Consider the following 56,692-nt stretch of genomic DNA (forward strand, 5'->3'; position numbering starts at 1 on the left):
GCCCCGGCGTCCTTGCCGGTCTCCTTGTAGGCGTCGAAGGAGTACGCGCCGAGCAGCACGCCCTCACCGACGGCACCGGCGTCGGCGGCCCCGGTGAGCGGGAGGGCGAAGGCGGCCTTCTTGGCGCCGGCGAGCGCGCGGGCGGCCACGCCGGCGGCCCGGCGCAGCGCCTCGGCGTCGAAAGCGGCGTTCTTCCCGGGCTCGGCGCCCAGGCCCACCGCCACCACGACGGGTGCCTTGAAGCCGGCCGGCGCGGGCAGCTTCGTCACCTCGCCCTCGGCGCCGGAGGCACCGAGGGTCTCCAGGACACCGGCGAGGCGGCCGTCGTACGCCTTGTCCACGGCTTCGGCACCCGGTGCGACGACCAGGTCCCCGGACCTGGATGCCGCGCCCTTGGCGACACCGATCACGATCGCGTCGGCCCGCAGGCCGGGCGCCGCGGCGGTGGAGAGAGTGAGAGCAGTCACGGTGGTGGATTCTCGCTTCCGTATGAAGTCCTGTACGGCCGAATGCGGGTGGGTCGACCGGGCCCGACAACCGACCCTAGATCCCTCCTGCGTCGCGGTCTCCGCCCGGGCGGGCGAACACCCGGCACGAGCCTACGCTCGCGCCCGCCTCCGCTTCCTCCCGCGGGGCCGCGGGTTCCCGCGCGGCTCGAGGGATGGGAGATCATTCCTGGGGTACGCCACCGCGCCCCCCTACCCTGGAGCACGCCCCGTGAGACGCCGTCCGGTCCTGTCGACAGCCCTCCTCCTGCTCCTCGCGGGGTGCGCCCCGTCCCCCGACGGCCGGCCGGAGGCCGGCGACCACTGGCGGCCCCGGCCCGGCACGGCCTGGCAGTGGCAGCTCAGCGGCAGGCTCGACACGTCCGTCGACGTACCGGTCTACGACATCGACGGCTTCGACCACACCGGGGCCACCGTGGCCGCTCTGCACGAGGACGGGCGCAAGGTCGTCTGCTACCTGTCCACCGGCGCCTGGGAGGACTTCCGCCCCGACGCGGACGAGTTCCCGGAGTCGGTGCTGGGCGAGGGCAACGGCTGGGAGGGCGAGCGCTGGCTGGACATCCGTGCGACGGACGTCCTGGAGCCGCTGATGGCCGAGCGCGTCGAGATGTGCCGCGAGAAGGGCTTCGACGCGGTCGAGCCGGACAACATGGACGGCTACCGGAACCGGACCGGCTTCCCGCTCACCGCCGGTGACCAGCTCCGCTACAACCGGCTCATAGCGAAGCTCGCCCACGACCGGGGCATGGCCGTCGGCCTGAAGAACGACCTGGACCAGATCCCGGAACTGGTCGACGACTTCGACTTCGCGGTCAACGAGCAGTGCGCCCAGTACGGCGAGTGCGGTGACAACCGGCCGTTCGTCGACGCGGACAAGGCGGTCTTCCACGTCGAGTACGAACTGCCCACCGCACGCTTCTGCGCCGAGTCCCGTGAGCTGCGACTGAGTTCGATGCTGAAGAAGTACGAGCTGGGGGCGTGGCGGGAGGCCTGCTGAGGCGCTCCTCCGCGTCGGTTCTCAGCCGAGGGCCAGGACCACCAGCGACACCGTGGCCGCCGTCTCCGCGACCCCGCCGAAGACGTCACCGGTGACGCCGCCGAACCGGCGGACGCAGTGCCGCAGCAGCGCTTCGGCGACGGCGACGGCGCCCAGTACGGCGAGCGCCGTACGGACCGCCTCGTACGGCCCGCCGAACGCGCCCGCCGCCGCACCGGCCGCCGTGACGACGGCGGTGACCGCCAGCGCGCCTCCCGCCGGCACCACCCCGGCGACCGCCGCGCCGAGCCCCTCCGGGCGGGCGGCGGGCACCCCGGCCCGGGCGGCGAGCGTCAGCGCCAGCCGGGCGGCGGTCGCCGAGACCACGGCGGCGAGCGCGCCCTGGGCCCAGGAACCGTCGTAGGCCTGTGCGAGCGCGGCCACCTGGGCGAACAGGACGAACACGAGGGCCAGCACGCCGAACGGCCCGATGTCCGACTGCTTCATGATCCGCAACGCGTCCTCGGCGGGTTTCCCGCTGCCCAGGCCGTCCGCGGTGTCGGCCAGCCCGTCCAGGTGCAGCCCGCGCGTGAGCACCGCGGGTACGGCGGCCGTGGCGACCGCGGCGAGCAGGCTCCCCGCGCCCAGGAACAGCAGCAGCAGCCCGGCGGCAGCGGCGGCGGCGCCGACGGCCAGCCCGGCCAGCGGCGCGCACAGCATGCCGCCGCGTGCGGCCTCGCGGTCCCAGCGGGTCACCTCGACCGGGAACACGGTGAGCGTTCCGAACGCGAAGCGGAGGCCGTCGGGGGAGGGCGTCGTCCTGGGCACCGGCGCAGACTACCCGGCGGTCCCCGGGGCACCGGCGCCCCCCGGGGATAAAGTGCGCATATGGGAGAGTGGTGGCAGCGCGACATCATGGAACCGGGCAAGCTGCCGCTGCTCCTCGCCCTGGGCGCCTTCGTCCTGACCTTCGTGATCACCCGGGTCGTCACCCGTCTCATCCGGGCCGGCCGGGGCCCCTTCGGCAACGTCGAGACGGGTGGGGTGCACATCCACCACGTCGTCCCGGGAATCGTCCTCACCGTCGTCGGCGGCTTCGGCGCGGTCGCGGGGGGCCGGCACGGCTTCGGGTCCGCGGCGGCGGCGGTGGTCTTCGGCGTCGGGGCGGGCCTCGTCCTGGACGAGTTCGCGCTGATCCTGCACCTCGACGACGTCTACTGGACCGAGGCGGGCCGCAAGAGCGTGGAGGTGGTGGTGGTCACCGCGGCCCTGGTCGGCCTGATGCTCGCCGGCTTCGCGCCGTTCGGCGTCGACGACCTGTCCCCGGACGAGCGGCAGGACCGGGCCGGCGTCGCCGCGACCGTCGCCGGGAACTTCCTCTTCTCCCTCCTCGCCCTGGCCAAGGGCAAGGGGCGCCTCGCGATCTTCGGCCTGGTCGTCCCCGTCGTCGCCCTGGTCGGCGCGGTCCGCCTGGCCCGCCCCGGCTCCCCGTGGGCCCGCCGCTTCTACGGCCGCCGCCCGCGGGCCCGCGCGAAGTCCCGGCTGCGCGCGTACCGCCACGACCGCCGCTGGTCCGGCCCGAGCCGCGCCGTCCAGGACTGGATCGGCGGCCGCCCGGAACCGGGCCCGGACCGCCGGTGACATGGGTGCCCCCGGCGGACGGACGGGCGGCGGTGTCCGAGGGGCGCGCGGGTGCGGGGCGTTGACGCGCCGACCGCGGCGGGCAGCCGACGGCGAGGAGGGCGTGATGGCGGCGGGCGGCCGGGCAGGCTCCCCCTGCCGCCTGCCGCCTGCCGCCTGCCGCCTGCCGCCTGCCGCCTGCCGCCTGCCGCCTGCCGCCTGCCGCCTGCCGCCTGCCGCCTGCCGCCATCAGGCCTGCCGCCTGCCGCCTGCCGCCATCAGGCCTGCCGCCCGAGCGGGTGCCGCCCGAGTGGGGGCCGCGCGAGCGGGTGCCGCCCGAGTGGGGGCCGCGCGGGCGGGGACGTGCGTCAGGCCTCCTCGGCGGTCTCCTCGGCGGTCTCCTCCGCGGCCTCGTCGGCGGGGTCCGCGTCCTCCGACGCCTTCGGGTGCTCCGGCAGTTCCGCCGCCAGTGCGGCCGCGGCCTGCACCAGGGGGAGCGCCAGCAGGCCGCCCGCGCCCTCGCCGACGGTCACGCCGTGGGACAGCAGCGGCTCCAGGGCCATGCGGTCCAGTGCCTTGGCCTGGCCGGGCTCCCCGCTGACGTGCGCGGCCAGCCACCAGTCCGGTGCCCGGAAGGCGACCCGCTGCCCGACCAGCGCGCACGCGGCCGTCACGACGCCGTCCAGGATCACCGGCATCTTGCGCACCGCGCTCTGCAGCAGGAAGCCCGTCATCGCGGCGAGGTCGGCGCCGCCCACCGTCGCGAGCAGCTGCAGCTGGTCCCCGAGCACCGGCCGGGCGCGGCGCAGCGCGTCGCGGATCGCCGCGCACTTGCGCATCCAGGCCAGGTCGTCGATGGCCAGCCCGCCCCGCCCGGTGACGACCGACGCGTCGGTCCCGCACAGCGCCGCGACCAGCACCCCCGCCGCCGTCGTCCCGCCCACGCTCACATCGCCGAGCACCACGAGATCCGTGCCGGAGTCGGCCTCCTCGTCGGCCACCGCCATCCCGGCCCGGAAGGCGGCCTCCGCCTCCTGCGGGGTCAGCGCGTCCTCGACGTCGATGCGCCCGCCGCCGCGCCGTACCCGGTGCCGCACGACCTCGGCCGGCAGCGTCTGCGGGTCGCAGTCCAGCGCCATGTCGACGACCCGCACCGGCACACCGAGCCGCCGGGCGAGCACGGACACGGGCCGGCCGCCCTCCAGCACCTCGCGCACCAGCTCGCCCGCACTGCCCGCGGGCCGCGCCGAGACGCCCAGCTCGGCGACCTTGTGGTCACCGGCGAAGAGCACCACCCGAGGCCGGTCGACCGGCCGCACCGGTACGGCGGACTGCGCCGTGGCCAGCCACTCGCCCAGCTCGTCCAGGCGGCCCAGCGACCCGGGCGGGACGACCTGACGCTCCCGGCGCGCCTCGGCGTCGCGGCGCACCCCGCCGTCGGGGCGCTCGATCAGATCGGTGAAGTCGTCGAGATTCAGCGAGCTCATTCGCCGAACAGTACCGGCCCCGGTCGAACAGGACGGCGGGCCCGCCCGCACCGCGCCCGGGCGGCGTCGTTGCACCCCGCAGCCCGATCACCTACGTAACGTTTTGCGCGGATTGTCGTACGTCCCCCTCTCGCGTCGGGAGCCGCCCATGTCCGCACCCCCCGCCCCCTCGGCGCCGCCTCCCCTGCCCCCGGTGCCGCCCGTGCCGCGGTACGGGCCGCACCGCGCGGACTGCCCCTGGTGCGGCTCGCGGCGGCTGCGCACCCGCACGCGCGGCGAGGAAGCCCGGCGGGCCGCACCCGACCGGCCCGTCCTCGACCGGTGCCGGGACTGCCGGCACGCCTTCCACAACCCCTCGCTCGCGGCCGGCCGCCCCGACCATCCGCTGGTCCGGGCCGGCGTGCGGCTGAGACACGGCCTGGCCGCCCGGGCGCTGTTCCGCCGCTGCCCCGAGCCGGAGAGCTGGCTCGACGTGGGCACCGGCGACGCCGACTTCCCCCGCACCGCGCGCGCCCACTTCCCGTACACCTCCTTCGACGGCCTGGACCCCACCCACCGCGTCCTGCGCGCCCGCGCGGTGGAGCGCGTCGAGGAGGCGTTCGTCGGCCGTCTGACGGACCCGCACATCGCGGCCCGCCTCCGGGCCCGCTACGACGTGGTGAGCCTCTTCCAGCACCTGGAGCGCGTCCCCGACCCCCGCGCCGAACTGCGTGCCGCCCTCCACGTGCTCCGCCCCGGCGGCCACCTGCTCGTCGACGTGGCGGACCCGCGCCGCCTGTTCGTCCTCCCGGGCGGCGCCCCGCACCCGGCGGGCCTGCGCGCCGAACTGGCGGGCCAGGGCTGCACGGTGCTCACCGGCCCCCGGACGCACCGGCTCATCGCGCGCAAGGACGCCTCAGCCCCGTAGCACCAGCGCCTGGCCCGCCACCACCAGCAGCACCTGCTCGCACTCGGCCGCGAACGCCGCGTTCAGGCGTCCGAGTTCGTCCCGGTAACGGCGTCCCGACGCGGTGGCCGGGACGATGCCCGAGCCCACCTCGTTCGACACCGCGACCACCGTGCGCCGGGTGGCGCGGACCGCCTCCGTCAGCTCTCGCACCCGGTCCCCGAGGGCCCGTTCGCCGCCGCCGGCCCACTCCGCGTCGTCCCACGCCCCGACCGAGTCCATCGCGTCGGTCAGCCACAGGGACAGGCAGTCGACGAGCAGCGCCGGGCCGTCGTCCTTCAGCAACGGCACCAGGTCGCACGTCTCGGCGGTGCGCCACGCCCCCGGCCGCCGCTCGCGGTGCGCGTGGACCCGCGCCGCCCACTCGGTGTCGCCGCTACGGGAACCCCCGGTCGCGACGTAGAGCACGTCGGGGAAGGCCTCCAGGCGCCGCTCGGCCTCCACCGACTTCCCCGACCGGGCGCCGCCCAGGACGAGGGTGCGCCGCGGTACGTCGGGTACGTCCTCGTAGGCGCCCACCGCCAGCGTCGTCCCGTCCGGCACGGCACGCGCCCCGGCCGCCGCCAGCCGCCGGGCCAGCTCCCGGCCCGGCGGCACGCCGTGGTCCAGGTGGACGGCGACCACGTCCGTCGTCGGCCCCGCGGCGCCCACCGCCCGCAGGCGTGCCAGCGCGTCCGGCCGCCCCACGACGTCCGCGAGGACCATGTCGTACGACTCGGCGCTCTCCTCCAGGCCGGCCGGCGCGCCGCCCGGCGGCAGGTACAGCAGCCGCTGCCCGTCCGGGCCGGTCACGGCGTACCCGGTGCCCGGCGCGTCCAGTGCCACCGCCCGCACCCGGTGCCCGGTCAGCAGCGCCAGCTCCCGGCCGTCCGGCACCCGCCCCGGCTGCGGCAGCCCGGCCGGCACCTCCACCGCGGGGCCGTCGTGCGGGTGCGACAGCAGCGCCAGCCGCACGCCGGCCAGCGAGTGCCCGGCGCGCGCCGCGGCGAACGCGGCGCCGGGCGTCAGGTCGAGCAGCAGCGCTCCGTCCACCAGCAGCGCGGTCGCCGCGCGCGCGTTCTCGCCCTGCGCCGCGGTACACGCCGCGCAGGGACAGTCGGGGCGGGGGAGTCCCGCGGGGGCACCGGTGCCGAGCAGTGTCACGTCCACGCACCGATTTTCCCCGGTGCCCCGGCGACGTGCGCGCCCGAGACCCCCCGAGGAGGGCCGGCGGGCCCCGGCCCATGTCCCCGGGTCTTCCACGACGCACCCGGCGCAGCGCATAGGCTGCGGGCGGAGGCCGGACCGAGATCCGGCCTCCGCCCTGCTTGTGCTCACAGCTTGGAGGCGTACATGGCGGCATGGACGTGGCGGTTCGAGACGGCCGGCGGGACGGAGGTCCAGCCCGCGGTGCAGCCGGAGGAGTTCACCACGCAAGGGGACGCCGAGTCCTGGATCGGTGAGTACTGGAAGGACCTCAAGGAGGGCGGCGCCGACCAGGTGCGGCTGTTCGAGGACTCCACCGAGATCTACGGCCCGATGAGTCTGCACGCGCAGGACGCGCAGGACGGGCAGGACGCGGAGCAGGCGGAGGAGGCCGGGGCCTGACGGGCGGTCGGGGCCGGCCGCGGCCGGCCCCGCCGTCACTGCTCGCCCAGCGTCACCTCGGCGGTGCGCTCGTCCCCGTCGCGGGTGTACGTCACCTCCGTCCGGTCGCCCGGCCGCATCGACGCCAGCGCCTCGGCCAGTGAGGTGATCGTGGTGATCTCCGCGTCGCCCAGCCGGACGACGACGTCCCCGGGACGCAGCCCCGCCTCGTCGGCGGCTGTGCCGTCACCGACCTCGACGACGGCGACGCCCGCGGGCCGGTAGCCGTCGTCGACGACCGTACGGGCGGTGACGCCGAGCGCGGCGCGGCCGGAGTCGGTCACCCGCCCGTCCTCCACGATCTGGTCGGCGACCGTCTTCACCATCGACGCCGGGATGGCGAACCCGATGCCGGGCGCCGCGCTGTCGCCGAGGCCCGGGTCGGTCGCGGCGAGCGTGGGGATGCCGACGACCTCGCCGTCGAGGTTGACCAGGGCGCCCCCGCTGTTGCCCGGGTTGATGGCGGCGGACGTCTGCACCATGTTGCCGATGGTCGCGCCCGTACCGCCCCCGCCGCGGCCCTCGGTGACGGTCCGTCCGGTCGCCGACACGATGCCCTGCGTGACGCTGGAGGACAGGCCGAGCGGCGAGCCCATCGCCAGTACGATCTGCCCGACCTCGACCTTCGCGGAGTCCCCGATGCGGGCCGCCTTCGTGCCGTCGGGCATCCCGTCCAGCTTGATGACGGCGAGGTCCTGCTCGGGATAGGAGGACACCAGCGCGGCGTCGAGGGCTTCCCCGGTCCGGGCGGTCGTCACCCGGAAGGTCCTGCTGTCCCCGACGACGTGCGCGTTGGTGACGACGTGCCCCTGGTCGTCGTAGACGATCCCCGAGCCCAGGGAGCCGCCCGCCTGGATCTGCACGACCGACGGGAGTACGTCGTTGATGACCCGCTGGTAGTCGGCCTGCAGGTCGTTGGCGGCGCGGGGTGCCGCGGCCCGGGCCGTGGCGCCCTCCCGTTCGCCGGGGGCACCGGATCCGGCGTCGGAGCAGCCGGCGGCGAACAGCAGGGAGCAGGCCAGCGCGGTGACCGGGCCGGGCCGCCCCGCCCGGCGGGTACGGGAAGCGTCCATGCCCCGAGTCTCACCGCGCGCCACGGTCCCGGCTCCCCCGGATCCCCCGAACGGGCGCCGAGCCGCCGGACCCGCCGCGCGACACCCTGCCCGCACGCCCGCACGCCGTCCTCCCGCACGCCGCCCTCCCGGCGACGACGGGAAGCGGGGGAGGGAGCCGGGGGAGGGAGCCGGAGGGAGAGCGTCGGGCAGGTGCCCCTAGCCCCGCACCCCGCACAGGTGCAGCAGCGCCGCGACCCCGCGGTACGGGTCGGTCCGGCCCGCCCGCTCCTCGACGGCCAGCAGGGTCTCCAGGTCGTCCGGGACCGGGGCGCCGTCGGGCGCCGTGTCCGTGAAGACCCCGACGCCGTACCAGGTGTGCAGCGGGGCGCCGATGCCCGCGAGCTTCGCCGTCAGTGTGGCCAGCCGGTCCGCGCGGACCTCGGGGCCGAGGCGGGGCGGGGTCACCCCGTCCGATTCCGCCCGGGAGCGGGGGAGGTGGCGGGTGGCGTCGAAGGCGGCCAGCGCCCCCGCCCACTCGCCGTACAGGCCCGGACGCATGGCGAGCGCGTCACCGTTGCGCGCCAGGAGCGACAGCAGACCGCCCTGGGCGAGCATCCGCGCCAGTCCCGCGAGCAGCGGGTCGGGCTCCTCGACGTACATGAGCACGCCGTGGCACAGCACCACGTCGAAGCTGCCCGGCAGGAAGTGCACACCGGTGTCCCGGCCGTCGCCCTCGATGATCCGCATCCGCTCCCGGATGCCCTCGGGCTGGCCGGCCAGGGCCTCGCGCGCCGCGGCGATCATCACGGCGTCCCGCTCCAGGCCGGTCACCTGGTGCCCGGCCCGTGCCAGCCGCAGCGCCCGGGCGCCCCGGCCCATGCCGACGTCGAGCACCCGCAGCCGCCTGCCGACCGGGAACCGCCCGGCCATCTGCTCGTCCAGCTGCCGGGCCACCAGCTCCTGCCGTACGACGTCCCGCAGACCGCCCTGGCCGCCGAGCCAGGCGTCGGCGGCCGCGCCCCCGGCGAACGGCGTCGTGCTCAGGGCCGCTCCCCGCGCTTGACCTGGGGCTTGGGCAGCCGGAGCCGGCGCATCTGGAGGGAGCGCATCAGCGCGTAGGCGACGGCACCGCGCCTGCGGTCGTCGGGGAAGCGCTCGGCGAGCCGCTTCTTCAGCCGGAAGCCGCTGACGATCGAGTCCAGCACGATCAGCACGATCACGACCAGCCACAGCAGCAGCGCGACGTTCTGCAGCGAGGCCACCCGGACCATGCTGAGCACGAGGATGACCACCGCCATCGGCAGGAAGTACTCCGCGATGTTGAACCGCGAGTCGACGAAGTCGCGCGCGAACTTGCGGACCGGGCCCTTGTCGCGGGCCGGCAGGTACCGCTCGTCGCCGCTCGCCAGCGCCTCGCGCTGCTTGGCCAGTGCGGTCCGGCGCTGCTCGCGCTGGCGCTTGGCGGCCTCCTTGCGCGTCATCGGCGTACTGGCGACACTGCGGCGCTGGGACTGGGCCGCACTGCGCTTGGGCGTCGGCCTCCCCTTCGGGGCCTGCGGGTCGCGGGGCTGCTTGGAGTCGGTCACCTGCGCGCTGACGGCGCTCTGGGCCTTCTCATCCTTGGCACGGCTACGGAACACAAAACCCAAGGGTACGGGGTGCGGGCGGGTGGGCCCCAGTCCGGTGGGGAACGATCCGGCAACGCCGGTCGTCCGTAAGGGGGACGGAGGGGATGTCGCGTGCCGCCTCGGACACCCGGTCATTCCGGACAACCCGGGGAGCACCTACTCCCTACGCCGGACCGGGAGCGTTCGCAGTCGTCCTTGGGGATGAGCGCATCCGTCCCCGAACAGTGCGGTAATGGATGCAGGGCCCGTACTGTGGGTTCTGTTGCAGTCGCTGGAGCTGGAGTCGGTCAGAAGGGGGCGCGCGAAGCCCATGAGCGGTGTCATGAAGCGTATGGGGATGATCTTCCGCGCGAAGGCCAACAAGGCCCTTGACCGGGCCGAGGACCCGCGCGAGACCCTCGATTACTCGTACCAGAAACAGCTGGAGCTGCTGCAGAAGGTGCGCCGCGGCGTCGCCGACGTGGCGACCAGCCGCAAGCGCCTGGAGCTCCAGCTCAACCAGCTCCAGTCCCAGTCGTCCAAGCTGGAGGAGCAGGGCCGCAAGGCGTTGGCGCTGGGCCGCGAGGACCTGGCCCGCGAGGCGCTCTCCCGGCGCGCCGCGCTCCAGCAGCAGGTCACCGACCTGGAGACGCAGCACGCCACCCTCCAGGGCGAGGAGGAGAAGCTCACCCTGGCGGCCCAGCGCCTGCAGGCCAAGGTGGACGCCTTCCGCACGAAGAAGGAGACCATCAAGGCCACCTACACGGCCGCCCAGGCGCAGACCCGTATCGGCGAGGCGTTCTCCGGCATCTCCGAGGAGATGGGCGACGTGGGCCTGGCCATCCAGCGCGCCGAGGACAAGACCGCCCAGCTCCAGGCCCGGGCCGGCGCCATCGACGAACTGCTCGCCTCCGGCGCCCTGGACGACCAGTCCGGCATGCGCAAGGACGACATCCAGGCCGAGCTGGACCGGCTCTCCGGTGGTACGGATGTGGAGCTGGAACTGCAGCGCATGAAGGCCGAGCTGGCCGGGGGCTCCACCTCCGACCGGCAGGCCATCGAGGGCGGGCAGGATCAGGGCCGTCCGCAGTCCCAGCAGCAGCCGCAGGACACCCCGCGCTTCGACAAGCAGTAGGCCACGCCTAGGAGGGCGACATGATCGTACGGATCATGGGGGAGGGCCAGCTGACGCTGGCCGACGGCCGTCTCGCCGATCTGACCACGCTGGACGACGAGCTCCTGGCCGAGATGGACAACGGCGACGGCCCCGGCTTCCGCGGGACCCTCCAGGCCCTCCTGGCCAAGGTCCGCGAGCTGGGCGAGCCGCTGCCGGACGACGCCCTGGAGCCGTCCGACCTCATCCTCCCGTCGCCGGACGCGACCCTGGAGGAGGTCCGGGAGCTGCTGGGCGACGACGGCCTCATCCCGGACGGTGCCTGACGGACACCGGCCTGCGCCGGCCCGCCCGGCGGCCGAGGACGCCGAGGACGAGGCCGCCGGGGCCGGGGTGGGGGTCCGGGGGCGCGGCCCCGCGCCGACGCCCGGTACCCGCCGGCCCACCCGGACCACCCGCCCGCGCCAGCTACCGTGAAGCGCCGTGAGCACCCTCGCCCGCGCCCGCTGCACCCTCGGCGCCCACCCCTCCGCCCTGGACGCCGGCCTCGCGGCGGCCGTCCTGCTGTGCATGGTCGCCGGCTCCTTCGTGGACCCGCACGACCCCGAGGGCGTCACCTGGGGCCTGCGGACCCCCGACGTCCTCAGCCTGGTCCTCATGGCCGTCGGCGCCGCCGCGCTGGCCTTCCGGCGGCGTGCTCCGCTGACGGTCCTCGCGGTCACCGGCTCCGTCTCCGTCGTCGAAAGCGTCACCGGCGACCCCCGCGCCCCGGTCGTCATGGCGACGGTGGTCGCCCTCTACACCGTCGCCGCCTCCACCGACCGCCCCACCACCTGGCGGGTCGGCCTGCTCACCATGACGGTGCTGACCGGCGCCGCCATGCTGGCCGGGTCCCTGCCCTGGTACGCGCAGGAGAACCTCGCCGTCTTCGCCTGGACCGGCATCGGCGCCAGCGCCGGGGACGCGGTGCGCAGCCGACGCGCCTTCGTCCAGGCCATCCGGGACCGGGCCGAGAAGGCCGAGCGCACCCGCGAGGAGGAGGCCCGCCGCCGCGTCGCCGAGGAGCGGCTGCGCATCGCCCGGGACCTGCACGACGTGGTCGCCCACCACATCGCCCTGGTCAACGTCCAGGCCGGGGTCGCCGCCCATGTCATGGACAAGCGTCCCGACCAGGCCAAGGAGGCCCTCGCCCACGTACGGGCGGCCAGTCGCTCCGCGCTGGACGAGCTGCGGGCCACCGTCGGTCTGCTCCGCCAGTCCGGTGACCCGGAGGCGCCGACCGAGCCCGCTCCCGGCCTGGACCGCCTCGACGAACTCGTGGGCACCTTCCGCAACGCCGGCCTGCGCGTCGAGGTCGCCCGCTCCGACCAGGGCGCCCCCCTGCCCGCCGCCGTCGACCTGGCCGCGTACCGCATCATCCAGGAGGCGCTGACCAACGTGCAGAAGCACGCCGGCACCCGGGCCAAGGCCGAGGTCAGCGTCGTACGGGTGGGGCCGAACGTCGAGGTCACCGTGCTCGACGACGGTGCCGCCGGGGACGTCGCCCCGCCCGGCACCGGAACCGGCCCAGGCACCGGCACCGACGGCGGCGGCCACGGCCTGCTCGGCATGCGCGAGCGCGTCACCGCCGTGCGCGGCACCCTCACCACCGGTCCCCGCTACGGAGACGGTTTCCGGGTCCATGCGATCCTGCCGGTCAGGAACCGCACCGATGCCGCGGAGGCCCCCGTATGACGATCCGTGTCCTGCTCGCCGACGACCAGGCGCTGCTGCGCAGCGCCTTCCGGGTGCTGGTCGACTCCGAGCCCGACATGGAGGTGGTGGGGGAGGCGTCCGACGGCGCGGAGGCGGCGCGGATGGCCGCCGAGCAGCGGGCCGACGTGGTGCTGATGGACATCCGGATGCCCGGCACGGACGGGCTCGCCGCCACCCGCATGATCAGCGCCGATCCCTCCCTCGCCCACGTCCGAGTGGTCATCCTGACCACCTTCGAGGTCGACGACTACGTGGTGCAGTCGCTGCGCGCGGGCGCCTCCGGCTTCCTCGGCAAGGGCTCCGAGCCCGAGGAACTGCTCAGCGCGATCCGTGTCGCGGCCGGTGGCGAGGCGCTGCTGTCCCCGGCCGCCACCAAGGGGCTGATCGCCCGCTTCCTCGCCCAGGAGGGCACGGCCGGCGAGGAGCGCGACCCCGCCCGCGCCGAACGGCTGGAGACACTGACCGTGCGCGAGCGCGAGGTGCTGGTCCAGGTCGCGGGCGGGCTCTCCAACGACGAGATCGCCGAGCGGCTGGAGGTCAGCCCGCTCACCGTGAAGACGCACGTCAACCGGGCCATGGCCAAGCTGGGCGCCCGCGACCGGGCCCAGCTCGTCGTCATCGCGTACGAATCCGGGCTGGTACGTCCGAGGGTGGAGTGACCCAGGTCCGGGCGTACTGCGGCCGGAGTACGCGCCGGATGAGGAAATGGACCTGGGGCCTAGGGAACCGGGCGCGCGCATGGCTCAGGGTGTGGGGATGGGCGCCCGCCTGTGAGCCCGTGGCACTCACGTCCGGCGCCCACACGCGCTCCGTCCCCCGCCCGGCCACAGAAGAGAGACCCTGATCCATGTCCTGGCTGTCAAGATTCAGCCTCGCCCAACGGGCCCTGACAGGCCTGGTGTCGATCGTCGCGCTCGTCTTCGGCGCGATAGCCGTTCCCCAGCTCAAGCAGCAGCTGCTGCCCACCATCGAACTCCCCGTGGTGTCCGTGCTGGCGCCGTATCAGGGCGCCTCGCCGGACGTGGTCGAGAAGCAGGTCGTCGAACCGATCGAGGACGGCCTCGAAGCCGTCGACGGGATCTCGGGCATCACCTCGACGGCCAGTGAGGGCAACGCCGTCATCATGGCGTCCTTCGACTACGGCAACGGCACCCAGCAGCTCGTCGCCGACGTCCAGCAGGCCGTCAACCGGGCCCGCGCCCAGCTACCGGACGACGTGGACCCGCAGGTCGTCTCCGGTTCGACCGACGACATCCCGACCGTCGTCCTCGCCGTCACCTCCGACAAGGACCAGCAGGCCCTGGCCGACCAGCTGGACAAGACGGTCGTCACCGAACTGAAGGACATCGACGGCGTCGCCCAGGTCGTGGTCGACGGCGTCCGCGACCTCCAGGTCACCGTCACCCCCGACCCGGCGAAGCTCGCCAGGGCCGGCGTGGCCCCCCAGGTACTCGCCCAGTCCCTCCAGGCCGGCGGCGCGACCGTCCCCGCGGGCTCCTTCGACGAGGCCGGCGCCAACCGCACCGTCCAGGTCGGCGGCGGCTTCACCTCGTTGCGGCAGATCCAGGACCTCATGATCACCGGCGAGGGCGTCGACGAGCCGGTCCGCCTCGGCGACGTCGCCACCGTCGTGGAGGAGGAGGCCAGGGCCGACTCCCTCACCCGCACCAACGGCGAGCCGAGCCTCTCCGTCGCCGTCACGATGGACCGCGACGGCAGCGCGGTCGCCATCTCGGACGCCGTCGAGGACAAGCTCCCCGGCCTGCGCGAGCAGCTCGGCTCCGGGGCGACGCTCACCGTCGTCAGCGACCAGGGCCCGGCGGTGTCCAAGGCCATCTCGGGTCTGACCACCGAGGGCGGGCTGGGTCTGCTCTTCGCCGTCCTGGTCATCCTGGTCTTCCTGGCGTCGATCCGCTCCACCCTGGTCACCGCGGTCTCCATCCCGCTGTCGGTGGTGCTCGCCCTGATCGTCCTGTGGACGCGCGACCTGTCGCTGAACATGCTGACGCTGGGCGCGCTGACCATCGCCGTCGGCCGGGTCGTCGACGACTCGATCGTGGTCCTGGAGAACATCAAGCGGCACCTCGGCTACGGCGGGGAGCGCCAGGAGGCCATCCTCAGGGCGGTCCGCGAGGTCGCCGGAGCGGTCACCTCCTCCACGCTCACCACGGTGGCCGTGTTCCTGCCGATCGGGCTGGTCGGCGGCATGGTCGGCGAGCTGTTCGGCTCCTTCAGCCTGACCGTCACCGCCGCGCTGCTGGCCTCCCTGCTGGTGTCGCTGACGGTCGTCCCGGTGCTGTCGTACTGGTTCCTGCGCCCGCCGAAGGGCACCCCCGAGGACGCGGCCGAGGCCCGTCGGCTGGCCGAGGAGAAGGAGGCGAAGAGCCGCCTGCAGCGCTTCTACGTCCCCGTCCTGCGCTTCGCCACCCGCCGCCGCCTGACCAGCGTGGCCGTCGCGGTCGTCGTCCTGCTCGGCACGTTCGGCATGGCGCCGCTGCTGAAGACGAACTTCTTCGACCAGGGCGACCAGAAGGTCCTCAGCATCAAGCAGGAGCTGAAGCCCGGCACCAGCCTGAGCGCGACGAACGCCCAGGCCGAGAAGGTCGAGAAGCTGCTCGGCGACACCGAGGGCGTCAAGGACTTCCAGGTCACCATCGGCTCCTCCGGCTTCATGGCGGCCTTCGGCGGCGGCACGGACACCAACCAGGCCTCGTACCAGCTCATGCTGGAGGACTCGGCGTCCGCCGAGGACGTCCGGGACCACATCGAGGACGGGCTCGCGAAGCTCGACGGCATCGGCACCACCACCGTCGCCGCCGGTGACGGTTTCGGCAGCCAGGACCTGAGCGTCGTGGTCAAGGCCGCCGACGCGCAGGTGCTCCGCGAGGCCTCCGAGAAGGTCCGCGAGACGGTCGCCGGGCTCGACGACGTCACCGACGTCACCAGCGACCTGGCGCAGAGCGTCCCGCGCATCTCGGTCAAGGCCGACGCCCGTGCCGCCGAGGCCGGGTTCAACGACCAGACGCTCGGCGCGGCCGTCGCCCAGGCGGTGCGCGGCACCCCGGCCGCCAAGGCGGTCCTCGACGACACCGAGCGCGACGTCGTCATCAGGTCGGCCCGGCCGGCCGCGACGCTGGCCCAGCTGAAGGCCCTCGACCTGGGCCCGGCCAAGCTCGGCGACATCGCCGCGGTCGAGCTGGTGGACGGCCCGGTGTCGATGACCCGCATCGACGGACAGCGCGCGGCGACCGTCACGGCCAGGCCGACCGGCGACAACACCGGCGCGGTGGGCACGGAACTCCAGTCGGAGATCGACGGGCTGGACCTGCCGGCCGGCGCCACGGCCGAGATCGGCGGCGTCACCGCCGACCAGGACGAGGCGTTCGCCAACCTGGGCCTGGCCATGCTCGCGGCGATCGCGATCGTCTTCATGCTGCTGGTCGGCACCTTCCGGTCGCTGGCCCAGCCGCTGATCCTGCTGGTGTCGATCCCGTTCGCGGCGACCGGCGCGATCGGCCTGCTGCTGGTGACGGGCACCCCCATGGGCGTCCCGGCGATGATCGGCATGCTGATGCTGATCGGCATCGTGGTCACCAACGCGATCGTGCTGATCGACCTGATCAACCAGTACCGCGCGCAGGGCCACGGCGTCGTCGAGGCGGTGATCGAGGGAGGCCGGCACCGTCTGCGGCCCATCCTCATGACGGCCCTGGCGACGATCTTCGCCCTGCTCCCGATGGCGCTGGGCGTCACCGGCGAGGGCGGTTTCATCGCGCAGCCGCTGGCGGTGGTGGTGATCGGCGGCCTGATCACCTCGACCCTGCTGACCCTGCTGCTGGTCCCGACGCTCTACGCGATGCTGGAACTGCGCAAGGAGCGGCGCGCGAGGAAGCGGGCGGCGAAGCGGGGCGGTGTGCCGCCGCAGGCCGGGGCCCCCGAGGAGACGGAGCCGGCGCAGGCCTGAGCCCTCCGGAAACGGCTGCGGCCCCGCCCGGCACCGAAGGCGGCCGGGCGGGGCCGCAGCCGGGGGAGGCGGCACGCGCGCGGGGCGGGGAGCACCTCTTACGGCAGCGCCAGCATCCGCTCCAGCGCCAGCTTCGCGAACGCCTCGGTCTCCTTGTCGACCTCGATGCGGTTGACGAGGGTGCCCTCGGCCAGCGACTCCAGCGCCCAGACCAGGTGCGGCAGGTCGATGCGGTTCATGGTCGAGCAGAAGCAGACCGTCCTGTCGAGGAAGACGATCTCCTTGCCCTCGGGAGCGAAACGGTTCGCCAGCCGTCGGACCAGGTTCAGCTCCGTCCCGATGGCCCACTTGGAACCGGCCGGGGCCGCCTCCAGCGCCTTGATGATGTACTCGGTCGAGCCGACGTGATCCGCCGCCGCGACGACCTCGTGCCGGCACTCGGGGTGCACCAGGACGTTCACGCCCGGTATGCGCTCGCGCACGTCGTTCACCGAGTCGAGGCTGAAGCGGCCGTGCACCGAGCAGTGCCCCCGCCACAGGATCATCTTCGCGGCGCGCAGCTCCTCGGCGGTCAGCCCACCGTTCGGCTTGTGCGGGTTGTAGAGGACGCAGTCCTCCAGGGACATGCCCATGTCCCGCACCGCGGTGTTGCGGCCCAGGTGCTGGTCGGGCAGGAACAGCACCTTCTCGCCCTGCTCGAAGGCCCAGTCCAGGGCCCGCCGGGCGTTGGAGGAGGTGCAGATGGTGCCGCCGTGCTTGCCCGTGAACGCCTTGATGTCCGCGGACGAGTTCATGTACGAGACGGGCACGACCTGCTCGGCGATCCCGGCCTCGGTCAGCACGTCCCAGCACTCGGCGACCTGCTCGGCGGTGGCCATGTCCGCCATGGAGCAGCCGGCCGCCAGGTCGGGCAGGACCACCTTCTGGTCGTCGGCGGTCAGGATGTCGGCCGACTCCGCCATGAAGTGCACGCCGCAGAAGACGATGTACTCGGCCTCCGGGCGCGCGGCCGCGTCCCGGGCCAGCTTGAAGGAGTCACCCGTGACGTCGGCGAACTGGATGACCTCGTCCCGCTGGTAGTGGTGACCGAGCACGAAGACCTTGTCCCCGAGCTTCTCCTTGGCCGCCCGGGCGCGCGCGACCAGGTCCGGGTCGGACGGCGAGGGGAGGTCACCGGGGCACTCCACGCCGCGCTCGCTCCTCGGGTCGGCCTCGCGGCCGAGCAGCAGCAGGGCGAGAGGCGACGGCTGTACGTCGAGCTCCTGGGGTTGGGCGGTGGTCACGACACGCACCCTTTCTACTTTTCGTCGAACTGACGCTATATATCATAACCGGTTCACGTCAGTTTGACGACGGCCATAGTGTCGGTGTGACGTGAATCCCGGTCCGCAGACCGCCGTCCACAGCCGCTGTCCGCCCCCTCGGGCGTGTGCGAGCATGAAGGGAAGGCCGGGGAGACGGATCCGGGTCCGTCGCCGGAATGAATCCGCGGCCCCGTCGGTTGGAACCGTCGGCAAGCAGTCTCCGTACAACCTTGGAGAGATGTAGATGTCCGTATCGGACGAGACCACCACCGTCACCGACGGCATCATCCTGACCGACGCCGCCGCGGCCAAGGTCAAGGCCCTGCTCGACCAGGAAGGCCGTGAGGACCTGGCGCTGCGCGTCGCCGTCCAGCCCGGCGGCTGCTCCGGCCTGCGCTACCAGCTCTTCTTCGACGAGCGCTCGCTCGACGGCGACGTGGTCAAGGACTTCGACGGCGTGAAGGTCACCACCGACCGCATGAGCGCCCCGTACCTCGGCGGCGCCACCATCGACTTCGTGGACACGATCGAGAAGCAGGGCTTCACGATCGACAACCCGAACGCGACGGGCTCCTGCGCCTGCGGCGACTCCTTCAGCTAGGCCGCACGGCGTACGCGCCGCAGTTGGACACAGGGCGGCGGCCCGGGGATCTCCCCGGGCCGCCGCCCTGTCGTCCGCCGGGTGCGTCCGCCGTCACCGGCTCCCGGACGGGGCCGGCAGCCGCGCGCCCGGCTTGTGCACCGGGATGTCCTCGCCGTCCGACCCGACGACCGCCCGGTCGCCGACCGGCTCGTCGAGCCGCACCGTCCGCTCGTACTCCTTCGCGATGAGGATGCAGACCTTCTCCGGACGCGGGGTCTCGGTCACCGTGACCGTCACCTTCCCCGCACTCCCCTTCGCCGCCGCCTCGTAGTCGGCACACACCCCGCCGGTGAAGTGCACGGTCAGCTCCCCGCCCTCGGCCGTGTAGCCGTCGACCCGCACGTCCCGCGGCTTCGACGGCGGCGGGGCCGGCTCGTCGGACAGGGACGGCGAGGCGGGGGCCGCACTGGTCAGGTACTCCGGGTCCACCGCCGGATACGTGACGGTGACGGCGTCACCTCCGCCCGGCGCCCGCACCTCGAACAGCCAGGACGGCACCAGCGTCTGCCGTCCCCGCACCGGATGGGCGGCCAGCCCGAACACCGCGTCCTCGACCGTGACCGTCCGCCGCTCCGGCTTCTCCGGCGCGCCCGTCGGCAGCTCGCAGGGCGCCTCCGCGCGGTCCTGGTGGGGGACGGGGCTCGCACAGCCGCCGATGCCGGCCCCGGTGCCGCCGCCCGGCGCGTTCAGCAGCGCCAGCGTCTCCTCGGCGCCGAGGACGGGGTACGTGTCCCCCTCGGCCGGCGCCGTCATCCGGCCGCTGCCGCCGACCACCTCGCCCTGCGCGCCGACGACCACGCCGGTCGTCCAGCCGTACGTGGGCAGCCCGCCGACCTCGGGTTCGGCGTTCACGGCCCGCCGGGCGCCCATGACCTGGCCGGCGTCCAGCTTGGCGTCGTCCTGGCCCAGCGCCTTCAGCACCGGCGCCGCCGCCTTCTTCGCGGCCGCCTCGCCCACCGGGCTCCCGTCGGCGGGCGAGGCCTTGCACACGGCGCCCTTGGCGCAGTCGTCCGTGCCGGGCGCGTAGCGGTGGAACGTCCAGGTGCCCGGCGCCCGCCTGTCCACCGTGAGCAGTGGACCGGAACCGTCCCCGGCGTTGCCGACCTTCCACGCCCCGCCCCGGACGCGAGGGGTGCCCTCCACGCCGAGCGCCTCGGCCAGGCGGGCCACCTCCTCCGCGCCGACCTCGCCCTCGGCCCGGTACACGGGCGCCGAGGCGGGTCCCTCGGGGAGCGGCCCGTCGGCGCGGTAGGTGACGCCGTACGGGTCGGGTTCGCCCGGCGCGACGCCGTTCGCGCCGCTCGGGGAAGGCGCCCCGGGGCCGTCCAGGGCGAGCGGCGGGGGAGTGCCGTCGCCGGACGCCCCGGACGCCGTACCGCCGTTCGGGTCGCCGGCGGAGGCGGACGTGGCCAGGTAGGCCCCGCCCGCCCCCACCAGCAGCACGGCGGCGGCGACGGACGCGACGACGGCCGCCGTGGGGCGCCGCCCGGCGGGGCGCCCGGCGCCGGCCTCGTCGGTGGCGCCGACGTCCTCGTTGTCCGGTCGCTCGGTGTTCACCGCATCGCTCCTTCGGCTGTGACGGGGGACAGCGATGGGACGCGGTGGGAGAGGATCCGGTTCCCGGCGCCGCCGGGCGCCGTCCGGACGGCCTCAGTCCCCGTAGTCGGACATCCCGTCCAGCAGCCTGGCCGACGTCCGCGGCACCCGCACGCCGTGGATCAGCGAGACGGGGACCGGACGGGTGGCGCCGAGTGCCGGAGTCCCCCAGCGCGGGGCCATCCGGGCGCAGTCACCGCGCAGCGACGCCAGGTCGCCGTCCAGGTCGGCCGGGGCGGGGTCGGCGGTCCTCGGGTTCGTCATGACAGCACCGTAGGCACGTCCCGTACCGCGAAGAAAGTCGTACTACCGGGTAGTTTTGCCTGCTTCGGGTCGGGGGCTCTCCCGGGTAGCGTGAACTGTCAACCCGCCTCCCCCTCAGGAGAGAGTCCACGCCGTGCGCATCGCAGTCACCGGCTCCATCGCCACCGACCACCTCATGACCTTCCCCGGCCGCTTCTCCGACCAGCTCGTCGCGGACCAGCTGCACACGGTCTCGCTCTCCTTCCTGGTCGACCAGCTCGACGTACGCCGGGGCGGGGTCGGCGCGAACATCGCCTTCGGCATGGGCCAGCTCGGCACCCGGCCCGTCCTGGTCGGCGCCGCCGGGCCGGACTTCGGCGAGTACCGGGCCTGGCTGGACCGGCACGGCGTCGACACCGGCTCGGTGCGCATCTCCGAGACGCTGCACACCGCCCGCTTCGTCTGCACCACCGACGCCGACCACAACCAGATCGGCTCCTTCTACACGGGTGCGATGAGCGAGGCCCGCCTCATCGAGCTCAAGACCGTCGCCGACCGGGTCGGCGGCCTCGACCTGGTCTCCATCGGCGCCGACGACCCGGAGGCGATGCTCCGGCACACCGAGGAGTGCCGCACGCGGTCCATCCCCTTCGCCGCCGACTTCTCCCAGCAGATCGCCCGGATGAACGGCGACGAGATCCGGATACTGCTGGACGGGGCGACCTACCTCTTCTCCAACGAGTACGAGAAGGGGCTCATCCAGACCAAGACCGGCTGGAGCGACGAGGAGATCCTCGGCCGGGTCGGCCACCGCGTCACCACCCTCGGCGCGCGGGGCGTCCGCATCGAGCGGGCCGGCGAGGAGACCATCGAGGTCGGTGTCCCGGACGAGGAGCGCAAGGCCGACCCGACCGGCGTCGGCGACGCCTTCCGCGCGGGGTTCCTGTCCGGACTGGCGTGGGGGGTGTCGCTGGAGCGGGCCGCGCAGGTCGGGTGCATGCTGGCGACCCTCGTCATCGAGACGGTGGGGACGCAGGAGTACCAGCTGCGGCGCGGGCACTTCATGGAGCGGTTCACCAAGGCGTACGGGGACGAGGCCGCCGCGGAGGTCCGGACGCACCTGGGCTGACGCCCGGCCCGCGGCCACGCGTCCGCCGGGCGGGGAGCGTGGCCGCGCACGGGACCCGCACGGACACGGCCCGCTCCTTCCGCACGCGCACGGGCACGGACCCGTCCCTTCCGTACACGGCCCCGCTCCTTCCGCGCACGGGCACGGCCCCGCTCCTTCCGCGCACGGGCACGGACCCGTTCCTTCGGCCCGGTCACCTGATCCGGCGGACCAGGTAGCCCGTCCCCTCGTCCGCCGGTTCCTCGCCCACGTACTCCTGCCCCCGCATCTCGCACCACGCCGGGATGTCCAGGCGGGCGGCCTCGTCGTCGGAGAGGACCCGGACCGTGCCGCCGACGGGGACGTCGCCGATGACCTTGGCGAGTTCGATCACCGGGACGGGGCAGCGCCGGCCGATCGCGTCCACGACGAGGCCGTCCCCCGTCTCCGGGGCGGCCGTCGCGGCCACCGGCGCGCCCAGCTTCTCCCGCACGGCGGCCACCGTGCCGGGCAGCACCCGCAGGAAGCGCTCGACGTCCTCGGCGGGCGTCCCCGGCGGCAGCGACACCCGGACGTTCCCCTCGGTGAGCACCCCCATCGCCTTCAGGACGTGGCTGGGCGTCAGGGTGCTGCTCGTGCAGGACGATCCGGAGGAGACCGAGAAGCCCGCACGGTCCAGCTCGTGCAGCAGGGTCTCCCCGTCGGCATAGAGACACGAGAAGGTGACGACACCGGGCAGCCGGCGCGCCGGGTCGCCGACCACCTCCACGTCCGGCACCAGGGCCGGCACCCGCGTCCGGATCCGCTCCGTCAGCTCCCGGAGCCGGTCCGCCTCCTCGGCCGCCTCGGCCCGCACCGCCCGCAGCGACGCCGCCGCGGCCACGATCGCCGGAAGGTTCTCGAACCCGGGCGCCCGGCCCGCCTCGCGCTCGTCCCCCGGTCCCTGCGGCGCGAACCGCACGCCCTTGCGCACGACGAGCAGCCCGACCCCCGACGGCCCGCCCCACTTGTGGGCGCTCGCCGCGAGCAGCGACCAGCCGCCCTCGACCCGCCCCCACGCCAGCGACTGGGCGGCGTCCACCAGCAGCGGCACGCCGGCCGCCCGGCAGGCCTCGGCCACCTCCGCCACCGGCTGCTCGGTGCCCACCTCGTGGTTGGCCGACTGGAGGCAGGCCAGCGCGGTGTCGTCGCGCAGGGCCGCCGCGTACGCCTCCGCATCCACCGCCCCCGCCCGGTCCACGGCGACCTGCGCGACCGTCCCGCCGCCGGCCTCGTGCGCTTCGGCCGCGTGCAGGACGGAGGAGTGTTCGACCGCGGACACGATCAGGTGACGTCCGACGCGACGTCGGCCCGCCAGCGCCCCGGCGACCCCCGCGTGCACCGCCCGCGTTCCCGAAGGGGTGAACACCAGCTCGTCGGTCCGGCACCCCACGGCCTCCGCAGCCGCCTCCCGGGCGGCGTCGAGCAGCAGCCGGGCCCGCCGCCCCTCCCGGTACAGCCGAGCGGGGTCCGCCCACCCCTCGTCGAGGGAGGCCGACAGCGCCTGCCGGGCGACGGGATGGAGGGGGGATGCGGAAGCAGCGTCGAAGTAGGCCACACGGCAACGCTATGACGTCCGGCGGGGACGCGCCGCCGAGGGGTGCGCGACCGTGCCGACGTGCGGCTCCGCCGCGCGGGCGGGGCGGAGCGCGACGTGCCGTCAGCCGCGGAACGCCCCGCCGGAGCGCCCCCGCACGGCGCCCGGTCCCACCCTTCGGAGTGACCGGCGGCGCGTATGCCACCCTCCCCGCGAACCCCCGGAGGGCGTCGGCTAGGGTTTGGTCCGCATAAACATCAAACCCCTGCCCGACGCAGGGCGGCGACCGACCAGCGAGAAGGCCGCAGCCGAACAGCGCGGGCGAGACTCTCGGGAAGGCGCTACGTGAGTCCCAACGGCTCCGACCGCTCGCCGCGGCGCCCGATGCGGCGGAAGCTGCTGCAGGCACTGACCGCGGGCCTGGTCCTGGCGACCGCCACCGGTTGCACATACGAGGACTTCCCCCGCCTCGGCATGCCCACCCCAACCACGGAAGAGGCTCCGCGGATCCTCTCCCTGTGGCAGGGCTCCTGGGCTGCCGCGCTGGCCACCGGCGTGCTGGTGTGGGGCCTGATCCTGTGGAGTTGCTTCTTCCACCGGCGCACCCGCACCAAGGTCGAGGTTCCTCCGCAGAACAGGTACAACCTGCCCATCGAGGCGCTCTACACCATCGTTCCGCTCGTCATCGTCTCGGTGCTGTTCTACTTCACCGCCCGTGACGAGTCCGAGCTTCTGACCCTGAAGAAGAAGCCCGACGTCACGGTCAACGTGGTCGGCTTCCAGTGGAGCTGGTGCTTCAACTACGTCGAGAACGTCGAGGGTTCCTCCGGCGACGCGAAGACCTCCAAGGAACTGGCCGGCATCCCCGACCGGTACAAGGCGGACTTCCCGGCGAACGCCGGCGGCACCTACGACTGCGGTGTCCCGAGCACGCGGAACCCGCAGACCAACAACCCGGGTCCGACCCTCTGGCTCCCCAAGGGCAAGACGGTCCGCTTCGTCCTGACCTCGCGTGACGTCATCCACTCCTTCTGGGTGGTGCCGTTCCTCATGAAGCAGGACGTCATCCCGGGCCACACCAACGCCTTCGAGGTGACTCCCAACAAGGAGGGCACCTTCCTGGGCAAGTGCGCCGAGCTGTGCGGCGTGGACCACTCCCGGATGCTGTTCAACGTGAAGGTCGTCTCTCCGGAGCGCTACGAGCAGCACCTCCAGGACCTCGTGAAGAAGGGGCAGACCGGTTACGTCCCCGCCGGCATCGAGCAGGCGGGCCACGAGAAGAACCGGGAGTCGAACATCCTGTGAGCATCCTCAACGAACCCCAGGGTGCCGCGGCAGGGTCCCACTATGAGGACGAGCTGCCGGTCCGGCGCCAGAGGCGTGGCGAAATCGTGGTCAAGTGGCTGACGACCACGGACCACAAGACGATCGGCACGCTGTACCTGGTGACGTCGTTCGCGTTCTTCCTGATCGGCGGCGTGATGGCGCTCTTCATGCGCGCCGAGCTGGCCCGGCCGGGTCTGCAGATCATGTCGAACGAGCAGTTCAACCAGGCGTTCACGATGCACGGCACGATCATGCTGCTGATGTTCGCGACGCCGCTGTTCGCCGGCTTCGCGAACTGGATCATGCCGCTGCAGATCGGCGCGCCGGACGTGGCCTTCCCGCGGCTGAACATGTTCGCCTACTGGCTGTACCTGTTCGGCTCGACGATCGCGGTGGGCGGCTTCCTGACCCCGCAGGGCGCGGCCGACTTCGGCTGGTTCGCGTACTCGCCGCTGTCCGACGCGGTGCACTCGCCGGGTATCGGCGGTGACCTGTGGATCATGGGTCTGGCCTTCTCCGGCTTCGGCACCATCCTCGGCTCGGTCAACTTCATCACCACGATCATCTGCATGCGCGCGCCGGGCATGACCATGTTCCGCATGCCGATCTTCACCTGGAACGTGCTGCTGACCGGTGTGCTGGTCCTGCTCGCCTTCCCGGTGCTGGCCGCGGCCCTGTTCGCGCTGGAGGCGGACCGCAAGTTCGGCGCCCACATCTTCGACTCGGCCAACGGCGGAGCCCTGCTGTGGCAGCACCTCTTCTGGTTCTTCGGGCATCCCGAGGTGTACATCATCGCGCTGCCGTTCTTCGGCATCGTCAGTGAGATCATTCCGGTCTTCTCCCGGAAGCCGATCTTCGGCTACATGGGCCTGATCGCCGCGACGATCGCGATCGCCGGTCTGTCGGTGACGGTGTGGGCGCACCACATGTACGTCACGGGCGGTGTGCTCCTGCCGTTCTTCTCGTTCATGACCTTCCTGATCGCGGTCCCGACCGGTGTGAAGTTCTTCAACTGGATCGGCACCATGTGGAAGGGGTCGATCAGCTTCGAGACCCCGATGCTCTGGTCCACCGGCTTCCTGATCACCTTCCTCTTCGGTGGTCTGACCGGTGTCATCCTGGCCTCGCCGCCGCTGGACTTCCACGTCTCGGACTCGTACTTCGTGGTGGCGCACTTCCACTACGTGGTGTTCGGCACGGTGGTGTTCGCGATGTTCGCCGGCTTCCACTTCTGGTGGCCGAAGTTCACCGGCAAGCTGCTGGACGAGCGCCTGGGCAAGATCACCTTCTGGACGCTGTTCATCGGCTTCCACGGCACGTTCCTCGTCCAGCACTGGCTGGGCGCCGAGGGCATGCCGCGCCGGTACGCCGACTACCTGGCGGCCGACGGCTTCACGGCCCTGAACACGATCTCGACGATCAGCTCGTTCCTGCTCGGCATGTCGATGCTGCCGTTCCTCTACAACATCTGGAAGACGGCCAAGTACGGCAAGCCGGTCAACGTGGACGACCCGTGGGGCTACGGACGTTCGCTGGAGTGGGCGACCTCCTGCCCGCCCCCGCGGCACAACTTCCTCACGCTGCCGCGTATCCGCAGTGAATCTCCGGCCTTCGACCTGCACCACCCGGAGATCTCCGCGCTCGACCAGCTGGAGAACGTCGGTGACGGCGAGAAGGCCCTCGCCGGCGGCAAGGAGGCCGGCAAGTGAAGATCCAGGGCAAGCTCTTCATCTGGCTGAGCGTCTTCATCCTGGCCGTCGCGATCGTCTACGGCTACTGGTCGAAGGAGCCGGCCGGCACCACGGCCCTCTTCCTGGCCTTCGGTCTGGCCCTCATGATCGGCTTCTACCTGGCCTTCACGGCCAAGCGGGTCGACGCCGGTGCCCAGGACGACAAGGAAGCGGACGTCGCGGACGAAGCCGGCGAGGTCGGGTTCTTCAGCCCGCACAGCTGGCAGCCGCTGGCGCTCGGCATCGGCGGCGCGTTCGCCTTCCTGAGCGTGGCGATCGGCTGGTGGCTCATGTTCTTCTCCGCGCCGATCATCCTGGTCGGCCTGTTCGGCTGGGTCTTCGAGTACTACCGCGGTGAGAACCGCACCCAGTAGCACGCGCCGAGCGCCGAGGGGCCCGGACACTCCGTCAGGAGCGTCCGGGCCCTTCGTCTGCCGTACTCGCCTCACTCGTCCGGGTTACCCGCCGTGCCGCCGTTGGCGTCGCTCCCTAGCGTGAGGTCATGAGCAACACGGTTCACTTCCGGGCGCGGGGGCGTACGGTCCTCGGCTGCACCCTGCTGGTGATCGCCCTCGGCGCGAGCGTCACCGCCTGCAGCGGTGACGACGACCACCCGCTGTCCGCCGCGCCGTACGACGCGGCGGGCCAGATCTCCTTCAACGGCCCCACGGAGGCCGGGAAGAAGGCCGACCCGGACAAGCCCCTGGAGGTCGTCGCCGAGGGCGCCGACGGCCGCATCACGGACGTCACGGCCGTGGACGCGGCGGGCCGACACGTGGCGGGTGAGCTCTCCGCCGACGGAGCCCGCTGGCACAGCACCTCCCCGCTGGCCGCCGACGCCCGGTACACGGTGCGGGTCAGCACCGAGGACGGCGACGGCGCGCCCGGCCGCAAGGTCCTCACCTTCGAGACCGGCCGGCCCGGCGCGAAGAAGACCCTGGACGTCGCCTTCGGACCCGAGGCGGGCGCGTACGGCGTCGGGCAGCCGATCACGGCGGAACTGAGCCTGCCGGTCCCGGACAGGGCCCAGCGGGCCATAGTGGAGCGCGCCCTGAAGGTGCGGTCCACCCCGGCGGTGGAGGGCGCCTGGCACTGGGTGGACGACAGGAAGCTCCACTACCGCCCGAAGGTGTACTGGCCCGCCCACGCCACGATCGAGGTCCGCAGCACGCTCGACGGCATCAAGATCGGCGACCGGATGTGGGGCGGCGCCGCCGAGCCCCTGAAGATCACCACGGACGACCACGTCGTGGCCGTCACCGACGCCGCCGCCCACACGCTGACGCTCTTCCAGGACGGGCGGGAGGTCAGGCGGATCCCCGTCACCACCGGCAAGCCCGGTTTCGAGACCCGCAACGGCGTCAAGGTCGTCCTCGGCAAGGAACCCTTCGTACGCATGCGCAGCAGCACCGTCGGCATCGCCGAGGGCTCCTCGGAGTCGTACGACCTGCCGGTGTACTTCGCCACCCGGGTCACCTGGAGCGGCGAGTACGTGCACGCCGCCCCCTGGTCCGTCGGCTCCCAGGGCTCCGCCAACGTCAGCCACGGGTGCGTCGGCATGAGCACCGACAACGCGGAGTGGTTCTTCGGTGCCGTCCAGGAGGGGGACCTCGTCGAGGTCCTCAACTCCGGCGGCGAGACGATGGAGTCCTTCGGCAACGGCTTCGGCGACTGGAACCTGGACTGGAACAAGTGGCGCACGGGGAGCGCCCTGACGGGCGGCACCGACGCCCCGGACGCCCAGGAGGCGGCACGGCTGCGCCCGGCGGTGGTGTGAGCGCCCCCGGAGGGGCGCGGGCCGGCTCCGCCGCACGGGCACGAGGGGCCACCACCGCGCCGCACCCGCCGTCCGGGCCCGCGGTCCGGCCCCGGGCGCCCCTAGACGCCCTGCAGCCTCTTCTGGCGCAGCAGCGCGGCCAGCGCGCCCGCGAACTCGACGGGCTCCACCGGCAGCGTCACGGCGGCCTCCGCCCGGCTCCACGTCGCCAGCCACGCGTCCTGCGGCCGCGCGATGAGCAGCAGCACCGGAGGGCAGTGGAAGACCTCGTCCTTGATCTGCCGGCACAGCCCCATGCCGCCCATGGGAACGGCCTCGCCGTCCAGGACGCAGACGTCGATCCCGCCCTTGTCCAGTTCCTTGATCGCGGCGGCCGGAGTGGCACACTCCACGAACTCGACCACGGGCACGTCCGGGGCCGGCCGGCGACCGGTCGCCAGCCGCACCTGCTCGCGGGTGTTGGAGTCGTCGCTGTAGACCAGCACCGTGGCGGTCGCCTGCATGCTTCCTCCGATACGCGGTGAAGACCGATGAAGCCCGATGAGGACCGTCGTGGTCCGTGCGCCGGATGCTACTCCCTCGAACAGCCCGTCAGCACGGGTTCGGACGCGGCTTCGCCCGGCCGTTCGACGGGCCGCCCGATGGGCCATACGGGCAGTACAGAGGGGGCGGACACTCCGAACGGCACCCCCCGGGGTGAGGGCGGGATAAGCGACCGACATAATGTCGGTCGTGGCGACAGCAACGACAGTAGAAACCGGGCACGCGCACCCGTCGGTCAACCGGCCGAACCTCACCAGCGTCGGGACCATCATCTGGTTGAGTTCCGAGCTGATGTTCTTCGCGGCCCTCTTCGCGATGTACTTCACCCTGCGATCGGTGACCGGCCCGGACTTCTGGTCCGAGAAGGCCGACGCGTTGAACTTCCCGTTCTCCGCGACGAACACCACGATCCTGGTGCTCTCCTCCCTCACCTGTCAGCTCGGCGTGTTCGCGGCCGAACGCGGTGACGTGAAGAAGCTCCGGATGTGGTTCATCGTCACCTTCGTGATGGGTGCGATCTTCATCGGCGGTCAGGTGTTCGAGTACACCGAACTGGTCAAGCACGAGGGCCTCTCGCTCTCGTCGGACCCGTACGGCTCGGTGTTCTACCTGACCACCGGCTTCCACGGACTGCACGTGACGGGCGGCCTCATCGCCTTCCTGCTGGTCCTCGGCCGCACCTACGCGGCCCGGAGGTTCACCCACGAGCAGGCGACCGCGGCCATTGTCGTGTCCTATTACTGGCACTTCGTCGATGTCGTCTGGATCGGCCTGTTCGCCACGATCTACATGATCAAGTAGTCGCGGCACGCACCCGCCCAATACCAGAAGCATCGACGCAGAAGATCCTGACACCGGGGTAATCCGTGAAAAAGCTCTCCGCACGACGACGCCATCCGCTGGCGGCACTCGTCGTCCTACTCCTCGCGCTGGCATGCACAGGGGGGCTGTACGCCGCGTTCGCACCCGCGGGCAAGGCGCAGGCCGATGAAACCGCCCAGTCCCTCGCCATCGAAGAGGGCAAGAAGCTCTACGCCGTCGGCTGCGCCAGCTGCCACGGCACCGGAGGTCAGGGCACCACCGACGGTCCGAGCCTGGTCGGCGTCGGCGCCGCGGCCGTCGACTTCCAGGTGGGCACCGGCCGTATGCCGGCCCAGCAGCCGGGCGCGCAGATCCCGCGCAAGAAGGTGATCTACACCCAGGCCGAGATCGACCAGCTGGCCGCCTACATCGCGTCCCTCGGCGCCGGTCCGGCCATCCCGTCGGAGGAGAAGTACGGCCCGGAGGGCGCGGACATCGCCAAGGGCGGTGAGCTGTTCCGCAACAACTGCGCGCAGTGCCACAACTTCACCGGCAAGGGTGGCGCGCTGACGCACGGCAAGTACGCGCCGAACCTCGAGGATGTCGACCCCAAGCACATCTACGAGGCCATGCAGACCGGCCCGCAGAACATGCCCTCCTTCCCCGACGGCAGCATGTCGGAGCAGAACAAGAAGGACATCATCGCCTACCTGCACGCGGTCAACAGCGACGACACCGAGAACCCCGGCGGCCTCAGCCTCGGCGGGCTGGGCCCGGTCAGTGAGGGTCTGTTCGCGTGGATCTTCGGACTGGGCGCGCTGATCGCGGTCGCCGTCTGGGTCGCCGCTCGGACCGCAAAGGCCAAGAAGTCATGAGTAGCCAAGACATTCCAGAAGAGAACCTGCCTGCTGAGCAGGGCACCACGCACGGCGCGGTGAAGGTGGCGGACGAGAAGAACCCGTTCGCCGACCCGGGGCTGCCGCCCCACGAGCATCGGGTCCAGGACATCGACGAGCGGGCCGCCAAGCGGTCCGAGCGCGCGGTCGCCCTGCTGTTCACGCTGTCGATGCTGGCCACCATCGGCTTCATCGCCGCGTTCGTGACGATCCCGGTCGACCAGTCGGTCTACATCTTCCCGATCGGTCACATCAGTGCGCTGAACTTCGCGCTCGGCATGACGCTCGGCGTCGCGCTGTTCGCGATCGGCGCGGGCGCCGTCCACTGGGCCCGCACGCTGATGTCCGACGAGGAGATCGCCGACGAGCGCCACCCGATCGCGGCCGACCCCGAGACCCGTGCCAAGGTCCACGCGGACTTCAGGCAGGGCGCCAAGGAGTCCGTCATCGGGCGCCGCAAGCTGATCCGCAACACGATGCTGGGCGCGCTCACGCTGGTGCCGCTCTCCGGTGTCGTCCTGCTGCGCGACCTCGGCCCGCTGCCCGAGACCAAGCTCCGCCACACCCTGTGGTCCAAGGGCAAGCTGCTGGTCAACATGAACACCCACGAGCCGCTGCGTCCCTCCGACGTCGCGGTGGGCTCCCTCACCTTCGCCATGCCCGAGGGCCTGGAGGAGCACGACGAGGAGTTCATGACCGAGATCGCCAAGGCCGCCCTGATGATCGTCCGGCTGGAGCCGAAGGCCATCAAGGACAAGCGCGAGCTCGAGTGGTCGCACGAGGGCATCGTGGCGTACTCGAAGATCTGCACCCACGTCGGTTGCCCGATCTCCCTGTACGAGCAGCAGACGCACCACGCGCTCTGCCCCTGCCACCAGTCCACCTTCGACCTCGCCGACGGCGCCCGGGTGATCTTCGGTCCCGCCGGTCACGCCCTGCCGCAGTTGCGTATCGGCGTGAACGACGAGGGTTACCTCGAAGCGCTCGGCGACTTCGAAGAGCCCGTCGGTCCTGCCTTCTGGGAGCGCGGATGAGCACTACAGCCAACGAAGCCCCCCGCTCTCGCGGGAAGGCACCGGCCGGCGAGCGCGTCGCCGACTGGGCCGACGGCCGCCTGGGGATCTACGCCCTGGCCAAGTCCAACATGCGCAAGATCTTCCCCGACCACTGGTCGTTCATGCTGGGTGAGATCTGCCTCTACAGCTTCATCATCATCATCCTCACGGGTGTGTACCTGACGCTGTTCTTCCACCCGTCGATGAACGAGGTCACGTACCACGGTTCGTACGTGCCGCTGCAGGGCCAGCTGATGAGCGAGGCGTACGCCTCGACGCTGGACATCAGCTTCGACGTCCGCGGCGGTCTGCTCATCCGGCAGATCCACCACTGGGCGGCGCTGATCTTCCTCGCCGGCATGTTCGTGCACATGATGCGCGTCTTCTTCACCGGCGCGTTCCGCAAGCCGCGTGAGATCAACTGGCTGTTCGGCTTCCTGCTGTTCGTCCTCGGCATGTTCACCGGCTTCACCGGTTACTCGCTCCCGGACGACCTGCTCTCGGGCACCGGCATCCGCTTCATGGAGGGCGCGATCCTGTCCGTGCCGATCGTCGGCACGTACCTCTCGTTCTTCCTCTTCGGCGGGGAGTTCCCCGGCCACGACTTCGTGGCCCGGTTCTACTCGGTCCACATCCTGCTGCTGCCGGGCATCATGCTCGGCCTGGTGGTCGCCCACCTGATCCTGGTCGTCTACCACAAGCACACGCAGTTCGCGGGTCCCGGCAAGACCAACAAGAACGTCGTCGGCATGCCGCTGCTGCCGGTGTACATGGCGAAGGCCGGAGGCTTCTTCTTCCTGGTCTTCGGCGTGATCGCCGCCATCTCGGCGATCGCGACGATCAACCCGATCTGGGCCATCGGCCCCTACCGGCCGGACATGGTGTCCACCGGCGCCCAGCCGGACTGGTACATGGGCTTCTCCGAGGGCCTCATCCGAGTGATGCCCGGATGGGAGATCAACTTCTGGGGTCACACGCTCGTCATGGGTGTGTTCGTGCCGCTGTTGATCTTCCCGCTGGTCCTGGTGGCGATCGCGGTCTACCCGTTCATCGAGTCCTGGGTCACCGGCGACAAGCGCGAGCACCACATCCTGGACCGCCCGCGCAACGCCCCGACGCGGACCGCGTTCGGTGTCGCCTGGATCACCGAGTACTTCATCCTGCTCGTCGGCGGCGGCAACGACATCTGGGCCACGCACTTCCACCTGTCGATCAACGCGATCACCTGGTTCGTCCGCATCGCGTTCTTCGTCGGCCCGGTCATCGCGTTCATCGTCACCAAGCGGATCTGCCTCGGCCTCCAGCGCCGGGACAAGGAGAAGGTGCTGCACGGCCGGGAGTCGGGCATCATCAAGCGCCTGCCGCACGGTGAGTTCATCGAGGTGCACGAGCCCCTCAGCCAGGAGCAGCTGCACACCCTCACGGCGCACGAGCAGTACAAGCCGGCCGAGATCGGCCCGACGGTCGACGAGAACGGCGTCGAGCGCAAGGCCAAGGGCTCCGAGAAGCTGCGCGCCAAGCTCAGCAAGTCGTACTACGGCGAGGAGTCGCAGATCCCGAAGCCCACCGTCGAGGAGTACAAGGAGATCACGAGCGGCCACGGCCACCACTGACCCTCCAGCGTCGCCACACCACGGTCGAAGGGCCCCGTCCGTTCCGCGGACGGGGCCCTTCGCCGTGCCCGGGGCTGGATAGGGTGGGACCGCACCTTCTTCCCGCGACACACACGACACACACGACACAGGAGCGGCTCATGAGCGCTGTGACCCCCGCTGGAGGCGACGACGCGGCGGGCCGCTCCTGGCCCGCCCTGCTGAACGGACTGCTGGACGGCCGGGACCTGTCCGCGGACGACACCGCATGGGCCCTCGACGTGATCATGCGCGGCGAGGCCACCGACGCGCAGATCGCCGGCTTCGCGGTGGCGCTCCGGTCCAAGGGGGAGACCGTCGAGGAGATCTCCGGTCTCGTCCGCACCATGTACGCCCACGCCAACGTGATCGAGGTGCCGGGCGAGACGGTCGACATCGTCGGCACCGGCGGCGACGGCGCCAAGACGGTCAACATCTCCACCATGTCGGCGATCGTCGTGGCCGGCACGGGAGCGAAGGTCGTCAAGCACGGCAACCGGGCCGCGTCCTCGGCCTCCGGGGCCTCCGACGTCCTGGAGAAGCTCGGGGTCAACCTGGAGCTGACGCCCAAGCGGGTGGCGGAGGTCGCCGAGGAGGCCGGCATCACCTTCTGCTTCGCCGTGAAGTTCCACCCGGCGCTGCGCCACGTGGCGGCGGCGCGCGGTCAGCTGGGCATCCGCACGGTGTTCAACTTCCTCGGCCCGCTGACCAATCCCGCGCAGGTGAAGTCCCAGGCGATCGGGGTCGCCCACGCGCGCATGGCGCCGATCATCGCCGGGGTCTTCGCCGAGCGCGGCCACTCCTCCCTGGTCTTCCGGGGCGACGACGGCCTCGACGAGCTGACCACGACCGCCACCTCCCGGGTGTGGGTCGTGCGGGACGGCCGGGTGACCGAGGAGACCTTCGACCCGCGCGACGTCGGCCTCGAACGGGTGCCGGTCGAGGCCCTGCGCGGCGCCGACGCCTCCTACAACGCCGACGTCGCCCGCCGCCTGCTGGCCGGCGAGACGGGTCCCGTGCGGGACGCGGTCCTGCTGAACTCGGCGGCGGCCCTGGTGGCCCTGGAGCCCGGCGACGGGCCGCTGGCCGAGCGGATCAGGGCCGGCATGGACCGGGCGGCCGAGGCGATCGACTCGGGCGCCGCCAGGCGGGCGCTGGACCGCTGGGTGGCCGCGAGCAACGCGTAGGGGCCGCGCGCCCGGGACGACGACGCCCGTCCCGCGATCCGGACCCGGGTTGCGGGGCGGCGATCACTTCACGTACTTTCCTCTCCAGGTCATGAGTGACAGTCATGAGGCCCCGGCCGACTGTCCGGCAACCCTCCGTCCGTGGCGGGGTGCCCCGGGTGAAGACCAGGCGGTGGACAGCAAGGTCCACGGCAAGCGCGGACCCCTCGCGAAACCAGGGGTCCTGGGTCGTCCGAGGGAGTCTCCCGTGAACCAGCGAATGCGATAGGGCCGCAGAGCCCCGCCTCCGCACGTCCTTCTCCGCCTTCTCCCACGCTCGAGCCGTCGCGGTTCGCGTGGTGATCCACCTGCCTTCACGGGAGTGCACCCATGTCCGTCTCCACCGTTGCCGCCGACCGGTCCGTCCGTGCCCCGCTGCCCGTTCTGGGCCGGGACGTCACCGTCCCGCTCGTCACCGGCGGCGAGGTCGCCTACGCCGCGCTCGACTACGCCGCCAGCGCGCCCGCGCTCCAGCGGGTCTGGGACGACGTGGCGGCCTACGCCCCGTACTACGGCAGCGTGCACCGCGGGGCGGGGTACCTGTCGCAGCTGTCGACCGACCTGTTCGAGAACGCCCGGAGGACCGTCGCCGGGTTCCTCGACTGCCGGGACGGCGACCAGGTCGTGTTCACCCGGTCCACCACCGACTCCCTCAACCTGCTCGCCGGCGCGCTGCCGGCCGGCTGCCGGGTCTTCGTCTTCGAGACCGAGCACCACGCCTCGCTGCTGCCCTGGGGGTCCCCCCGCGCGGGCCGTGGGGGGAGGGACGTGGACGTGACCTGCCTCGACGCCCCGCGCACCCCCGCGCAGGCCGTCGAGACCCTGGAGCGCGCCCTCGCCGCCCGCGAGCCGTACGGGCCCGCCCTGGTGTGCGTCACCGGTGCCTCCAACGTCACCGGCGAGCTGTGGCCGGTGCGTGAACTGGCCGCCGCCGCGCACGCCCACGGTGCCCGGATCGTGCTGGACGCCGCCCAGCTCGCCCCGCACCACCCCGTCTCGGTGGCGGACCTGGACGTCGACTGGGTCGCCTTCTCCGGGCACAAGCTCTACGCCCCCTTCGGCGCCGGCGTGCTGGCGGGCCGGGCCGACTGGCTGCGCGAGGCGGAGCCGTACCTGGCCGGTGGCGGCGCCAGCCGCAGCGTCTCCCGGCGCGCCGACGGCGGCGTGGACGTCCAGTGGCACGACGGCGCCGCCCGGCACGAGGCCGGGTCGCCCAACGTCATCGGCGCCCATGCCGTCGCCTCCGCCTGCAAGGCCCTCGCGGAGGCCGGGTTCGACACGCTGGTCGCCCGCGAGGAGTACCTGATCGGGAAGGTGCGCGAGGGCCTCGCCGAGGTGCCCGAGGTGCGCGTGCTGTCCCTCTTCGGCGACGACGCGCCCCGTGTCGGCGTCCTCTCCTTCGTCGTCGAGGGCTGGAACAGCTCCCACCTGGCCGCCGCGCTCTCCGCCGAGTACGGCATCGGCGTGCGTGACGGCCTGTTCTGCGCCCACCCGCTGGTGCGCACCCTGCTGGGCGGCGACCCGCGGACGCAGGGCGAGTGCGGGGCCCCCGAGGCGGCGCCCGGCGAGAAGTCCCTCAACGCCGTCCGCGTGAGCTTCGGCGCGGGCACCCCGGACGAGCACGTCGAGCGGTTCGTGGACGCCGTCAAGGAGCTGGTGAGCGACGGCGCCCGGTGGAACTACCGGACCGAGGACGGGCGCTGCGTGCCCGACACCACCTCCGCCGCCGGCACCCCGGCGGCCTGAGCCGCCCGTCCCGCCGGCAGCCGCGACCCCAGCAGGATCATCCGCAGTGCCCGCTCCGTGGCGTCCGTGAGGAGTTCGGCGGCACGCAGCAGCGCGTCCGCCAGGGCCATCGGCGCCGGCATGATGCCGTGGAAGGCGTCGACTCCCGGCACCTCGTGCGCGCCCTCGCCGAGCGTGCCGGCCAGGGCGAGGACGGGACGGCCGTGGAGCTTGGCGCGGCGGGCCACCTCGGCCGGCACCTTGCCGCGCGGCGTCTGGCGGTCCAGGGTCCCCTCGGCGGTGAGCACCAGGTCGGCACGGGCCAGGCGGGCGTCCAGGTCGAGGTGGTCCAGCAGCACGTCGAAGCGGGGCAGCAGCCGGGCGCCGACGGCGGCCAGCCCCGCGCCCAGCCCGCCGGAGGCGCCGGTGCCGGGGCCGCCGCGCAGGTCGGTGCCGAGGACGCCGAGGTCGCGGGTGAGGACGCGCGCCCAGTTCTCCAGACCGGCCGACAACTCCTCGACCTGCGCGGGCGTCGCCCCCTTCTGCGGTCCGAACACGCGGGCCACGCCCCGCTCGCCGCACAGCACGTTGAACGGATTGCAGGCCACCAGCAGTCCGGTCGCCTTCAGCCGCGGGTCCAGGCCGGACGGGTCGATCCGGGCGAGGCGGGTCAGCTCCCGTCCGCCGGGCGGAAGTTCGAAGCCGTCCGCGTCCAGCAGCCGGGCCCCGAGTGCCTGGAGCGCGCCCGCGCCCCCGTCCGACGTCCCCGAGTCGCCGCAGCCGACCAGGACCCGCCGCACCCCGGTGTCGAGCGCGGCGCGGATCAGCTCGCCGACGCCGTACGTCGTCGTGGCGCCCGGGTCGCGCAGGGCCCGGGGGACCAGGGACAGGCCCGCGACGGCCGCCATCTCCACCACCGCCGTGTCCCGGGCGCCGAGCAGCGCGAAGTGGGTGCCGACGGGCTCACCGACCGGCCCGGTGGCGGCCAGCGCGACCAGCCGCCCTCCAGTCGCGGCGGCCAGCGCGACGGCCGTGCCCTCACCGCCGTCGACGAGCGGGATCCGGTCGATCTCGGCGTTCGGCAGGACCCGGCGGACGCCCGCCGCGATGGCGTCTGCGGCGGCCTGGGCGGACAGGGACTCCTTGAAGCCGCTGGGGGCCACGACGACACGGTGCAGCAGGCAGGGCGCGGCGGGCGCGGCGGGCGCGGCGGATACGGCGGATACGGCGGGCACGGCGGACATGGAGGGCTCCTTCAACGGGTCAGGGGCACGCCGAGCAGCGGCCAGACCGCGGCGGCGAAGAACAGCACGAGCGCGGCGGTCAGCGGCGCCAGGACGGCGGACAGCCGCAGCAGGTCGCGCGGGGTGTAGGTGGGGGTGCCGGGGAGGTCGGAGAAGAGCGTGACCGGCTTGGCGGAGGCGGGCAGCGTGTGGCAGAAGCCGGCGGCGGCGGTGGACGCGAGTGCGGCGGCGACCGGGTTGACCCCGGCGCCCACGGCCGCGGCGATCACCAGCGGGATCAGCACGGAGGAGCGGGCCGAGCGGGACTGCAGCACCAGGTGGGCCGCCGTGCTCACCGCGACCACGACCCCGAGGAAGACGGCCGGCGCGACGCGCGCGGGCAGTCCCGACACCAGCCACCTCGCCGCACCGGAGTCGGTGAGCGCGACGCCCATCGCCATGGTCGCCGCCATGAACAGCAGCAGCGACCAGGGCACGGTCCCCAGCGCGTCTTTGAGCCGGACGGTGCCGAGCGCGGGGGAGGAGGCGACGACCGCGCCGATCAGCGCCACCACCGCCGGGGAGACGTGGTGCAAGGGCTCGCCGCACCACAGCGCCACCACCGTGGCCAGCAGCAGGGCGCAGCGCTTCTCCTCCTGCGTCCAGGCGCCGGTGACCGGGCTGTCGCTGTGCCGCTGCATCTCCTCGGCGGTGATGTGCACCGGGCCCGCGCGGTCCGCGCGCCGAGTGGCCGTCAGCAGGACCGCCTCGGCAGCCAGATGGGAGGAGGCCACCGCCGGCGGCAGTCCGAGCAGCAGCCACTGGGTGAAGCCGACCCGGTCCCCGGTCGCCTCCCGCAGCACCGACACCGTGATCAGATGTGCGCCCGCTCCGATCAGGGTCGCCACCGCAGACAGCAGGATCACGGTCGGAAACAGCAACGCCAGCATCACGACCAGTCGTTTCCGGTCGGCGAGCGCCTTGGCGAGAGCGAGGAACACCGGCAGCGCGAGCGCCGCCCGGCCCGACGTGGCCGGCACCGCGAACGCCGTCACCACCAGCGCGGCGGTGGTCAGGTGCACCAGCTGCCGCACACTGCGCGCCCCGCCGACCAGGAACACCGCCGCCCGCCCGGCGAGCCCGGTCCGGGCCACCGCCGCCGCCAGCACGAACGCGCAGATCAGCAACCACACCGTGTCCTCACCGAGGGTGCCGAAGAGCGTGTCGCTGCTGATCACGCCGGTGGCGGTCAGCGCCAGGCCGGCCCCCAGCGCGATGTACGTGTCGTCGACCGGGGTGCCGATCCAGGCGCAGGTGGCCAGCGCGAACACGGCGAGGGTGAGGCGCGCGTCGCCGCCGAGGGCGGGGAAGTTGGCGGGGACCGCCAGCAGCGCGCACAGGGACAGCGCCACGCACAGGGCCGCCGCGAGGCGGAGGTTCGACGTCACGCCATCGAGGGTTCTCCCGGGCGGTGAGCCCTCGATGAGCCGGACATGAAGGAAACGTCACACGACATCCGGTCACGCGGCCCGCCGGGCGGCGCCCGGGTCAGCCCGGTAGCCGGTATCCCATGCCCCGCACCGTCTCCACCCGCTGCGCCCCCAGCTTCTTGCGCAGCGCCCGCACGTACACGTCCACGATGTTGGAGCCGGGGTCGAAGTCGTAGCCCCACACGTGGGAGAGGATCTGCTCCCGCGACAGGACCTGCCCCGGGTGCCGCAGGAACAGCTCCAGCAGTACGAACTCACGGGCCGTCAGGTCCACCGTCCGCTCCGCGGCACGGGCCCGCCGGGTGCGCAGGTCCAGGGAGAGGTCGCCGGACCTCAGCACCGTCACCTCCGGCGCCCTGGCCGCCGTACGCAGCCGGAGCCGGACCCGGGCGAGGAGTTCCTCGAAGCGGAACGGCTTGGTCATCCAGTCGTCGGCACCGCCCTCCAGGCCGGCCACCGTGTCCCGTACCGAGTCGCGTGCGGTCAGCACGATCACCGGGGTCGTCACCCGGGACTCGCGCAGCTCGCGCAGGACCGTGAAGCCGTCCCGGCCGGGCAGCCCGATGTCCAGGAGGACCAGGTCGAAGCCGCCGGTGAGGGCGCAGGCGTGGGCGGTGTCGCCGTCGGCGACGGCGGTGGTGGTGAAGCCGTTGGCGCGCAGACCCTTCTCGACGAAGGAGGCGATGCGCTCCTCGTCCTCGACGATGAGGATGCGGTTCATTCACGTGCCTCTTCCGGAATCAGTCCAGTGTCAGGACGAAGGTGGCGCCGCCACCCTCGGTGGTGCGCAGGCCGACCCGCCCGCCGTGGCCCTCCGCGATCGCCTTGACGATCGACAGCCCCAGCCCGGCGCCCGACCCGCGCACCCCGCGCCGCGCCGTGCCGCGCCGGAACCGCTCGAAGATCACCTCGGCGTCCTGCGGCTGGACCCCGGGGCCGGAGTCGGCGACGTACAGCTCGACGCGCGTGCCGTCGGCGCGGGAGCCGATGCGGATGGTCTGGCCGGTGGTGGTGTGCTGCACGGCGTTCTGCGCGAGCTGCACCATGGCCTGCGTGATCCGCTGGGGGTCCAGCGGGGCCTCGCGGTCGGCGACCTCGGCCAGCACCCAGTCGCGGTCGCCGAGGGTGCGGGCCTTGACGTAGACGTCGGCGGTGAGTTCGGCGAGCTGCACCGGCTCGGGGGTGACGAAGTCGGGGCGTTCGGTCCGGGCGAGCAGCAGCAGGTCCTCGACGATGCGGCTCATCCGGTCCAGTTCGTCGGTGACCAGGCGGACGGTCTCCTCGCGCTCCGCCGGGTCGTCGCCCATCAGCTCCAGGTGCCCGCGCACGATGGTGATGGGGGTGCGCAGTTCGTGGCCCGCGTCGTCGACGAAGCGGCGCTGGGCGGCGAAGGCGCGTTCCAGCCGGTCGAGCATGGCGTTGAACGTCTCGGCGAGCGCGGCCACGTCGTCGTGGCCGTGCACCGGGATGCGCCGGGTCAGGTCCTGCTCGGTGAGCTGGGCGGCCGTCGTGCGCACCAGCCGCACCGGTTTGAGGATGCGGCCCGCCACCACCCAGGCGATGCCGGTCGTCATCAGCAGGGCGACGCCGGAGATGGCGAGCAGCACGCGGAACACCTCGTCCGCGCGCGCCTGTTCCCGTCCCGGGTGGAAGGCGACCACGAACGCGGCGGCGGGCTCACCGCCGTAACGGGCGACGGTGACCTTGGCCCAGCGGATCTCGCCCTCCGGCCGCTCCAGGGTGCCGGTGGGGTCGGGGGAGGCGAACAGGGTGCGCCGGGCGTCGGCGTCCCGGTGCAGGGGCAGGGCGACCGGGATCTCGCGCTGCTGGATGATCTGCACGGGCCGGCTGCCCGCCTCGCCGACCAGGCCGATCAGCTCCTCGTCCAGGTCGGCGTACTGCCGCTCCAGGAAGACCTTGAGCAGCCGTTCCGGGTCGGCGAACGGGCGGCCGGTCTCCGGGTCGAAGCCCTGCTCCTCGAAGTTGGCGAACTCCCCGGCCTCCTGCGCGAGCAGGCCGTTGATCCGGTGGTCGGTGTCGCGCAGCAGGATCGAGCGGGTGGTCGCGGCCACCGAGGCGAGGGCGACGGCCATCACGAGCAGCAGCCAGAGCAGGATGCGGACGCGGGCCGAGATCCGCCGGCGCTCGCGGTCAGCCGTCGTCGCCGGGCCCGTCGTCGGCGGCCGGGCCGGTGGCTCCGTCGTCGGTGTCCTGGCCTCGGTCGTCGTCATCGTCGTCATCCGGAGGGCTGTCGGTCACCGGTGGCCGGGTCACCACCTGGTCGCTGGGCGTCGGCTCGGGCGAGGAGGCGGTGGGCGACGGGGTGGGGGAGCCGCTCTCCAGCTCCACCCTGGACGGCGCCTTGGGCTGCTGCGGGTTGTCGGTGAGGGCGAAGCTGGTCGCGGCGATGCCGAGAGGGATCAGGACGACGGCCGCCAGGGCCGCCATCCGGCGTGAGAAGACCATGTCCCCGATCCTGCGCCCGTCACCCGGTGCTCAGGATGAGCCGGGGATGAGGAACTCTTCATCGGGCGCGGGCCCGCGGGCGCCGGGGACGGGTGCCGGAACCGGGCGCGCGCTCAGTTGTCGAGCCCGATGGCGAACGCCGCCTCCAGGTCGTGCTGCGAGTACGTCCGGAACGCCACGTGCGTGTCCGTGCCCTCCACACCGGGGATCTTGCTGATCCGGCCGGGGATGACCTCCGCCAGGTCCTCGTGCCGGCTCACCCGCACCATCGCGATCAGGTCGTAGGTGCCGGTGACGGAGAAGACCTCGCTGACGTTCTCCAGCGCGGCGATCCGCTCCGCGATCTCGGGGATGCGGTCCACGCTGGTCTTGATGAGGACGATCGCGCTGATCACGGCTGGTTCTCTCCCTCGGGCGCCGCCACTGGAACGCTCTTCACTCTAGTCGTACGCCCGAACCGCACCCAGGCGAAGACGAAGCCCAGCCCGAAGCCCACCAGGTGGGCCAGGTACGCCACCCCCGGACCGTCACCGGCCCGCCCCGCGGCCATCCACTGGAGCCCGGCCCAGAAGGGCAGGACGATCCAGGCCGGGAAGCGCAGCGGCAGGAAGAAGAGGAAGGGCAGCAGGCTCGTCACCCGGGCCCGCGGGAAGAGGAAGAGGAACGCGCCGAGGATCGCGGAGATCGCCCCCGAGGCGCCGACCAGGGACTGCTGGGAGTGGGCGTTGGCGCCCGCGTAGCCGAGCAGGGCCAGGTAGCCGCAGCCGAGGTAGAACAGGGCGAACTGGAGCCGTCCCATTCGTTCCTCGGTCATCGCGCCGAAGACGTGGAGGAAGAGCATGTTGCCCAGCAGGTGCACCCAGCTGCCGTGGACGAAGAGCGCCGTCGCGGGGGTGAGCGCCGATCCGGGGGAGTCCTCGAACAGTTCTGCGGGGATCACGCCCCAGCGCCGGAAGTGGGCGTGCTGGGCGGCGAGCAGCTCGTCGCCGGTGCCGTACGCCGGATTGAGCCCCGCCGCCGGGCTGAGCAGGAACAGCAGGCAGCACATCGTGATCAGCGCGTACGTCACCGGTGCCGCCCGGCCCCGGGAGGTGCGGGGCGCGCGGGCCGTGCCGAGTGTCCTGACCGTCCTGAGGGCCGCCGTGCTCCAGTTGCGGATCATGGACACAGAGCATGACGTAACGGGACGCGACCGCTCATAGCGCCTCGCCGCCGTGGGCACGCGGGCGTCGGGTACCCGCCAGGCCGTAGGGTTACGAGCCATACGCACCGGGGGAGCCCGGCGCGTCACCGACACTGGAAGAGAGTGAACAGCCACGATGACGGTTCCCCTGCCGACCGACACGACGCGGTGGCGCTGCACCCTCTGCGGCAACCTCACCCGCTTCGACGTGACCCGGGCCTCGAAGGTCGTCGAGTACGTGCACCTCGACCTGGCCGGCGAGCCGAACGTCGAGGAGCGCGAGGTGCTCAGCGAGACCGTCGAGTCGGTGCGGTGCCGCTGGTGCAACGCCGTGGACCAGGTGGAACTCGTGGACAGGCCGGGTGCCGCCTCCTGACGGGAGCGGCCCCGCACGAGGCGATCCCGGACCGGGGTCGCCCTGAGACATTGGGGTGACGGATGGTGGAGACACACGGCGGGGGGCCGGGCGACGGCGCCGCTGAGGTGCTCGACCGCCCGCTGCCCGACGGTGTGCGCCGCAGGGTCGTGCAGATCGTGTCCGACGGCTTCGGCGGACTCAAGCTCGGCGAACTGCCGGCACAGCTGAGACAGTACGCCCGGTTCGCCCCCAACCGCAGGACCAAGTTCGCCGGCAACGCCATGGCCGCCGCCGTGGAGACCGACACCCTCTTCCGCCAGCGCATCGGCGAGAAGTTCAGGGAGTCCCATCCGGAACTGGCGGGCGCCCTGGACTCCGGTGCGCCGCCGCCGGCCGCGGACCCGCTCGACGTGGCGGCCGCGGCCTACGTACTGCGCCCGCACGGCTGGGTGAAGCTGGTGACCGCCGCCGGCGAGGAGGCGCAGCGCGCGGACGCCGAGCGCGCCGACGAGGAGAGCCGCGCGGAGCTGGAGCGGCTGCACGAGGAGCTGGCCCGGGCCCGGGAGCACACCAGGACCGAGACCGAGCGGCTGCGGGCCGAGCTGGACGCGGCGAAGAAGGAGGCCGAGTCGCTGCACCGCAAGCTGCGCTCCGCCCTCAGTGACGTCAAGCGCGGCGAGGCGGCCCTGCGCAAGGTGCGGGACGAGACCGACGCCGTCCGCGCCGAGGGGGCCGCCCAGGTGTCCGCCGCCGAGAGCGAGACCCGGCGGCTCAAGACCCGGCTCGGGGAGGCGGAGGCCGCCCTGGAGGCCACCCGCAAGGCGGCCCGCGAGGGACGCAGCGTCGAGGACATGCGGGTACGGCTGCTGCTGGACACGCTGCTGGACGCCACCCAGGGGCTCCGTCGGGAACTCGCGCTGCCCCCGGTGTCCGTGCGGCCCGCCGAGACCGTGGACGCCGTGGAGCCCGGCCGGATGACGCCGAAGGACATCGCCGCGCGCGCCCTGTCCGAGAACGACCCCGCCATCCTCGACCAGTTGCTGGCGCTGCCCCAGGCGCACCTGGTCGTCGACGGCTACAACGTCACCAAGACCGGCTATCCGCAGATGCCGCTGGAGAAGCAGCGGCTGCGCCTGCTCGGCCAGCTCTCCCAGCTGGCCGCGCAGACCGGCGCCGAGACGACCTGCGTCTTCGACGGCGCCGAGCTGGCGGCACCGGTGCTGCTCGCGCCGCCGCGCGGGGTGCGGGTGCTGTTCTCCAAGCCCGGCGTCACCGCCGACGAGCTGATCCGCCAGCTGGTGCGGGCCGAGCCGCCGGGCCGGCCGGTCATCGTGGTCTCCACCGACCGCGAGGTGGCCGACGGCGTGGCCCGCGCGGGCGCACGCCCGGTGGCGTCCGTGGTGCTCCTCAAGAGGCTGTCCTGACCCCTGGTTCACTTTCGTGGCAACCGCAACGTAGGCACTCTATGCCTGAATTGACGGAACCGTCACGCAACGTAGTGTCAAGTAGGGATTACTGCATGTGAGTTACGGCAAAGAATGCGGTGCGTAACCGGGATAATTCGACGGAGGATTTGAACTGATCACGAGTGGGTCACTAGGGTCAGCGCTCGAACCCTCGAACGGGTGATCCCTCTCAAGAAGGAGCTCGTCTCCGTGGCGTCCCACCGTCGTCCCAAGCAGCCGAGCCGCACGCGCGTGACCGTGCTCACCACCGCTGCCGCCGCCGCTGTCGCTCTCAGCTCGCAGGCCGCCAACGCCGCACCGAGTGAGAAGCCGAGCAAGGACGAGGTCAAGGCCAAGGTCGACAAGCTCTACACCGAGGCGGAGCAGGCCACCGAGAAGTACAACGGGGCCAAGGAGAAGCAGGAGAAGCTCCAGAAGGAGATCTCCACGATCCAGGACAACGTCGCCCGCGGCCAGGAGGAGCTCAACGAGCTGCGGGACGGCCTCGGTTCGATGGCCAGCGCCCAGTACCGCTCCGGTGGGATCGACCCCTCCCTCCAGCTGTTCCTCTCCGCCGACCCGGACGACTACCTGGACAAGGCCTCCACGCTCGACCAGCTGAGCGGTCAGCAGGTCGAGGCGCTGAAGAAGATCCAGGTGAAGCAGCGCGACCTCGCCCAGCAGCGCTCCGAGGCCACCGAGAAGCTCAAGGACCTCGCCTCCACCCGCACCGAACTGGGCAAGAAGAAGGAGGAGGTCCAGGGCAAGCTGGCCTCCGCGCAGAAGCTGCTCAACAGCCTCACCGCGCAGGAGAAGGCCGCCCTCGCCGCCGAGGAGCAGCGCGCCACCCGCACCAGCGAGCGCGAGGTCCTCTCCGGCGGCACCACCGCGAAGCCCGCCTCCGGCCGGGCCGCCGCCGCCTTCGCCGCCGCCCAGAGCAAGATCGGCACGCCCTACGTCTACGGCGCCACCGGCCCCTCCTCCTTCGACTGCTCGGGCCTGACCTCCTGGGCCTACGCGCAGGCCGGAGTCGGCATCCCCCGCACCTCCGAGGCGCAGACCGGCGCGGGCACGCGGATCTCCTCGATGAGCGACCTCCAGGTCGGCGACCTGGTCTTCTTCTTCAACGACCTGCACCACGTCGGCCTCTACGCCGGCAACGGCCAGGTCCTGCACGCGCCGCGCACCGGCACGGTCGTCCGCTACGAGTCGATGAACACCATCGGCGGCCCCTTCATGTTCGGCGTGCGGGTCTGACCCGCCCGCGCACCCCGCCCGGGAATCAGCCCCGTCGTACCGCCCGTTCGGGCGAAATACGGTGAGGCGTCGCGACCCCCTGCCCCGCCGGTGACCTGCGTCAGCGGCGGGGCGTCGTGCTGCGGGCCACCCGCAGGTCGTTGGCCGGTGCCCCGCCACGGGGTTACTGTCTGCCGCGTTTCCCTGTCCGCCAGCGGAAGGAGTGCGGCTTCCCGTGGGGTCCCATCGCCGCCTTGCACCGTCCGGGTCCGACCGCGGCGCCACCGCCGCCGTCGGACTGCTCTCCGTCGCCGCCGCGGTCCTGGCCGCCGTACCGGCCACGGCCGCCCCGCACGACGACCGGCGGGCGGAGGTGGACCGGCTCCAGACGGAGGCGGAGCAGGCGACCGAGGCCTACAACGAGGCCGACGCGCGCACCGACGCCCTGCGCGAGGAGGTCGGTGCCGCGCAGGACGCGATCGCCCGGCAGCAGGAGCGGATCAACGGCATGCGGGAGACGCTCGGTTCGCTGGCCGGCGCCCAGTACCGCTCCGGCGGCATCGACCCGTCGCTGGCGCTGCTGCTCTCCGCCGACCCGGACGACTACCTGGACAAGGCCTCCGTGCTCGACCGGATCACCACCCGTCGGGCCGGTGATCTCAGGGAACTCCAGGAGGCCCTGCGCGACCTCGCCCAGGACCGCGCGGAGGCCGGCCGCAAACTCACCGAGCTGGAGGAGGGCCGCAAGGCCGTCGCCGCCCACAAGAAGACCGTGGAGCGGAAGCTGGCCAAAGCCCGCGAGCTGCTCAACTCCCTGCCGGACGAGGAACGCGCCGCCTACGACCGCGGCTCCCGCTCCGGCCGCGCCGGTCTGCCCGCCCCCGGGGAGGCCGCCCCCGCCTCCGGCCGGGCCGCGGCCGCCGTCGCCGCCGCCCGCTCCGCCCTCGGCAAGCCCTACGTCTGGGGCGCCAACGGCCCCGGCGGGTTCGACTGCTCGGGCCTGACCCAGTGGTCCTACGCGCAGGCCGGGGTCGGCCTGCCGCGCACCTCCCAGGCGCAGTCGGGAGCGGGCCGGCAGGTCTCCCTGGCCGACGCCCGCCCCGGCGACCTGGTCGCCTACCGGGACGACGCCAGCCACATCGGCATGTACGTCGGCAACGGCCAGGTGATCCACGCGCCCTACCCCGGCGCGCCCGTGCGCTACGACCCGGTCGGCATGATGCCGGTGTCCTCGGTCACCCGCGTGTGACCCGCCCGGCCGCGGGCGGACGCGGGCGGGGACCCCGGTGGCCGGCCGAGGGGTGGCCCAGGCCCCGCGGCCCGGCGCCCCCGGATGGCGCGGTCCGGTCCCGACGGTGTCCTCCGGGGCGATGCGGTCCGGTCCGGACGGTGCCCTGCGGGGTGGCGAGGTCCGGTCCGGACGGTGCCCTCCGGAGTGATGCGGTCCGGTCCGGACGGTGATGCGGTCCGGTCCGGACGGTGACGCGGCCCGGTCCGGACGGTGACGCGGCCCGGTCCGGACGGTGTCCCCCGGGGTGGCGCGGCCCGGTTCAAACGGTGCCGGTCCGTCCGGCCGGATGTGACCGTCGCGGTGCCCCCGCCCGCTGCCCTCCCCGGTCCGGCGCCCGTACGATCGGGAGGATGGCTGGGCGAAGGCGGGTGTCGGGTTCCTCGGTGGTGGCGCTGTGCCTGCTGCTCGCCTCCCTCGTGGCCTGCGGCGGCCGGACCACCGCCGACCCGGTCCGGGCCGAGGTGCAGCGGGTGCTGGACCAACGGGCGGCCGCCGTCCTGGGCCACGACCGGGCCGCCTACGCGGGCACGGGCAGCGAGGCCGGCTTCGGCAACCTGAGCGCGGTGCCGCTGGCGGCGTTCGCGTACCGCGTGACGGACGTGGACCGCACCGGCGACACCGCCACCGCCGAGGTGCGGCTGAGCTACCGCGTCGAGGGCTACGACCGGGGCCCGGTCACTGCCGGCCGCACCGTGCGGCTGGGCCGCGACGGCGCGGACGGGCCGTGGTCGGTCGAGTCCGACCGGCCCGCCCGGGACGCCGGCCAGCAGCCGTGGGACCAGGGCGTGGTCCGGGCCGTCCGCGGGACGCACAGCCTGGTGCTCGGCGTCGGGCAGTCCACCGAGGCGCTGCGCGGCTTCGCCGACCTCGCGGACCGGGCGGTGCCCGCCGTGTCGGCCGCCTGGGACGGCGACTGGGCCCGGCGGGTGGTCGTACTCGTGCCGAAGTCGCTGGAGGGCATGGCGGGCCTGCTCGGCTCGCCCGCCTCCTCCTACCGGGGCATCGCGGCGGTCACCACCGGCGAGACGGGCGGCCGGGAGCGGGCGCCCGCGGACCGGATCATCGTCAACCCCGACGCGTACGGGCTGCTCGGCTCCCTCGGCAAACAGGTCGTGCTCACCCACGAGACCACCCACGTCGCCACCCGTACCGACACCACCGCCGCCACCCCGCTGTGGCTGTCCGAGGGCTACGCCGACTGGGTCGGCTACCGCGGCACCGGCCGCACGCCCGCCCAGGCCGCTCCCGAACTGGCCGGCGCGGTGTCCGAGGGCCGGGTGCCCGACCGGCTGCCGACGGACGACGACTTCGGCTTCACCGCCGACGCGGACGAGCTGGCCCGGGCCTACGAGGGCGGCTGGCTGGCCTGCCGGATGATCGCCGACCAGTGGGGCGAGGACCGGCTGGACGCCTTCTACCGGGCCGTGGGCGCCCACGACGAGCGTGCGGGAGCGGTCGAGGACGCGACGGGCGAGGTGCTCGGCACCACGCCGGAGGAGTTCACGGCGCGATGGCGGGAGTATCTGCGGACGGAGTTCGGCTGAGCCGGCCGGCCGCTCCGCTCCGCCCGGACGCGGTGCGCACGACCGTGTCGCGCCACAGGGCGCGGGCCGCGACGAGCGCCGCGGCGGCCAGCAGGCCGTTGCGCACGGCCAGCAGCGCGATGCCGAGCGGATCACTGGCGACGACGGACCCGAAGAGGACCGGGAACTCCAGCACCGTCACCGGGCTCGCCGCCAGCACCAGGACGGCCGGCACCCGCATCCGGCTCGCCCTGAAGCAGCGGCAGACCGCCGCCAGACCGATCAGCCACACCAGGTACTGCGGGCTGATCACCCGGCTGGTGACCGTGAACACCAGCACGGCCGCGAAGGCCGCGTCCGCCGCCGTGTGCGCCGTGAAACGCGAGGCCGCCAGCCGCCACAGCAGCAGCCAGCCGAACGAGAGAGCGGTCAGCGCGAGGGCGGCCGTGCTCACCGCGCCCACGTACGGGCCGAGGAACTCGACCGAGCCGTAGTGGAGCAGCACCTCGCCGTCCCAGCCGAAGTGCCGGGCGACGTGGAAGACCAGGGCGCCCAGCGACTCCACCTCGGTGCCCCGTTCGCGCTGGAACGTCAGGAACGCGAACGCCCCCGGCACCACGGCGAACAGCGCCGCCAGCGCCGCACCGGTCAGCGCGGCCGCGGCCCGGGGAGCCCGCCCGCGCATCCCGAGCAGCACCAGGACCGGCCACACCTTCAGCAGCGCCCCGAGCGCCGCCAGGGCACCCGCGACGCGCGGATGCCGGCCCGCGGCGAGCAGCGCGGCCACCGCGACGGCGGTGACCATCACGTCGTAGCGGGCGTACACCGTCGGGCCGAGCAGCGGTACGCCCGCCACCCACACCCACGCACCGCGCGGCGAGCGCCCGGGGCCCCGGCCCGCGCGCCACAGCAGGGCGAGGACGGCCAGGTCGGTGACGCAGGCGAGGACGAAGAACGCCGTCGCGTACTCCAGAAAAGGCAGCAGCGCCGGGGAGAGCATCGCGAGGGCCGCCGCGGGCGGGTACTGCCACGTGACGTCGTTCAGCGGGAACGTCCCGGTGCGCAGGATCTCGGACCAGTCCCGGTAGATGACGGACACGTCGCCGGTGACGTCCGGGCCGGGCAGGACGAGCACCTTCAGGACGAACAGCAGCAGCACCAGCCGGCTGGCGCCCCAGGCCGTCAGCAGCCGCACCGCGGGCCGCCTCGCGTCGGTCGTCTCCACGTGCTCCCTGCCCGTCCGCGTCCCGTGCCCTGCCGTGCGGCCATGATGACCCGGGTACCTGTACGTCTGCCACAGGAGGCGGCCGGGCCCCGCCCCGCGCGGAGGGTTCGGTAGGGTCGGCGGCGTGCGCAAGACCTTGATCGTGACCAACGACTTCCCGCCCCGCCCGGGCGGTATCCAGGCCTTCCTGCACAACATGGCGCTGCGGCTGGACCCCGAGCGGCTGGTCGTCTACGCCTCCACCTGGAAGCGGGGCCGCGAGGGCGCCGAGGCCACCGCCGCCTTCGACGCCGAGCAGCCCTTCACCGTCGTACGGGACCGTACGACGATGCTGCTGCCGACGCCGGGCGCGACCCGGCGGGCGGCCGGGCTGCTGCGTGAGCACGGGTGCACGTCGGTGTGGTTCGGGGCGGCGGCGCCCCTCGGGCTGATGGCGCCGGCGCTGCGCAGGGCGGGGGCCGAGCGGCTCGTCGCCACCACCCATGGCCACGAGGCCGGATGGGCCCAGCTGCCCGCCGCCCGGCAACTGCTGCGCCGGATCGGGGAGACGACCGACACGATCACCTACCTCGGGGAGTACACGCGCTCGCGGATCGCGGGCGCGCTCACCCCCGAAGCCGCCGCCCGGATGGTGCAGCTGCCGCCCGGCGTCGACGAGAAGACCTTCCACCCGGGCAGCGGCGGTGACGAGGTGCGGGCCCGGCTCGGGCTGACCGAGCGGCCCGTCGTGGTGTGCGTCTCCCGGCTGGTGCCGCGCAAGGGCCAGGACACGCTGATCCGGGCGATGCCGCGCGTCCTGGCCGCCCAGCCGGACGCCGTCCTGCTGATCGTCGGCGGCGGACCCCACGAGAAGGAGCTGCGCCGGCTCGCCCGGGAGACCGGCGTGGCCGCCTCCGTCCGCTTCACTGGCGCCGTGCCCTGGTCCGAGCTGCCCGCGCACTACGGCGCCGGGGACGTCTTCGCCATGCCGTGCCGGACCCGGCGGGGCGGGCTCGACGTGGAGGGGCTCGGCATCGTCTACCTGGAGGCCTCCGCGACCGGCCTGCCCGTCGTCGCCGGCGACTCCGGCGGCGCGCCCGACGCCGTACTGGACGCGGAGACCGGCTGGGTGGTGCGCGGCGGAGCCGAGGACGAGGCAGCCGACCGCGTCGTCACGCTCCTGGGCGACCCGGAGCTGCGCCGCAGGATGGGCGAGCGCGGCCGGGCGTGGGTCGAGGAGAAATGGCGCTGGGACCTGCTGGCGGAGCGCCTGAAGGCGCTGCTGTAACGCGGGAAGCCGCTGGAAGGCCGGGGACGGCACGCCGTCCGGGGGCGCGGGGCGGGCACCTGTGCGGCTCCGCCGCGCGGGCGCGCCGCCACGACGGGCCCGCACCCGCCCACGGCGATACCGGGGGGCCCGCACCCGCCCACGGCGATACCGGGGGCGCTCCACGGGGCGCCCCCCGCCCCCTACTTGGCGTAGATCGCCTCGATCTCCTGCGCGTAGTCCCTCGCCACCACGTTCCGCTTCAGCTTCAGCGAAGGCGTCAGGTGCCCCGACTCCTCGGAGAACTGCGCGCCGAGGACCCGGAACCTCCGCACCGACTCCGCCTTGGACACCGCCGAGTTGCCGTCGTCGACGGCCGACTGGACGGCGGCGAGCAGGTCCGCGTCCTCCAGCAGCGACGCGGCCGTCGAACCGGCGGGCTTGCCGTGGTCCGCGCACCAACGGCCGAGGAACTCCTCGTCGATGGTGACCAGCGCGCCCACGAACGGCCGCCCGTCGCCGACCACCATGCACTCCGCGACCAGCGCGTGCGCGCGGATGCGGTCCTCGATCACGGCCGGGGCGACGTTCTTGCCGCCGGCGGTGACGATGATCTCCTTCTTGCGGCCGGTGATGCGCAGGTACCCGTCCTCGTCGAGGGTGCCGATGTCGCCGGTGTGGAACCAGCCGTCGGCCAGCGCCTCGGCGGTCGCGCCCGGGTTGTTCCAGTACTCCTTGAACAGGTGCTCGCCGTGCAGCAGCACCTCGCCGTCGTCCGCGATGCGCACCACGGAACCGGGCAGCGGCTGACCGACCGTGCCGATCTTCTGCCGGTCCCACGGGTTGAAGGCGGTGGCCGCGCAGGACTCGGTCAGGCCGTAGCCCTCCAGCACCGTGAAGCCGATGCCGCGGAAGAAGTGACCGAGGCGCTCGCCGAGGGGGGCGCCGCCCGAGATGGCGTACTCGCCGCGCCCGCCGAGGACCGTGCGGAGCTTGCCGTAGACGAGCTTGTCGAACACCCTGTGCCTGATCCTGAGGCCGAGGGACGGCCCCGCCGGGGAGTCCAGCGCCTTGCTGTACGCGATCGCCGTGTCGGCGGCCCTGTCGAAGATCCCGCCCTTGCCGTCGGCCTGCGCCTTGGCACGCGCCGAGTTGTAGACCTTCTCGAAGACGCGCGGCACGCCGAGGATCAGCGTCGGCCGGAAGGCGGCCAGCTCGTCGGTGAGGTTCTTGACGTCCGGGACGCAGCCCAGCTTGATCGGCGCGATCATCGGCGCGACCTGGACCAGGCGGCCGAAGACGTGCGCGAGCGGGAGGAAGAGGAGGACGGAGCACTCGCCCGTGCGGAACAGCGGGCGCAGCCGCTCGACGACGTTGCCGCACTCGGCGAAGAAGCTGCGGTGGGTGAGCACACAGCCCTTGGGGCGGCCGGTGGTGCCGGAGGTGTAGACGATGGTCGCGGGGTCGTCGGCCTTGGCGATCGAGCCGCGCTCCTCGACGGCCCGGTCGGTGACGTCCTGTCCGAGGCGCCCCAGTTCCTCCACGGCCCCGGCGTCGATCTGCCAGACGTGCTTGAGGGCGGGCAGCTGCTCGCGCACCTCCTCGACGGAGGCGGCGTTCGCGGCGGACTCCACGACGCACGCGGTCGCGCCCGAGTCGCCGAGGATCCACTGCACCTGCTCGGGCGAGCTGGTCTCGTACACCGGCACGGTGATCGCGCCCGCGCTCCAGATCGCGAAGTCCAGCAAAGTCCACTCGTAGCGGGTCCGGGACATCAGGCCGACCCGGTCGCCAGGCTGGACCCCGGAGGCGATGAGACCCTTGGCGGCGGCCTGGACCTCGGCGAGGAAGGCGCGGGCGGTCACGTCCTGCCACGCGCCGGCCACCTTGCGCGAGATGACGGCGACGTCCGGGTGCTGCGCGGCGTTTCTGCGGACGATGTCGGTCAGGTTTCCGTCCGCAGGGACCTCGTACAAAGCCGGAAGGCTGAACTCGCGCAAGACTGCTGCTCCTCATAGGGCGCCGGCGCCACGACACTGTGTGATGCGACGGTGCGGTCCAAGGCTCGGGCAAGTGCTCGTGGAGTCCACCCGCGGTCCCACAGGCCGAAGCGCGTGTCGACGCACAGGGTGAAATCCAGAGCACGACTGGACTGCCCGGACGTTACCCGCCGGTATGGCTTCTCCGACAGGGGGCCCCGCGAGATGTTCGCTGCGTCACACGGACGGGGTTTCCTTCGCGCAGAGTAGTCGACGGATCAACCGACCAGCCAGTAACCGCAGGTCCGGCCGCCACTGTTCACAAGAGGCCCGCGCTGCTTACGCTTGATCGTCATGGCACCCACACCGCCCGGCAGTACGAGGACCCGCGTCCACGTGATCAGTGACGTCCACGGCAACGCCCGCGACCTGGCCAGGGCCGGTGAGGGCGCGGACGCCCTGATCTGCCTCGGCGACCTGGTCCTCTTCCTCGACTACGCCGACCACTCGCGCGGCATCTTCCCCGACCTGTTCGGCGTCGAGAACGCCGACCGCATCGTCGAACTGCGCACCGCCCGCCGCTTCACCGAGGCGCGGGAGTTCGGGGCCCGGCTGTGGGCGGGCGCCGGCGGGGACCGGCGGGAGCTGATCGAGCGCGCGGTGCGCAAGCAGTACGCCGAGATGTTCGCCGCGTTCCCCACGCCGACGTACGCCACCTACGGCAACGTCGACATGCCGCCCCTGTGGCCCGAGTACGCCGGCCCCGGCACCACCGTGCTCGACGGGGAGCGGGCGGAGATCGGCGGCCGGGTCTTCGGCTTCGTCGGCGGCGGTCTGCGCACGCCGATGCGCACGCCGTACGAGATCGGCGACGAGGAGTACGCCGCGAAGCTGGAGGCGGTCGGCGAGGTGGACGTGCTGTGCACGCACATCCCGCCGGACGTTCCGGACCTCGTCTACGACACGGTGGCGCGGCGCTTCGAACGGGGCAGCCGGGCGCTGCTGGACGTGATCCGCCGCACCCGTCCCCGGTACGCGCTGTTCGGGCACGTGCACCAGCCGCTGGCGCGGCGGATGCGGATCGGGGCGACCGAGTGCGTGAACGTCGGGCACTTCGCGTCGACCGGGAAGCCGTGGGCGCTGGAGTGGTGAGCACGGGGCGGTGCCCGGGTGGCCGGACCCGCGCGGGCAGGTGGTGACGATCGCCGGTCCCGTGCGCGATAGCCTTCACGCGGCACACGTGCGCGTCACGGGCGCACGACGACCTCAGTAGCGGCCCGCATCCGGAGGAGCCACGGCGATGGCGGAACACACCAGCTCGAGCATCACCATCGAGGCGGCACCGGCCGACGTCATGGCGGTGATCGCCGACTTCGCCCGCTATCCGGACTGGACCGGAGAGGTGAAGGAGGCCGAGGTCCTCGCCACCGACGCGCGGGGGCGGGCCGAGCAGGTGCGGCTCGTCATGGACGCCGGGGCCATCAAGGACGACCAGACGCTGGGGTACACCTGGACCGGCGAGCACGAGGTGTCCTGGACCCTGGTCAAGTCCCAGATGCTGCGTTCCCTGGACGGGTCCTACCTGCTCAGGCCGGCGGGTGCGGGCACGGAGGTCACCTACCGGCTCACGGTCGACGTCAAGATCCCGATGCTCGGCATGATCAAGCGCAAGGCCGAGAAGGTCATCACCGACCGGGCGCTGGCGGGACTGAAGAAGCGGGTGGAGTCGGGCGCGCGGTAGTCTCCCGCGCCCCGGTCCCGCCGCCCGGCGCCCGCACATCGCCCACTGCCCCGCAGTCCGGGGCCCGCACGTCGTCCGGCCGCCCGCCCGCACGTCGCCCGTCGTCCCGCCGCCCGGCGCCCGCACATCGCCCACTGCCCCGCCGTCCGGGGCCCGTGCGTCGCCCACCAACCCCGTCGGCCACGGCCGCCGCGAGGGCGCGGGCGGTGTCCGGACCGTGCGCGAAGGTACCGTTCAGCCTCATGCGCACCCTCCTGATCACGGGGCCCGGCGGCAGTGGCCGTACCACCGTCGCGGCCGCCACCGCGCTCGCCGCCGCCCGGGCGGGCGCCCGCACCCTGCTCCTCGGCGCCGACCGCGACGACACCCTCGGTGCCGTGCTCGGCGTGCGCACGGGTCCGGCACCGGTCGGTGTCGAGCCCCGCCTCACCGCCTGGCGGCCCGACGCCGACCAGGGGTTCCGGGACGGTCTCGCCGCCCTCCAGGACCGCGCCGCCTCCGCCCTCGACCTCCTCGGCGCCATCCGCCTCGACCCCGAGGAACTCACCCCGCTCCCCGGAGCCGACGAACTCGCCCTGCTCCGCGCCCTGCGCGACGCCGCCCTCGCCGAGGCCCACGACCTCCTCGTCGTCGACCTCCCGCCCGCGCCGCGCGCCCTCGCCCTGCTCGCCCTGCCCGAGGAACTCCGCCGCTACCTGCGCCGCCTGCTCCCGGCCGAGCGGCAGGCGGCCCGCGCCCTGCGCCCGGTCCTCGGCCGGCTCGCCGGGGTCCCCATGCCCACCGAGGCGCTGTACGAGGCCGCCGCCCGCTGGGACCTGGAACTCGCCGCCGCCGAGGCCGTCGTCGCCGACCGGACCACCGTCGTACGACTGGTCGCGGAGCCCGGCCCGGCCGGTGACGACGCCGTCCGCGCCGCCACCCTCGGCCTCGCCCTGCGCGGGCTGCGCCCCGACCTGCTGGTCGCCAACCGCGTCCTGCCCGAGGACGCCGCCCCCGGGGGCTGCTGGCTGGCCGGCCCCGTCGCCCAGCAGCGCAAGACCCTGGAGGAATGGCGGGGCACGTACGACGTCCACACCCTCGCCCACCTGGGGCACGACCCGCGGGGCGCGGACGACCTCGCCGCGCTCGCCGCGCCGGGCGCCACCCCGGACGCCTCCGCGGTCGAGTGGCCCGTCACCGACCGGCTGGCCGCGGACGGCGTGCTGGTCTGGCACATCCCGCTGCCCGGTGCCATACGCGACGAACTGGACCTGGTGCGCCGCGGCGACGAACTGGTCGTCACCGCCGGGCCGTTTCGCCGGGTCGTCCCGCTGCCGTCCGCGCTGCGCCGCTGCACCGTCGACGGCGCCGCCCTGCGGGAGGGCACACTCGCCGTCCGCTTCGCCCCGGACCCGCGACTGTGGCCGCAGGGCCGCTGAACCCACCGTCCCGCCGCCTCGCCGACCGGGGGTGGCGGGGGGCCGGCTGCGTCCCGGGGCGGTCCCCGGGGCCGTTCGGGTAACGTCGTAGGGACGAACCGTAGTCAGGAGTCCGTCATGAGCGAAGACCTCCCCCAGCCCGAGGGCGCTCGCCCCGACGAGGCCGACGCGGTCGACGAGGTGCGGGTGACCGACGCCGACGCCTGGGAGAGGGCGTGCGCCGAGGACCTGGAGGCGGAGAAGACCCGCCGCCGCGCCGAGTACGGGCCGCCGCCCGGCTCGGCCGCCGAGGAGCTGCGCCGGCTCGTCGACACCGTCGCGGACAAGCTGTCCGGCCTCCAGTCCCCCCTGCTCGGCCAGGTCGCCGGACCCGCCGCCCAGCAGGTGGTCCGGCAGGTGGTGCAGCAGGCCAAGACCGCCGTCGAACCGGTCATCGAGCGCAACCCGGACGTCTTCGACCACCTCGCGGCCGCCGGCGGTGAACTCCTCGCCGCCTACCGCTCCGCGGTCCAGAACCAGGAGCGCCGCTGGACCGCCGGAGACCCCGGAGACGCCGGAGACCCCGGAGCCGCGGATGGCCGTGATCCGCGTGACCAGGACGAACGCCGCGCCGACGGCCGCGACGACGGTGACGAGGGCACCGGTCCCGGCCGGCGGATCGACCTGGACTGACCCTCCCCTCGGGTACGGTTGGCCTTAGCGGGGCTCGACCGAACTGAGGGATTCATGGGACTCACCATCGGCGTCGACATCGGCGGCACGAAGATCGCGGCCGGCGTGGTCGACGAGGAAGGCAACATCCTCTCGACCCACAAGGTGCCGACCCCGGGCACACCCGAGGGCATCGTGGACGCCATCGCCTCCGCGGTGGAGGGCGCACGCGCCGGGCACGAGATCGTCGGCGTGGGCATCGGAGCCGCGGGCTACGTCAACCGCCAGCGCTCCGAGGTCTACTTCGCGCCCAACATCGACTGGCGCAACGAACCGCTCAAGGAGAAGGTCGAGGCCCGTGTGGGCCTCCCGGTCGTCGTG

Annotated in this window: 53 protein-coding genes and 1 riboswitch (2 of these 54 running past the window's edge); of the genes, 32 read left to right on the plus strand and 21 right to left on the minus strand. The window is 73.2% G+C overall.

Going from position 1 to position 56,692, the window contains the following annotated elements; all coding sequences use genetic code 11:
• On the minus strand, window positions 1-467 hold the start of the coding sequence (locus ACVV2G_RS01860) for a leucyl aminopeptidase (RefSeq protein WP_453840756.1). It extends 1,072 nt beyond the left edge of the window; only the first 467 of its 1,539 coding nucleotides appear in the window; its start codon is at window positions 465-467; the stop codon falls past the left edge of the window.
• Window positions 468-717: 250 nt separating this feature from the next.
• On the opposite strand from ACVV2G_RS01860, the gene ACVV2G_RS01865 reads away from it, so the two are divergent.
• Complete coding sequence (locus ACVV2G_RS01865; protein ID WP_453840757.1) at window positions 718-1,503, plus strand: endo alpha-1,4 polygalactosaminidase; 786 nt, start codon at window positions 718-720, stop codon at window positions 1,501-1,503.
• Between the two features lie 21 nt (window positions 1,504-1,524).
• On the opposite strand, the gene ACVV2G_RS01870 is transcribed toward ACVV2G_RS01865, so the two are convergent.
• Complete coding sequence (locus ACVV2G_RS01870; protein WP_453840758.1) at window positions 1,525-2,310, minus strand: adenosylcobinamide-GDP ribazoletransferase; 786 nt, start codon at window positions 2,308-2,310, stop codon at window positions 1,525-1,527.
• 60 nt (window positions 2,311-2,370) lie between these two features.
• Between ACVV2G_RS01870 and ACVV2G_RS01875 the strand changes: the two genes are divergently transcribed.
• Window positions 2,371-3,123, plus strand: coding sequence for a hypothetical protein (locus tag ACVV2G_RS01875; RefSeq protein WP_453840759.1), 753 nt, complete (start codon window positions 2,371-2,373; stop codon window positions 3,121-3,123).
• Window positions 3,124-3,470: 347 nt separating this feature from the next.
• Here the strand turns inward: ACVV2G_RS01875 and cobT are convergent, their stop codons facing one another.
• A complete protein-coding gene (gene cobT / locus ACVV2G_RS01880; protein WP_453840760.1) occupies window positions 3,471-4,589 on the minus strand; it encodes a nicotinate-nucleotide--dimethylbenzimidazole phosphoribosyltransferase in 1,119 nt (372 codons plus the stop codon).
• A gap of 148 nt (window positions 4,590-4,737) precedes the next feature.
• On the opposite strand from cobT, the gene ACVV2G_RS01885 reads away from it, so the two are divergent.
• Window positions 4,738-5,496, plus strand: a complete 759-nt coding sequence (locus ACVV2G_RS01885) for a class I SAM-dependent methyltransferase (RefSeq protein ID WP_453840761.1) — start codon at window positions 4,738-4,740, stop codon at window positions 5,494-5,496.
• On the opposite strand, the gene ACVV2G_RS01890 is transcribed toward ACVV2G_RS01885, so the two are convergent.
• A complete protein-coding gene (locus ACVV2G_RS01890; RefSeq protein WP_453840762.1) occupies window positions 5,485-6,684 on the minus strand; it encodes a bifunctional adenosylcobinamide kinase/adenosylcobinamide-phosphate guanylyltransferase in 1,200 nt (399 codons plus the stop codon). The two genes, ACVV2G_RS01885 and ACVV2G_RS01890, sit on opposite strands and share 12 nt — an antisense overlap.
• A gap of 183 nt (window positions 6,685-6,867) precedes the next feature.
• On the opposite strand from ACVV2G_RS01890, the gene ACVV2G_RS01895 reads away from it, so the two are divergent.
• A complete protein-coding gene (locus tag ACVV2G_RS01895) occupies window positions 6,868-7,122 on the plus strand; it encodes a hypothetical protein (RefSeq protein WP_453840763.1) in 255 nt (84 codons plus the stop codon).
• A gap of 35 nt (window positions 7,123-7,157) precedes the next feature.
• On the opposite strand, the gene ACVV2G_RS01900 is transcribed toward ACVV2G_RS01895, so the two are convergent.
• From ACVV2G_RS01900 to ACVV2G_RS01910, 3 genes are all read right to left on the minus strand, one after another.
• On the minus strand, window positions 7,158-8,234 hold the full coding sequence (locus ACVV2G_RS01900) for a S1C family serine protease (RefSeq protein WP_453840764.1): 1,077 nt from the start codon (window positions 8,232-8,234) through the stop codon (window positions 7,158-7,160).
• Window positions 8,235-8,432: 198 nt separating this feature from the next.
• The gene (locus ACVV2G_RS01905) at window positions 8,433-9,170 is read right to left on the minus strand and encodes a class I SAM-dependent methyltransferase (protein ID WP_453840765.1); all 738 of its coding nucleotides are present in this window, start codon (window positions 9,168-9,170) and stop codon (window positions 8,433-8,435) included.
• Between the two features lie 86 nt (window positions 9,171-9,256).
• The gene (locus ACVV2G_RS01910; RefSeq protein ID WP_453840980.1) at window positions 9,257-9,979 is read right to left on the minus strand and encodes a DUF3043 domain-containing protein; all 723 of its coding nucleotides are present in this window, start codon (window positions 9,977-9,979) and stop codon (window positions 9,257-9,259) included.
• A gap of 187 nt (window positions 9,980-10,166) precedes the next feature.
• On the opposite strand from ACVV2G_RS01910, the gene ACVV2G_RS01915 reads away from it, so the two are divergent.
• From ACVV2G_RS01915 to ACVV2G_RS01935, 5 genes are all read left to right on the plus strand, one after another.
• Window positions 10,167-10,958, plus strand: coding sequence for a PspA/IM30 family protein (locus tag ACVV2G_RS01915; RefSeq protein ID WP_453840766.1), 792 nt, complete (start codon window positions 10,167-10,169; stop codon window positions 10,956-10,958).
• A 20-nt stretch (window positions 10,959-10,978) separates the two neighbouring features.
• On the plus strand, window positions 10,979-11,263 hold the full coding sequence (gene pspAA / locus ACVV2G_RS01920) for a PspA-associated protein PspAA (protein ID WP_453840767.1): 285 nt from the start codon (window positions 10,979-10,981) through the stop codon (window positions 11,261-11,263).
• A 157-nt stretch (window positions 11,264-11,420) separates the two neighbouring features.
• Entirely contained in the window at window positions 11,421-12,671 is a 1,251-nt protein-coding gene (locus tag ACVV2G_RS01925) for a sensor histidine kinase (protein WP_453840768.1), read from the plus strand.
• Window positions 12,668-13,351 carry a response regulator gene (locus ACVV2G_RS01930; protein WP_453840769.1) on the plus strand — a complete coding sequence of 228 codons (684 nt, stop codon included), beginning with the start codon at window positions 12,668-12,670 and terminating at the stop codon, window positions 13,349-13,351. Before ACVV2G_RS01925 ends, ACVV2G_RS01930 begins: the two co-directional genes overlap by 4 nt.
• 188 nt (window positions 13,352-13,539) lie before the next feature.
• Window positions 13,540-16,656, plus strand: coding sequence for an efflux RND transporter permease subunit (locus ACVV2G_RS01935; protein ID WP_453840770.1), 3,117 nt, complete (start codon window positions 13,540-13,542; stop codon window positions 16,654-16,656).
• Between the two features lie 98 nt (window positions 16,657-16,754).
• Here the strand turns inward: ACVV2G_RS01935 and nadA are convergent, their stop codons facing one another.
• A complete protein-coding gene (nadA, locus tag ACVV2G_RS01940) occupies window positions 16,755-17,939 on the minus strand; it encodes a quinolinate synthase NadA (protein WP_453840771.1) in 1,185 nt (394 codons plus the stop codon).
• Between the two features lie 265 nt (window positions 17,940-18,204).
• Between nadA and ACVV2G_RS01945 the strand changes: the two genes are divergently transcribed.
• Window positions 18,205-18,561 (plus strand): iron-sulfur cluster assembly accessory protein, encoded by a 357-nt coding sequence (locus ACVV2G_RS01945; protein WP_053129615.1) that lies wholly within the window; start codon window positions 18,205-18,207, stop codon window positions 18,559-18,561.
• Between the two features lie 93 nt (window positions 18,562-18,654).
• Here the strand turns inward: ACVV2G_RS01945 and ACVV2G_RS01950 are convergent, their stop codons facing one another.
• Window positions 18,655-20,160, minus strand: coding sequence for a hypothetical protein (locus tag ACVV2G_RS01950; protein ID WP_453840772.1), 1,506 nt, complete (start codon window positions 20,158-20,160; stop codon window positions 18,655-18,657).
• A 93-nt stretch (window positions 20,161-20,253) separates the two neighbouring features.
• Complete coding sequence (locus ACVV2G_RS01955; protein WP_453840773.1) at window positions 20,254-20,463, minus strand: hypothetical protein; 210 nt, start codon at window positions 20,461-20,463, stop codon at window positions 20,254-20,256.
• A 133-nt stretch (window positions 20,464-20,596) separates the two neighbouring features.
• Between ACVV2G_RS01955 and ACVV2G_RS01960 the strand changes: the two genes are divergently transcribed.
• Window positions 20,597-21,571 carry a carbohydrate kinase family protein gene (locus tag ACVV2G_RS01960; protein WP_453840774.1) on the plus strand — a complete coding sequence of 325 codons (975 nt, stop codon included), beginning with the start codon at window positions 20,597-20,599 and terminating at the stop codon, window positions 21,569-21,571.
• A gap of 193 nt (window positions 21,572-21,764) precedes the next feature.
• Here ACVV2G_RS01960 and ACVV2G_RS01965 read toward each other — a convergent pair whose 3' ends face one another.
• Entirely contained in the window at window positions 21,765-23,147 is a 1,383-nt protein-coding gene (locus ACVV2G_RS01965; protein ID WP_453840775.1) for a cysteine desulfurase/sulfurtransferase TusA family protein, read from the minus strand.
• 324 nt (window positions 23,148-23,471) lie between these two features.
• Between ACVV2G_RS01965 and ctaC the strand changes: the two genes are divergently transcribed.
• The 4 genes from ctaC to ACVV2G_RS01985 all read left to right on the plus strand — a co-directional run bounded on the left by ctaC (window position 23,472) and on the right by ACVV2G_RS01985 (window position 27,959).
• Window positions 23,472-24,431: an aa3-type cytochrome oxidase subunit II gene (gene ctaC / locus ACVV2G_RS01970; protein ID WP_453840776.1), complete on the plus strand. Its 960-nt coding sequence runs from the start codon at window positions 23,472-23,474 to the stop codon at window positions 24,429-24,431.
• Window positions 24,428-26,161 carry an aa3-type cytochrome oxidase subunit I gene (gene ctaD, locus ACVV2G_RS01975; protein WP_453840777.1) on the plus strand — a complete coding sequence of 578 codons (1,734 nt, stop codon included), beginning with the start codon at window positions 24,428-24,430 and terminating at the stop codon, window positions 26,159-26,161. Before ctaC ends, ctaD begins: the two co-directional genes overlap by 4 nt.
• Window positions 26,158-26,556 (plus strand): cytochrome c oxidase subunit 4, encoded by a 399-nt coding sequence (locus ACVV2G_RS01980; RefSeq protein WP_453840778.1) that lies wholly within the window; start codon window positions 26,158-26,160, stop codon window positions 26,554-26,556. The genes ctaD and ACVV2G_RS01980 overlap by 4 nt, the downstream gene beginning before the upstream one ends.
• A 128-nt stretch (window positions 26,557-26,684) precedes the next feature.
• Entirely contained in the window at window positions 26,685-27,959 is a 1,275-nt protein-coding gene (locus ACVV2G_RS01985) for a L,D-transpeptidase (protein ID WP_453840779.1), read from the plus strand.
• A 101-nt stretch (window positions 27,960-28,060) separates the two neighbouring features.
• On the opposite strand, the gene ACVV2G_RS01990 is transcribed toward ACVV2G_RS01985, so the two are convergent.
• Window positions 28,061-28,462 carry a response regulator gene (locus ACVV2G_RS01990; protein WP_453840780.1) on the minus strand — a complete coding sequence of 134 codons (402 nt, stop codon included), beginning with the start codon at window positions 28,460-28,462 and terminating at the stop codon, window positions 28,061-28,063.
• A 220-nt stretch (window positions 28,463-28,682) separates the two neighbouring features.
• On the opposite strand from ACVV2G_RS01990, the gene ctaE reads away from it, so the two are divergent.
• The 6 genes from ctaE to ACVV2G_RS02020 all read left to right on the plus strand — a co-directional run bounded on the left by ctaE (window position 28,683) and on the right by ACVV2G_RS02020 (window position 35,857).
• A complete protein-coding gene (ctaE, locus tag ACVV2G_RS01995; RefSeq protein ID WP_029393865.1) occupies window positions 28,683-29,303 on the plus strand; it encodes an aa3-type cytochrome oxidase subunit III in 621 nt (206 codons plus the stop codon).
• A 65-nt stretch (window positions 29,304-29,368) separates the two neighbouring features.
• Entirely contained in the window at window positions 29,369-30,178 is an 810-nt protein-coding gene (gene qcrC / locus ACVV2G_RS02000; protein ID WP_453840781.1) for a cytochrome bc1 complex diheme cytochrome c subunit, read from the plus strand.
• Window positions 30,175-31,233, plus strand: coding sequence for a cytochrome bc1 complex Rieske iron-sulfur subunit (gene qcrA / locus ACVV2G_RS02005; protein WP_453840782.1), 1,059 nt, complete (start codon window positions 30,175-30,177; stop codon window positions 31,231-31,233). Before qcrC ends, qcrA begins: the two co-directional genes overlap by 4 nt.
• Window positions 31,230-32,867 carry a cytochrome bc1 complex cytochrome b subunit gene (qcrB, locus tag ACVV2G_RS02010; RefSeq protein ID WP_453840783.1) on the plus strand — a complete coding sequence of 546 codons (1,638 nt, stop codon included), beginning with the start codon at window positions 31,230-31,232 and terminating at the stop codon, window positions 32,865-32,867. The genes qcrA and qcrB overlap by 4 nt, the downstream gene beginning before the upstream one ends.
• A gap of 140 nt (window positions 32,868-33,007) precedes the next feature.
• The gene (trpD, locus tag ACVV2G_RS02015; protein WP_453840784.1) at window positions 33,008-34,072 is read left to right on the plus strand and encodes an anthranilate phosphoribosyltransferase; all 1,065 of its coding nucleotides are present in this window, start codon (window positions 33,008-33,010) and stop codon (window positions 34,070-34,072) included.
• Between the two features lie 87 nt (window positions 34,073-34,159).
• A riboswitch (SAM riboswitch) is annotated at window positions 34,160-34,276 on the plus strand.
• Window positions 34,277-34,441: 165 nt separating this feature from the next.
• Window positions 34,442-35,857, plus strand: a complete 1,416-nt coding sequence (locus ACVV2G_RS02020; RefSeq protein ID WP_453840785.1) for an aminotransferase class V-fold PLP-dependent enzyme — start codon at window positions 34,442-34,444, stop codon at window positions 35,855-35,857.
• Here the strand turns inward: ACVV2G_RS02020 and ACVV2G_RS02025 are convergent.
• The 7 genes from ACVV2G_RS02025 to ACVV2G_RS02055 all read right to left on the minus strand — a co-directional run bounded on the left by ACVV2G_RS02025 (window position 35,791) and on the right by ACVV2G_RS02055 (window position 42,177).
• Entirely contained in the window at window positions 35,791-37,017 is a 1,227-nt protein-coding gene (locus ACVV2G_RS02025) for a glycerate kinase (RefSeq protein ID WP_453840981.1), read from the minus strand. The two genes, ACVV2G_RS02020 and ACVV2G_RS02025, sit on opposite strands and share 67 nt — an antisense overlap.
• Window positions 37,018-37,091: 74 nt before the next feature.
• Entirely contained in the window at window positions 37,092-38,507 is a 1,416-nt protein-coding gene (locus ACVV2G_RS02030; protein ID WP_453840786.1) for an SLC13 family permease, read from the minus strand.
• 100 nt (window positions 38,508-38,607) lie between these two features.
• On the minus strand, window positions 38,608-39,270 hold the full coding sequence (locus tag ACVV2G_RS02035; RefSeq protein ID WP_453840787.1) for a response regulator transcription factor: 663 nt from the start codon (window positions 39,268-39,270) through the stop codon (window positions 38,608-38,610).
• 19 nt (window positions 39,271-39,289) lie between these two features.
• Window positions 39,290-40,780 (minus strand): sensor histidine kinase, encoded by a 1,491-nt coding sequence (locus ACVV2G_RS02040; protein WP_453840788.1) that lies wholly within the window; start codon window positions 40,778-40,780, stop codon window positions 39,290-39,292.
• The gene (locus ACVV2G_RS02045; protein WP_453840789.1) at window positions 40,701-41,015 is read right to left on the minus strand and encodes a small secreted hydrophilic protein; all 315 of its coding nucleotides are present in this window, start codon (window positions 41,013-41,015) and stop codon (window positions 40,701-40,703) included. Before ACVV2G_RS02045 ends, ACVV2G_RS02040 begins: the two co-directional genes overlap by 80 nt.
• 113 nt (window positions 41,016-41,128) lie before the next feature.
• Window positions 41,129-41,410 carry an Lrp/AsnC family transcriptional regulator gene (locus tag ACVV2G_RS02050; RefSeq protein ID WP_100044201.1) on the minus strand — a complete coding sequence of 94 codons (282 nt, stop codon included), beginning with the start codon at window positions 41,408-41,410 and terminating at the stop codon, window positions 41,129-41,131.
• Window positions 41,407-42,177, minus strand: coding sequence for a rhomboid family intramembrane serine protease (locus ACVV2G_RS02055; RefSeq protein WP_453840790.1), 771 nt, complete (start codon window positions 42,175-42,177; stop codon window positions 41,407-41,409). Before ACVV2G_RS02055 ends, ACVV2G_RS02050 begins: the two co-directional genes overlap by 4 nt.
• A 157-nt stretch (window positions 42,178-42,334) precedes the next feature.
• Here ACVV2G_RS02055 and ACVV2G_RS02060 point away from each other — a divergent pair, with 157 nt between their 5' ends.
• The 5 genes from ACVV2G_RS02060 (at window position 42,335) to ACVV2G_RS02080 (ending at window position 48,072) form a co-directional block, all read left to right on the plus strand.
• Complete coding sequence (locus tag ACVV2G_RS02060; RefSeq protein WP_453840791.1) at window positions 42,335-42,574, plus strand: hypothetical protein; 240 nt, start codon at window positions 42,335-42,337, stop codon at window positions 42,572-42,574.
• 62 nt (window positions 42,575-42,636) lie between these two features.
• Window positions 42,637-43,980 carry an NYN domain-containing protein gene (locus ACVV2G_RS02065; RefSeq protein ID WP_453840792.1) on the plus strand — a complete coding sequence of 448 codons (1,344 nt, stop codon included), beginning with the start codon at window positions 42,637-42,639 and terminating at the stop codon, window positions 43,978-43,980.
• Between the two features lie 231 nt (window positions 43,981-44,211).
• A complete protein-coding gene (locus tag ACVV2G_RS02070) occupies window positions 44,212-45,258 on the plus strand; it encodes a C40 family peptidase (protein WP_453840982.1) in 1,047 nt (348 codons plus the stop codon).
• 214 nt (window positions 45,259-45,472) lie between these two features.
• Complete coding sequence (locus ACVV2G_RS02075) at window positions 45,473-46,486, plus strand: C40 family peptidase (protein WP_453840793.1); 1,014 nt, start codon at window positions 45,473-45,475, stop codon at window positions 46,484-46,486.
• A 392-nt stretch (window positions 46,487-46,878) separates the two neighbouring features.
• Window positions 46,879-48,072, plus strand: coding sequence for a hypothetical protein (locus ACVV2G_RS02080; protein ID WP_453840794.1), 1,194 nt, complete (start codon window positions 46,879-46,881; stop codon window positions 48,070-48,072).
• Here ACVV2G_RS02080 and ACVV2G_RS02085 read toward each other — a convergent pair.
• On the minus strand, window positions 48,029-49,276 hold the full coding sequence (locus ACVV2G_RS02085) for a glycosyltransferase 87 family protein (protein ID WP_453840795.1): 1,248 nt from the start codon (window positions 49,274-49,276) through the stop codon (window positions 48,029-48,031). The two genes, ACVV2G_RS02080 and ACVV2G_RS02085, sit on opposite strands and share 44 nt — an antisense overlap.
• A gap of 124 nt (window positions 49,277-49,400) precedes the next feature.
• On the opposite strand from ACVV2G_RS02085, the gene ACVV2G_RS02090 reads away from it, so the two are divergent.
• The gene (locus ACVV2G_RS02090; protein ID WP_453840796.1) at window positions 49,401-50,543 is read left to right on the plus strand and encodes a glycosyltransferase family 4 protein; all 1,143 of its coding nucleotides are present in this window, start codon (window positions 49,401-49,403) and stop codon (window positions 50,541-50,543) included.
• Between the two features lie 182 nt (window positions 50,544-50,725).
• On the opposite strand, the gene ACVV2G_RS02095 is transcribed toward ACVV2G_RS02090, so the two are convergent.
• Complete coding sequence (locus ACVV2G_RS02095) at window positions 50,726-52,522, minus strand: AMP-dependent synthetase/ligase (protein WP_453840797.1); 1,797 nt, start codon at window positions 52,520-52,522, stop codon at window positions 50,726-50,728.
• Window positions 52,523-52,897: 375 nt separating this feature from the next.
• Here ACVV2G_RS02095 and ACVV2G_RS02100 point away from each other — a divergent pair, with 375 nt between their 5' ends.
• From ACVV2G_RS02100 to ACVV2G_RS02120, 5 genes are all read left to right on the plus strand, one after another.
• Complete coding sequence (locus ACVV2G_RS02100; RefSeq protein WP_453840983.1) at window positions 52,898-53,653, plus strand: metallophosphoesterase family protein; 756 nt, start codon at window positions 52,898-52,900, stop codon at window positions 53,651-53,653.
• A gap of 148 nt (window positions 53,654-53,801) precedes the next feature.
• Entirely contained in the window at window positions 53,802-54,242 is a 441-nt protein-coding gene (locus ACVV2G_RS02105; RefSeq protein ID WP_453840798.1) for an SRPBCC family protein, read from the plus strand.
• 242 nt (window positions 54,243-54,484) lie between these two features.
• Window positions 54,485-55,660, plus strand: coding sequence for an ArsA family ATPase (locus ACVV2G_RS02110; protein WP_453840799.1), 1,176 nt, complete (start codon window positions 54,485-54,487; stop codon window positions 55,658-55,660).
• A gap of 117 nt (window positions 55,661-55,777) precedes the next feature.
• Window positions 55,778-56,332 carry a DUF5304 domain-containing protein gene (locus ACVV2G_RS02115; RefSeq protein WP_453840800.1) on the plus strand — a complete coding sequence of 185 codons (555 nt, stop codon included), beginning with the start codon at window positions 55,778-55,780 and terminating at the stop codon, window positions 56,330-56,332.
• Window positions 56,333-56,386: 54 nt separating this feature from the next.
• Window positions 56,387-56,692: the beginning of an ROK family glucokinase gene (locus tag ACVV2G_RS02120; RefSeq protein ID WP_453840801.1), read on the plus strand. It continues 648 nt past the right edge of the window; 306 of the gene's 954 nt are visible here — the first part of the coding sequence; the start codon lies at window positions 56,387-56,389; the stop codon falls past the right edge of the window.

Source organism: Streptomyces sp. JK94, from assembly GCF_053613315.1.

Bases quoted from the DNA above. Each gene is read 5' to 3' on its own strand.
- ACVV2G_RS01985 (WP_453840779.1), top strand. From the start codon at position 26,685: ATGAGCAACACGGTTCACTTCCGGGCGCGGGGGCGTACGGTCCTCGGC.
- ACVV2G_RS02115 (WP_453840800.1), top strand. From the start codon at position 55,778: ATGAGCGAAGACCTCCCCCAGCCCGAGGGCGCTCGCCCCGACGAGGCC.
- qcrA (WP_453840782.1), top strand. From the start codon at position 30,175: ATGAGTAGCCAAGACATTCCAGAAGAGAACCTGCCTGCTGAGCAGGGC.
- ACVV2G_RS01895 (WP_453840763.1), top strand. From the start codon at position 6,868: ATGGCGGCATGGACGTGGCGGTTCGAGACGGCCGGCGGGACGGAGGTC.
- pspAA (WP_453840767.1), top strand. From the start codon at position 10,979: ATGATCGTACGGATCATGGGGGAGGGCCAGCTGACGCTGGCCGACGGC.
- ACVV2G_RS01990 (WP_453840780.1), bottom strand. From the start codon at position 28,462: ATGCAGGCGACCGCCACGGTGCTGGTCTACAGCGACGACTCCAACACC.
- ACVV2G_RS02020 (WP_453840785.1), top strand. From the start codon at position 34,442: ATGTCCGTCTCCACCGTTGCCGCCGACCGGTCCGTCCGTGCCCCGCTG.
- ACVV2G_RS01935 (WP_453840770.1), top strand. From the start codon at position 13,540: ATGTCCTGGCTGTCAAGATTCAGCCTCGCCCAACGGGCCCTGACAGGC.
- cobT (WP_453840760.1), bottom strand. From the start codon at position 4,589: ATGAGCTCGCTGAATCTCGACGACTTCACCGATCTGATCGAGCGCCCC.
- ctaE (WP_029393865.1), top strand. From the start codon at position 28,683: ATGTCGGTCGTGGCGACAGCAACGACAGTAGAAACCGGGCACGCGCAC.
- ACVV2G_RS01875 (WP_453840759.1), top strand. From the start codon at position 2,371: ATGGGAGAGTGGTGGCAGCGCGACATCATGGAACCGGGCAAGCTGCCG.
- ACVV2G_RS02040 (WP_453840788.1), bottom strand. From the start codon at position 40,780: ATGACGACGACCGAGGCCAGGACACCGACGACGGAGCCACCGGCCCGG.
- ACVV2G_RS02045 (WP_453840789.1), bottom strand. From the start codon at position 41,015: ATGGTCTTCTCACGCCGGATGGCGGCCCTGGCGGCCGTCGTCCTGATC.
- ACVV2G_RS01930 (WP_453840769.1), top strand. From the start codon at position 12,668: ATGACGATCCGTGTCCTGCTCGCCGACGACCAGGCGCTGCTGCGCAGC.
- ACVV2G_RS01915 (WP_453840766.1), top strand. From the start codon at position 10,167: ATGAAGCGTATGGGGATGATCTTCCGCGCGAAGGCCAACAAGGCCCTT.
- ACVV2G_RS02060 (WP_453840791.1), top strand. From the start codon at position 42,335: ATGACGGTTCCCCTGCCGACCGACACGACGCGGTGGCGCTGCACCCTC.
- qcrB (WP_453840783.1), top strand. From the start codon at position 31,230: ATGAGCACTACAGCCAACGAAGCCCCCCGCTCTCGCGGGAAGGCACCG.
- ACVV2G_RS02110 (WP_453840799.1), top strand. From the start codon at position 54,485: ATGCGCACCCTCCTGATCACGGGGCCCGGCGGCAGTGGCCGTACCACC.
- ACVV2G_RS01900 (WP_453840764.1), bottom strand. From the start codon at position 8,234: ATGGACGCTTCCCGTACCCGCCGGGCGGGGCGGCCCGGCCCGGTCACC.
- ACVV2G_RS02080 (WP_453840794.1), top strand. From the start codon at position 46,879: ATGGCTGGGCGAAGGCGGGTGTCGGGTTCCTCGGTGGTGGCGCTGTGC.
- ACVV2G_RS02065 (WP_453840792.1), top strand. From the start codon at position 42,637: ATGGTGGAGACACACGGCGGGGGGCCGGGCGACGGCGCCGCTGAGGTG.
- ACVV2G_RS01945 (WP_053129615.1), top strand. From the start codon at position 18,205: ATGTCCGTATCGGACGAGACCACCACCGTCACCGACGGCATCATCCTG.
- ACVV2G_RS01910 (WP_453840980.1), bottom strand. From the start codon at position 9,979: ATGACCGGGTGTCCGAGGCGGCACGCGACATCCCCTCCGTCCCCCTTA.
- trpD (WP_453840784.1), top strand. From the start codon at position 33,008: ATGAGCGCTGTGACCCCCGCTGGAGGCGACGACGCGGCGGGCCGCTCC.
- ACVV2G_RS01885 (WP_453840761.1), top strand. From the start codon at position 4,738: ATGTCCGCACCCCCCGCCCCCTCGGCGCCGCCTCCCCTGCCCCCGGTG.
- ACVV2G_RS02035 (WP_453840787.1), bottom strand. From the start codon at position 39,270: ATGAACCGCATCCTCATCGTCGAGGACGAGGAGCGCATCGCCTCCTTC.
- ACVV2G_RS02105 (WP_453840798.1), top strand. From the start codon at position 53,802: ATGGCGGAACACACCAGCTCGAGCATCACCATCGAGGCGGCACCGGCC.
- ACVV2G_RS02055 (WP_453840790.1), bottom strand. From the start codon at position 42,177: ATGATCCGCAACTGGAGCACGGCGGCCCTCAGGACGGTCAGGACACTC.
- ACVV2G_RS01955 (WP_453840773.1), bottom strand. From the start codon at position 20,463: ATGACGAACCCGAGGACCGCCGACCCCGCCCCGGCCGACCTGGACGGC.